Genomic DNA, 57,671 nt, shown 5'->3' on the forward strand with positions numbered 1-57,671 from the left:
CGCTCGCGACCTGGGTTGCCAGACCTTCCTGGCCACGGTCCAGCAGGCGAATGAAAGCTACTTCCACAAGTTGCACTGGGATACCCGCGGAACCCTGGAACTCCTGGGTCATCCCCATGTGCTGATGGAAGCCCGCCTGGACTGCTACCCCATCCTGCCGCGCCAGGTGGCGCTGATACCACGGCGGAGTCAACGCCATGAGTCTTGACCTGTCCGCGCTCCTCGACACCCTCAGGCACAGCGATGCCATGCGCGCCAAGCAGGCGATCCAGCGCCCGGCCCAGTCCCTGGCACCGGCCCCGGCGGACAAAGACGGCGAGGCTCGCTACGCGCTGCCCGGGGACGACACCGCGGCGTTGCGCTGCGGTGACCAGTATTTGCTGTTGGCCATCGAGGGCATGCTGCCGCAGTTCGTCGCCCAGGCCCCCTGGTTCGCCGGGTGGTCGGCGGTGATGGCCAACGTCAGCGACATCACCGCCATGGGCGGCCGCGCCGCCGCCGTAGTCAACGCCTACTGGCATCACGACACAGCCGCCGCCGATCAGCTCCTCGCCGGTATTCGCGCCGCCTGCCAGGCCTATGGCGTGCACCTGGTCGGCGGCCATACCAGCCAGGGGCCCGAGCATCCGACCGCCCTGGCGGTGGCCATCACCGGCTGGGCACGTTGCCTGTTATCGACGCTGCATGTGCGCCCCGGCCAATGCCTGGCCATGGTGGCTGACCTCGACGGCCGGTGGCATGGCGACGCCCCCTACTGGAAGGCGTTCGAAGACGTCGCACCGAGTCGCCTGAGGGCCAAGCTCGAGGTCATTCCCCAGTTGGCGGAGGCCGGGCTGCTGCAAGCCGCCAAGGACATCAGCAATGCCGGCTTGTTGGGCACGCTGTTGATGCTGCTCGAACCCACGGGGAGTGGCGCCCAGCTAGATCTGACCCAGGTTCCGCGTCCCGCCGAGGCCCCGTTGGAGCGATGGTTGCGCGCCTTCCCGAGCTACGGCTTCCTGCTGACCCTCGACGATCGGGATTTGGCCGCTGTCACGACCGCCTTCGCCCGCGAGGGCCTGCAGTGCGCAGCCATCGGCCGGATCGATGCCAGCGCGCGGCTCAGCGTCGAGCTGGACGGGCAGCGGGCCGAATTCTGGAATCTGCACGACCATTCGTTTACCGGCTTCAGCCAAGCCGAGGAGTTTTGATATGCCCGCCGTGATCATCCATCTGCGCTGGCCCGATGGCCAGGAAAGTACCGCCTATTCCCCCTCGACCAGCATTGGCCGGCACCTGGAAAGCGGGCGGCGTTATCCACTGACCGAATTTCTCCAGCGCGCCGAAAGCGGTCTGTACGCGGCTTCCGAACGGGTCAAGGAGGTCAAGGGGTTTTACTGCAGCTCGGCCATGGACAGCCTGAGTGAATTGCGCAGGCAGGCACGGGCCTATGACGGCGATCTGCAGGTCGAGGTACTGGAGCTCCGCCAACAGGGCCGGGCAACTGTTAATCCAGCCACCTTCGGCGAGATCTGAAACGAGGAGTTCCGCATGACCCATTACAGCGCAATCGTCGTCGGCGGTGGCCAAGCCGGGCTGTCGGCCAGCTACTACCTTCAGCAACACGATATCGACCATCTGGTGCTGGAAAAGCATTCCCTGACCCATACCTGGCGCAATCAGCGCTGGGATAACTTCTGCCTGGTGACCCCCAACTGGCAGTGCGCTTTGCCGGGTCATCCCTATAGCGGCCCCGATCCCCATGGTTTCATGAAAAAAAATGAAATCATCGCCTACCTGGATGCCTTCATCGCCAAGGTTCAGGCACCGGTACGCGAGGGCGTTGCGGTCCAGCGCCTGGCGAAACGACCCGAGGGTGGCTATCGGCTCGACACCAGTGCCGGAGAGTTCAGCGCCGATCAGGTGATCGTGGCCAGCGGCGGCTATCACACGCCGATCATCCCTCGGCTGGCCGAACGTCTGCCGGCGCACATCGTCCAGCTCCATTCCGAGCAGTACCGCAATGCCGAGAGCCTGCCACCGGGCGGCGTGCTGGTGGTCGGCTCCGGGCAGTCGGGCGCGCAGATTGCCGAGGACCTGCATCTCGCCGGACGCCAGGTATTTCTCGCCGTCGGCGATGCGCCGCGCTGCGCCCGCTTCTACCGCGGCAAGGATGTCGTCGATTGGTTGGCCGAAATGGGCTACTACGAGATCGGTGTCGACGATCATCCGCTACGCGAGGGCGTGCGCGACAACACCAATCACTACGTTACCGGACGCGATGGTGGTCGTGATATCGACCTGCGACGTTTCGCCCTGGAGGGTATGCAACTCTTCGGGCGCCTGACCGACCTTAAGGGTGAAGTCCTGACCTTCGCCGCCGATCTGGACGCCAAACTCGATGCGGCGGATGCCGTGTACAACCGGATCAACGCCAGTATCGACCAGTACATCGCCCAAAACGGGATCGAAGCGCCGGCAGGCAATGCCTATGAGCCGCTATGGCGGCCCGAGAACTCACCGACGACCCTGGATCTGAGCCGCGCCGGCATCACCAGCATCGTCTGGTGCATTGGCTTCCAGCCCGATTTCAGTTGGGTCGATGTCCCGGTCTTCAATGGTCGCAGCTATCCCGGCCATCGTCGCGGTGTTACCGAGCAACCCGGTCTGTACTTTCTGGGTTTGCCCTGGCTGCACACCTGGGGCTCCGGCCGCTTCAGCGGCGTGGCGCGCGATGCTGAGTATCTGGTAGCGGAACTGAGTCGACGGCGCGAACTGATGCAGGAATCCTGAAGTCGCTTATATAGTCTTGGATAACCCTATAACGCTTAGTGAATTTGCACCATATGAAAAATATGTAGCAGGGCTGCGGCTATATTTAGTAATGCCGCTTAGGCTTAGATGTAGCGTCAGAAGTGTAAGGTTGCTTTTTAAGTAAAAGTCTGAGTTGTGCTGATGTCAGAATAAAAAATAAATAATAGAGGCAGCAGAGGAGGAGCCGTTTGTAGGTTCCTTCTCTGCTGCTGATTTTTGAAGGTTCTGCTGCGAGGCTTTTAGGGGCGAATTTCCATTGTCTACATAGTCATTATGTCATTCGTAACCTATTTCTGCTGTGAGCGACAAGCCTGCGCTGATTGAAAAGCCTCTCGTAGAAAAGATTCTGGTGGTGTGGATAAACGATTAATCCCTCGCAGTTCTGCTGGGCTGTATTTGGCTTCAAGTTTCTCGAATGTGCAGATACATACGGCCTTGCTCGAGCCCCCATTCATGCAGCCGGCAATAAACTCACCGCGAATTTTGGAGTTCTCATCCGAGCACGCGGTGATCAGCAGCAGAGAGGCGAGGAGTGCCAGGTACTTTTTCATATCCAACCCCTCTTAGCGCAATACCAGTGCACAGCCCACCATCACGCCGGCCACCAGGCCAATCAGTTGCGGCCCTACTCGCCAGAAGATCTTGATCCACAGCAGGCTGAGCAGTCCGCCGTTGGTATAGACGGCATCGGGATGCGCGAACTTGCGGATTGCGTCGCCAACCACCGCGCCGATCCAGCCCAGTACGGTGCCCACCACGACCGCGAAGCATTTGGCCAGTAAGCCAGCGCCTAAGACCATGGCGGAGGTATTGAACGTCACGGACAGGATGCCGAGCGCCAGCGCCGCGACTCCCCATCCAATCAGTCCTGGATTGAAGGGTGGAAGGCTGTCTTCAGAAGGGGAGGGGTGAGGTTGGTTGGAGCCATTCATGAGGTATTCCTTTTAGGGCTAGTGATTCGGGATGAACGCCGTGCAGCTACCAAGTCACGCGGCATTGGTTGGTCTTGCTATCGAACGGCTTCAGCACCTGTTTTAGGTTCTTGGTCGGCAGCTTCACGGTTTTGCCTCCTGCACTGATCTGCAGGTTGTTGGCGTTACGCAGTGCTTTCCAGAAAGCCGGGAAGTTCTGGCTGCAGACGTTGCAGTCGATGAAGAACGGATTGCTGTAGCGCTCGCCATCGACGATCACATCGAAGCTCGGACCTTGTTCAGAGGCGTAGGCCTTGCCGTTGATGGTGGCGTAGGCCCTCACCGGGGTTTCACCGTCATCCGGGCAGGAGATGTTCAGTTCGTTGCCATTGCCGTCGTCGACCAGGTGTTCGGCAACGCCCTGGGCGTAACCGGCTGACCATTCATAGGTGCCTGCAAAGGCATGGCTGCAGGCCAGTCCGCACAGCAGGGGAAGCCAGAGGGTTTTCTTGCTCATCAGGAACATCCTTTTAGGGAGGGAAAGGGAAAGCAGAGAAGGGAGAAGAAGTTGTTAGGCAACCTATTAGGTTGTGTTTCAACTTGTGACGCACTTCATGTCAACGAGTGGATACCCAACCATCCGGGTGGACGGTTGGAGCCTTGGCATGAGCGGTATCGATCAGAAGAATTTGGCGGAGTCGGTTGGGCGGGCGATCGCGCGTCACCGGATCCGGGTGGGGCTGACGCAGGAGGAAGTTGCGGAGCGCCTAGGCATTGGTAACGAGGCCGTCTCCCGGATCGAGCGGGGCGTGGTCATTCCCAACATCGCCCGGCTCTACGACTTCGCGTCCATCTTTCACTGTGAGGCGGCAGAGCTACTCAGCGAGGCCAGCCCGCGCAGCGATGATCAGGCGCGCCAGATCAGCCGCCTACTGGACGCCCTGACCGAGGCGGACCGGCAACTGGTGCTAGGTCTGGTGCAGGGGTTGGGTGAGCGCCTGCGCCAGGGATGACGGTTGCCCACCGACGATCAGGTCGCTGTCTCTCGTCCGGTAGACGTCGGTGGCTCGTCATACTTGGCGCCACAGCGTAGACACAGGCACTGATACTCCATGAATTGATGGCGATGAACGTCCTTGATGAAGGCATGGGTATCAGGCCAGCTCGTGTGGACGGCTGATAGCCCCTGGAGCATGCGATTGAACGCCTGTTCCAGCGGACCGCGCTGTCCCTGTTGAGTGGGAGCCCCCGGCTCAGTCGGTGGCTGAATACCCCTTAGAAAGGCGTCCAAGCTGCCGATGAGGCTGGCTATCACCTGTGCGGCCTCCTTGGACAGCACGACCGATGAGTTACAGATCAAGCAAGGTGTGGGCATGGCTAAAGCTCCTGTCAGAAGAGAGGGGCAGAACGGCTATCAGGAATGAGAAAGGGCAGGCCAAGGGGCCTGCTTCTATGCCGTCGTGGATGGGGTGCTGAACGCGGTACCGGAACGGCGAAGCAGTTCTCCGAAGAGCGCCAAGGCCAGAGCGATGGCTAAGGCCAGCGGCCAGAAGCGCAGTATCAGTACCAAAAGGCCGACGGCGAGCAGGCTGCTGGCCAGTAGCCCAGCGAACACGAATAGCGAGGCGAGAAAACGCAGAAGCGGCATGGTGAAGTCTCCTTTCAGGTGGCGATTGGCCAAGCAACCAGGACGCGAGCGCTTGCCTTGGCGGTCGAGCCAATAGTCGTCATGAGGGAAGGGGAAGAGACGTGCTGATAAAGCGCGGGGAGCGCCAGGTGTCAGCGGGGTAGGCTGTGAGGCGGGCGGAGCAGATCGAAGGCTAGACCAGGCCCAGTTCCGCCATCGAAACGCAGCCCTCGTGTCCCACGATAATGTGGTCCAGGGTGCGGGTACCCACCAGGTTCAGCAGCTCCTTGAGCGTCTGGGTGAGACGACGATCCGCCTGGCTTGGCTCCGGATCTCCCGAAGGATGGTTATGTACCAGGATCACCGCCGCCGCGTTGTGGCGCAGCACGGTTTTCACCACTTCGCGCGGATAGACACTCGCCGCATCCAGGGTGCCTTGGAACAGTTCTTCGTAGCAGATCACACGGTGCTTACTGTCGAGCAGCAGAAGAGCGAAGACCTCCCGCTCCTGCTGGATGAGCAGCGTCTGCAGATGGGCAATGACCTGCTGGGGCTCCGTCAAACTGCTGCCCTTGCTCAATCGCTGGGCCACGAGCTGTCGGGCGATACCGAGAATGTCGGCTTCGGTTACCGGAGAGTCAATGAGATAGCTGCCAGCGATTTCGCCAGCCTTGAGTTTGCTCGCAATCATGAGAGGTCCCGCGACAAAGATTAGGTTTCAAAAAAGGGGGGCTGAGGCGGAGAGGGCGGGGCTGCCGACTTCAACTGATGAAGAACTGTCGTTCTCTTGGCAGGTGTTTGGCGTAGCGCTCGAGCAGCTCTGGCTGGTCCTGCAGTAGGCGCTCGACATCGAGCACCGTACGGTCCTGGCCCCGTTGCCATCGAATGGAGCCGTGCGGGAAATCCCCGTAGGTGGCGTCGCCCAAGGCCTGCTGGCGAAAGTCACACCGTGCGCCTGAGTCCTGCGGATACAGCCGCGTGAGTGCCTTACCTGCAGAGAAAGAGCCATCGGCTGGCGGCGGACGATCCGTGTCCAGGTAGTGCCAGAATTGCCGCTCTCCTTCGATCAGTTGCGCGATGCTGGCTTCATCGCGCTCGATACGGTGGATCTGCCACTGCTGACCACCCAGCAGTACGGCAACGTCGGCCACGTGTTTGCCTGTCACTGCCAGTAGGTGCATGACCTGCAGACGCATGGCTACCGGGACACCTTCCTACCAGCGGTGGACTTCGCCGGCGCCCACGGCCCTGCACACGAGCAAGTGGACGTCTTCGTCATCCAGCACTTCGCGTTCAACGCGGGCAACCATCCAGGGTAGATCGGACGAGACATGGGATACCTCCCGGCTGAAGCGCCGAACCTTGCGGCCGGTGCTCCTGCTGTAGCGCCAGGCGATGATGGGATCGAGCACGCTTTGCCAGAATGCGGACGTGCTGTCGTCCTGGGGATGCTTGGCTTACTACCACAGTGGTTTTTCTACCGCTATAGCTTATCTGACCGCCATTCGGGTCAATGCGACCTAGATCTGCGCCAGATATGGCTGAGTCACAGCTTGAGCGTCTCTCGAAAATGCTGCTCCAAGTGGCAATTTCTATCCTGTTCAGCTGCGCTTGAGCCCGTCTGTCCCATTTCTTTGCTCCACTTGTCGGGTTTTTTGAGCCGATTACGGAGGTGGGATTAAAGCTGTTCCGCAATTTATGTTACTTGCTTCATATGGTTTTAAAGGCGGCCGCTACCAAATTGGGGCCCGCTCTGCGTCAAGATTTTGTAGGGATAAGGATGCGTGTAGACGCACCACAAGTGCTAGGAGGGCACAATGAGCATAGTTGCTCAAGAAAGAGCAGGGATGAGCTCGTGTAAGCGCTTGCCGTTGTGTTTGCGCATTTCAGTACAACAAAAAATTTCAAAGACGGGCTATCCAAGGAGACTAGGCAGCGACACACATCGCTTGATCGTGATTTCGTGGCTCAACGCCTTTTTCGCCGCCTATTGCCTGGGAAATATCTCACCCGCATACGCCTTCAACTGCCTGATTGAGCCGAACCAGACGGTTGAACTGAGCACTCCTATCACCGGCCTTTTGGCCCAGGTTCTTGTCAGTCGCGCTGATAGGATCACTGAAGGACAGGTCCTGGCTCGTTTAGAGTCTGGCGCAGAAACAGCGGCGACGGAGTTGGCGCGTTTCAAATCTGAGCAGGTCGGTCCCACGCAGCTTGCCAAAAGCAAGATCGAATTTGCGCAACGCAAGTTCGGTCGCCTGAACGCCATGGCACAGGAAAACTTGACGCCTGCTCAGCAGCGTGATGATGCTGAGGCAGAGCTGCGTCTGGCCGAGGCGGAGCTGAAAGTCGCATCCGAGAACCGCCAGCTTGCCAAGCTGGAACATCAGCAACAGCGCAGTCTTCTTGCGCTAAGAACTATTCGCAGCCCTTTTAACGGCGTCGTCGTAGAGCAACTGGCCTTTGTCGGCGATGTTGTAGCGCCGGGGTCTGGAGCACGCGGAATTCTGCGTGTCGCTCAATTGGACCCGCTACGTGTACAGGTAGTTATGCCTAAGACCACCTTTGGGCAGATCTACACCGGTATGAAGGTCGAAGTCACTCCCGAGCTTTCTTCCAAGCAGCGCTATGTCGCTCAGGTGCGCTCGGTAGACCGTCTGCTGAATGCGGCCAGCGGCACCTTTGTCGTCTTTCTGGAACTGCCCAATCGGAATCTTGAAATACCGGCGGGTGTGATCTGTACGGCGCGTTTTCCCATTCCTCTAGGGGATGGTAGCGCGCTACCTCCATAACGGAAGCCTCTTTGATTCCAAGAGCAATAGTTCTTTCAGAGCCTGTTGCTTTCATTTTTTAGCGCCCTTTCACCCTGATGTTATCTCCGGGAGCCTTGATTATGAGCAAGTCTGCAGATCGTCAATCTATTGGTCAGCGTTTCTCCTTGCCGCCCTTGGCGTCGATTCTTGGGAATGTTCTTTCGAACTACCCTAGATTGCCTCAGAACGTCTTGATGGATCACTTGCGCGATGCCCACGAGGAACGCGCGCAGGGGGCCGGTGTTCGGTTCGAAAGCTTGGAGCCGCGGGTCTTGCTATCGGGAGACGTCAATCCGACGGCAATGATGATTGAGGGAGAGATCATCGTTCAGGGGGAAAAAACTCAGTACGAATTTACAGTTGAGGAATCACATCGAGTCGTCTTCGACAGTTTGACCAATCGCAACGATCTGAACTGGACACTGGAGGGCCCCACTGGCCAGGTCACGAGCCGAAGCTTCAGTGGAACGGATGCAGGAGTCTCTAGTTCGCCAGTGTTCGAGTTGGCTCCTGGTACCTACCGGATTACTGTCGATGGGCAGAGTGATGCGGTAGGTGCATATGCTTTGCGTGTCATCGATGCGGAGGACGCAGCAGAGCTGAAGCTGGGCACGGAAATAAAAGGAACTCTCGATAGCGGTAACAAGTCTGCCGTCTATCGTTTCACAGCGACTGCCGGAGACCAGCTTTATTTTCAGTCCAGCTCGGCCTCTGGGGGCGGTGCGCGTTGGCATCTAATTGATCCCTATGGTCGGACAGAAGGTTATCGTTATCCCGACTACCTTTCTTCGGACCGAGACACCTTCGACCTGAAGTACAGCGGCGAATACCTCTTCGTCCTTGAAGGGCTGGTAAGCAATACGGAGCCAGCCGACTACGGATTCATCCTGCACAAGGTGCCGAACAGCACAACGGGTCTGGTATTGGACTCCGTGATGACTGCGCATATAGACCAGATCGGACAAGTAGCGAAATTTAACTTCGAGTTGTCCGAAGATACCCCAGTCCTCTTTGACAGCCTTACGAGTGCGAGTTTCCGCTGGTCGCTGACCGGCCCGGAAGGCGACAGGGTCTCGAGCGTGAGTAGCTCGGCTACGGCTACCAGTTATGCAAACGGCCTGGGTTGGTTGCGGTTGCGAGCGGGCACCTATTCTTTGGCTCTAGATCCGTCCTCCTTGCGGGCGACGGGCGAGTTTCCTTTTCGGTTGCTGACCGGAGCATCGGCTCAATCGCTCACGCTAGGTAGCGAAGTCACCGGGACGCTAGATGTCGCCAAGGGGACAACGATTTACAAGCTGTCGCTGAATGCCGGCGAGCGTGTGTTCGTAGATGGGCGCTCCCTGACCGGCGGGTCATTGTCCTGGCGGCTCGTTAATCCGTTCGGGGTGCAGATTTCATCCAGTGCACTGATGACCGCGAGTATCCCTTTGACCGTTGACGCCACCGGCGACTATTGGCTGGTGATGGACGGGGCGGATGGTAACGCGGCCGATGCTGCGGTCAGTTATCGCTTTTCCGTCAACAGCGCCCCGGATGTCCTTTCCTCCTTGGCGCTTGGTGAAGCGGTTTCTGGCAGTGTCGAGACCGCTGGTCAATCCACGGTCTATGCGTTCAAATTGTCGGCAGACACTCAGCTAGCGTTCGATTCACGTACCAAGCGCTCTGATCTGGTGTGGTCCCTTATCGGGCCGCGGGGTGAGGAAGTCTCCCGGCGCCGCTTCGATCAGAGCGACGCATCCTCAGCCTTGAGTCTGCTGAATCTGCCAGCTGGCAGCTATCGGCTGGTAGTAGCCGGCGCCGGGAGCGCAACCGGGAATTACTCCTTCCGTTTGCTAGACCTGGCGGGCGAGCCCACCATCAGTCTGGACACCGAGATCGTTGGAACTATCTCCCCAGGTAATGGCGCACAGGGCTATCGCTTCGAGGCGCTGGCCGGAGATCGGCTGGCTTTCCAAGCCAATGGCGTCAGTGGTGGCAACGCCACCTGGAGATTGATCGACCGCTTCGGTCGTGATGTGGCCGGCTCCAGTAGCCTCGCCACGAATCGCGAAGCCGTTACGCTGAAAACAGCTGGCACCTACACGCTGTTAATCGAAGGGCTGGTGGGCAATGCATCACCCATAGACTACAAGATACAGCTCAATACTGCAGGCAATGAGCAGCAACCCGTCTTGCCGGAGGGGCAGGAGCTGATTCTGGGAGCTGTAGTAGCCGGTACCTTGCCGTCCTGGGATGCGACTCAGACCTATCGTTTCAGCTTGGCCGCTGACACCTTGCTGGTCCTGGACACCCAGAATCAATCCGGCAGCAGCGCCCTTTGGTCACTGGTGGGCCCACGGGGAAGCGAGGTGAACAAGCGGACGCTATACAGCAGCGATGCAGGTTATGGCTACCCGGTGTTCAGTCTGCCCGCTGGCGATTACGCCCTGACCATCCAGGGCGCCTTGTATTCGGGATGGTTGAGCAACAGTGGCTCCTATGCGTTTAGGCTGCTCAATACCGCAGCGCTACCCACCCTCGAACTCGGCCAGCAGATAACGGTGGCGCGCTCACCGAGCAACGCCACTATAGGCTACCGCTTTGACGCCAAGGCCGATACGACGCTCGTTCTTAATTGGAACGATGGCTATTCCAACTCCCTTTGGACCTTGGTCGATCCATATGGCCGCAGGGTCGGGTCGTTTACGAGCGACAGCGTTGGCACTTCTTTCGTGCTTCCGGCGAGCGGGCCCTACACGTTGCTAAACGAAGGGTATTACTACTGGTCAGGCACCAGCAACGTCACCTTCACGTTGGGTCAGCAGCAGCGAACGGTCGATTCGTTGGTCATGAATGACCAATTTAGCGGCGCGCTCGCTGATCGCTACAGTGTGGCTGAATATGCCTTTACCCTAAATTCGCCCGCAACCGTTGTGATGGACGCCCTCAACAGTGGGCAGGACAACGCTGGAAAGGTGCAGTGGATGCTCAGGGGCCCCCTGGGTAGCGTAGTAGGTTGGAGTTCTCTTACCGACTATGCCAATAGCTACGCCCTTGCCCCAGGCCAATACACCTTGCTACTGCGCAATACCCAAGATACTTCTGCCAGCTATCGCTTCCGCATGCTCGATCGCGGGGCTGCCGTCGATCTAAGCCTCGGCACTCCGATCAGCGACACGATACCTGCTGGCGAATCCCGACTGTATCGGTTCAATGCCAGTGCCGGAGAGCGCTATTACTTCGCTGGCCTGAACTATTATTACGCCACCAATGAAGCCGCCCAGTGGTCGCTGATCGATCCCTTCGGGCGTGTCCTGCGAAGCGGTTGGACCTATTACGACAATTCGGATGTCGTGCTGGATGCCAGTGGCGAATACCTGCTGGCAGTCTATCCGGTGACAACGTACAACTCCCCGGCGACACAGCCACGCACGGTCAAGTTCAAGCTACAGCCTTACACGACCTCCACGGCGGTGTTGGCACTGAATCAGGACATCAGTGGGGAAGTCGCCATACCTGGCGAAACGGTGAAATACAGCTTCACCTTGACCGCCCCGATGCGGGTCTTGGTTGAGGTCGGGGGGGGCGGGAATTTCAACTGGAGCCTGAGCGGCCCCCGCGGTAGCGAAGTGAGCAATCGCAGCTTCGACTGGGTACCACGCTTCCTGGATTTGCCCGCAGGAAACTATGACCTTGCTGTGTCTGCAAGCTATTTGCGAACGGGAAACTTCAGTCTGCGCGTGACGGATGCGGCCTCCTTGCCGGCCCTCGCTGTGAACACTGAAACCGAGTTGACGTTATCCGCGGCCCGCAATAGGCATGTCTATAGGGTTGATGTGGCGAGCCCCATGGAGTTGCTGTGGGACGATATCGGCGACGCTAACCCCTGGGCCGCGTGGACGCTTTACGATGCCTCCGGTAAGACGAAGGCGGGGAGCTATACGTATGGCGACTCCAGCCCCTTTTCACTGGCAGCTGGAACCTATTACCTGGCATTGAAAGGCAATGGTGCAGATACCCAGCGCTATCGCATGGCCCTGCGTGAGCCCTCAATCAAAACACAAGCCCTTAAACTGTCCAGCTTGGTAAGCGATGCGTTGGATCGACCTGCGCAGGAAAACCACTACACCTTCGACGTTGCTACGCCGACCACGGTCTTGTTCGAAGGGCTGAGTAAGGATAGTGACCTGGGTTGGGAACTGCTTGGGCCGAACGACTTCGTGCGTAACGGTGATTTCCGGATGGATCGTGCGGCCCTGCAGCTGGCGACGACGGGAGTCTATACGCTGCGTGTCTATTCACGCAGCCACGCAGCGAGCGAGTTGCAGTTTCGCCTGATCGATCTGGGTGCCCTGGCCACCGAGCGTCTCGATGGGCCCCAGTCCGTGGCCTTTGGTGAAGAACGGCGCACTCGGATTTATGCCTTCGAAGCAGCTTCTGGTGCCTATCTCGCGTACCAGCCTGGCACCCTGGATGATGGGATGGACTTGCAAGTGGCTCTGCTGGATGCCAATGGGAATACCCTGGGATGGCGGAATGGCCGCTCCGTTTATAACTGGACCGTTGGCACGGCAGGGCGTTACTACCTGATGATACAGGCGGACCTGCCTATACCTGCGGCCAACGACCTGAACTTCACGGCGCAGCTGGCGTATAACCAGGAGCACTCGCTGGTGCTCGGCGAGGACAACGAAGGGAGCTTGGCAGCGGCCCAGGTTACCGATACTTGGACATTCTCGTTGGCGAACAGGCAGAGCCTGGCGCTCAGCGGTCTGACCGATCGCTTCAACTGGTCGCTCCTTGATGCTCAGGGCAAGGCCCTCGGTTACTCGGGTAGCCAGGGGCTGCCAGCCATTCTCGACCTGGCGGCTGGCACCTACCGGCTGGTTATCAAGGGCAATACGGGTTTGAGTGAGATTCCTGGCCCCTATGCATTGCGTTTGATCGATGCAGCCGAGAGTAGCCATTTGGTCGATGCTACAACTACCACCGGTTCCCTGGCCAAGTCCAGCAGCCTAGGGTTGTATCGCCTTAAGGCCCAGGCCGGAGAACGATGGAATGTAAACGCGCAGAGCGAGGGCGTCCGGATCATGGTCCTCGCCCCGGATGGCCGGATCGTGGGTGCTTCGGACAACGCCATCTCTTTCAGCGCTGCTGCCGAGGCGAACGAGTATTGGGTGCTGGTCTATCGCGGCGGCTCCTCGCAGGAAAATGTCGACTACAAGCTAACGGCAACCTTGGCACGCGAGACCAGGAACGACGACGGTACGCTGAGCTACCAGTTCGATGCCTATCGTGATGGCCTGTTGTGGCTGGATATGTTGAATGCCCGCAGGGGGAACTGGTATGTCAAGGACCTGCAAGGCAACCAGCGCGCCAGCGGCACACTGTCCGACTCGAACGGCACTTTGGTTGCTGTTCGTGCAAATGAGTCCTATACCTTAGTCTTTGTGCCCGAGGAAGAGCTCGCACCGGACGACGTTGTAAACTTCCAATTGCTCGAACTGGCTGAGGCCGCCTCGCCGATCATCACGGGTCAAGCAGTTGAGGGTAGCCTGGAGCCCGGCTCCGGCTCCCACGTCTATCGGTTCAGCACCCTGACAAGTGAAAGTTTCAAGCTCATTTCTCACTCAGCCAGTGCCGAAAACCTAAGCTGGTCGCTTTACCGGCACGATGGATCATGGATGGCATCCGGCGACTTTGCCGCCGATGTGAGTCCCGTCACCCTATCTTGGCAAGGCACTTACTATCTGGTGATCGATGGGCCCGCAGATGCCGCGTCTACGATCTCCTACAGCTTCACCGCCAGCCTCAATGAGGTAGCCCTCAATAAGGTCTACAACGGCACTGCGACTACCTATCCGCCGACTAGCTACCACTTGCGCCTTGATCAGCCGGGCGTGCTTGCCTTCGATACGCTCAGGACCAGCGATAGCGCAGCCTACAACTCTGCCTACTGGACATTGACCGGTGCCAATGGCCAAGTCTTCTACCAGTCGCTCTATCAGGGTGGTCGCGACCCCATTACTCTGCTGCAGCCCGGCGACTATACCTTGCATGTTTCCACTAGTTGGTCCTTGCAGCCTTACAGGTTCCAGATTCTCACGGCGGACGCCGCCGAGACGCTGACGGTGGGAGTCAGCAATGGCACCCTGAATCCCGGAAGCGCTACCAAGCTGTATCGTTTCGATGGAACCGCGGGCGACACCTATTATCTCCGCAGCCAGCAAGGGATTTCAGGTTACTGGCGCCTGATCGATCCGCAAGGCAAGACGGTGATGGATCGGTATGGTTCGCTGGATCAGGTGGAGCTGAATCTCACCCAGACTGGCACCTATGTAATGGCCATCGAGGGTTCCAGCTACAACACGACGGCGCAAAGCTATGCCTTTTCGATGACCCGGGCTGTCGATCGGGGCGACATAGCGCTCAACACCAGCCAGGGCGATACCCTGGACGGGGGCGCTGTGGCTCGCTATGCACTCCACCTCGATCAGGCCGCAACTCTGGTATTCGATAACCTCACAACCAGCGGCGACGTGCGTTGGCGTCTGCAACGTGCTGACGGTGTGGTCTTCGACCAGGCGATGCTGAATTACTACGACCCCAGCCAGCGTCTGGCTGCGGGCGATTACGTGCTTACCCTGCGTAACCCCTCAGCCAGCGCCGGGTCCTACCAGTTCCGTGTCCTGGATGCGGATGCTGCGGTGAGCATCGTGCCTGGCGCTCCGGTCAGCACGGTCCTTACTCCGTCCAATGGAGCGCAGCTGTACAAGTTCGAGGCGAAGGCAGGTGAGCGCTATTACTTCGACGCGCTCACGACGCGCTCGGATCCTGTGGACACTACCATCTACTATCACGGTGTACCGCGGTGGACATTACTCGATCCACTGGGGCAGCAGGTTTTCTCGCGTAGCACCATGGGCTGGAGCAATTACGAGTCGTTCTGGGATTCGAGCGTTGGCAGGTGGCGCTATCGCGACCTGTTCAACGGTTACGACCAGGAGCCACAAGCCCTGCGTATGAGCGGCACCTATACGCTGCTGTTGGAGGGGGACAATACCGAAAGTCGGCCACAAGCCAATGTCTCGTTCAATGTGGTCAAGGTGCCTGAGAAGGCGCCGGTCGTTCTCGACAGCCTAGCGGTCCGGGCGGCTCCCGACCTGACCGTGACCAGCCTCAGCCTGGATCCCGCGGACAGCCTGGTGACCGGACAGCCGGTCCAAGTACGCTGGATCGTCGAAAATCAGGGTGTCCGGCCAACGACCTCCAATTGGAACGATCGGATACTGGTGCGCAACCTCGATACCGGTGTCCTGATCGCCAACATCACCGTGCCCTACGACGCTAGCCAGTCCGGCAGCATTGGCGTGGGTGAAAGCCGTACCCGCAGCGCGCTGGTACAGCTGCCCGCAGGCGTAATAGCTGCGGGGCGACTCGCCTTCTACGTGATCACCGATGCGGACAACGTTATCCAGGAAGGCACGGCCTCCGGATCAGGCGAGTCCAACAATGCCCTGACCAAGGAGGCGAAGGTGACGTTGGCTCCCTACGCCGATCTCGTAGTGGAAAACCTGGCGTTGACGCCAAATGGCAACTACCAACCGGGCCAAACCGTGGAGGTGACCTGGACTACCGCCAACCGGGGAACCAAGGCGGTTGAAGAGGAGTGGCGCGAGTGGGTCGAGGTTCGCAACCTGTCCACCAACGAACTCGTGGCCACGCTCAGCGTGCGCAATGATCCATCCGCCGGCGCGCTAGCCATCGATGCCCTGCGGGAGCGCCGTGTTCAGTTCACCTGGCCAGCCGGCCGCTCTGCGTCCGGCCAGTTCTCCATCCGTGTGCGGGTAGACAGCGCCTCCGAGGTAGTCGAAGCCAATGCCGCGGGCACTGGGGAGGCCAATAACGTCGCCGAGCTGCGCCGCAGCGCAGGCCCCGACCTGCAGGTACGCAACCTACGGATCGATGAAGGCACTATCCAGGCCGGCGGCCTGGTGACCATGCGTTGGGAGGACTGGAACCTCGGCAGCAGCGCCACCGGTAGTTCGTTCGATGATCGCATTGTGGTGCGTAACATCGCGGGCAACATCATCCTGCTGGATACCAGCCTGAACTACGATCCACTGCAGATCGTCGACGGCCAGATGCTCGGTGCGATCCAGCCCGGGGAATCACGCGAGCGCAGCTTCACCTTCCGTTTGCCCAGTGGTTTGAAGGGGGCAGGGGACATCAGCATCACGGTAACGGCTGACCAGAATTCGGCCGGCTTTGGCGTGCTGTTCGAAACCAACCTCAGCAACGATGCTGAAACCAACAATAGCGCCGATGCCGACATCGTCTCCGCTGTCGTGCCTTATGCCGATTTGCAAATCGACGAAGTCAGCGTCCCGGCGACAGGCGTAGGCGGCGAGCCAGTCAAGGTCAGCTGGACCGTCTCCAACCGTGGCCAGGCAGCTACCACGGTGGATTGGAGCGACCAGATCGTCCTGAGCAGCGACGCGATCATAGGCAACGCTGATGATGTGGTAATCGGTACCGTCCGCCACAGCGGTGGTCTCGCCCAGGAAAGCTCCTATTCCCAGACGGCGACCATCCGTGTCCCCATGCGTCCAGAAGGCCGCTATTACCTGGGTGTGCGTACCGATACCGGCAGCGAAGTACTCGAGCCCGATACCCGGTCGGATAACGTCAGCCAGGCCAGGGCCATCAATCTGGCCGCGGCATACGCCGACCTGCGGGTCGTTTCGCTGAGTGCGCCGGAATACGCCCAGAGTGGCGAAAGCTTTCTGGTGACCTGGGAGGTCAAGAACGAGGGGAATGCCACGACTGACCTGTCATTGTGGAACGACCGCATCGTCTTGTCGCTCGATCCGCTGCTAGGCGGCGAGGACGACGTCGTCCTCGCCGGGTCCGTTACTCATGCCGGCCTGCTGGCCGTCGGTCAATCCTACGTAGGGCGTGCCACGCTGACATTGCCGCGTGACTTGAGTGGGACCTACTACGTATTGGTCGACACCAACACCAATCGCACGGTGACCGAGCTCGGCCGAACCGGAAACAACACCCTGGCGAGCTCGGCCAAGCTCCAGGTGGGTCTGGCGCCCGTACCTGACTTGACCGTATCGGCCGTGACCGGCCCGCTCAGCCTGCGCCCGGGAGACCAGGCCACCGTCAGCTACACCCTTGCCAACCAGGGTGGCCAAGCGACTGGCGGCGCCTGGCGCGATCGCCTCTACATCGACCGTGGCGCCCAAGGTCTCTATGAGGTTGCCAGCGTGCTCCAAGGCACTCCTCTAGGTGCTGGTGCGAGCCGTACGCATAGTGTCAGCTTCATCCTGCCGTCCGGCCTCCCAGTGGGCGAGTTCCGCTGGGTTGTGCGCACCGACGCGGACAACACCCTCTATGAGCGGGATAGCGAAAACAATAACCAGGCTGTAGCGGAAGCGCCGGTGCAGATAGCCCGACTCGACCTCGCGGTCACTGAGCTACAGGGGCCGAGCCTGGTCGTATCCGGGACCAAGGTCCACGTGCAATGGACCGTGGAGAACCAGGGTAACCAGGCAACCGGCACCTGGGTGGATAGCGTCTATCTGGTCCGGCAAGGCGTTCAGCTCAAGGTGGCAGAGGTAGCACGCGTTAGTGGTCTGGCCGCTGGTGGCAGCTACCAGGCCAGCGCCGACTTCGATATCCCGCTGGACTTCCACGGGGAGTACGAACTTCTGGTGGTCAACGACACCAACCGTGTGCTTGACGACGCTGAGCGTGCGGACAACCGGCGAGCTATGCAGCTCATCGCAGAGTTAGCACCCTATGCCGACTTGACCGTTACCGCCGTGAACGCCCCAGAGCGGGTCATTGCCGATCCGGCAACTCTTACGGTCGATTGGACGGTAACCAACCAGGGGACCGGCGCGGGAAAGACCGATCACTGGGTGGACCGCCTCATCCTGTCCCAAGATGAGACCCTGGGTAACGCCGACGATAAGGTGCTCGGTGAATTCCTGCATGAGGGGGCGCTGGCCGTTGGCGAGTCCTACAGCCGCAGTGAAAGCATCCTGTTGGCGCCGGGTACGTCGGCCCGATACAAGCTCTTCGTCGTCTCCGATGCCAGGGCTGAGGTCTTCGAAAACTATTCCGAAGCCAACAACGTAGCGCGCCTCGGCCACGCCGTGGACATCATGCCGATCCCCTACGCCGACCTGCAGGTCGCCTCGGTTACGGCCGCTGGTGAGGCCGCCAGCGGCCGCTCGTTGCGCGTGAGCTGGGAAGTGGTGAACAACGGTATCGGTATCACCGATACCGCCGACTGGTCAGACAGCGTCTGGCTCAGTCGCAACCGCGATGGTAGTGGGGTGGTTGCTACCTTCGGATTGGCGCGTCATACCGGCCAACTGGCCGTTGGCGACCGTTACAGCCGCAGTATCGACGTCACCTTGCCGCAAGGCATCGAAGGCGACTACTACCTGAACGTACGCACGGGTGGTCCGTTCGAGTTCATCTACGGTGCCAACAATACGGGCAGCTCGGTCGCGGTGCCTGTCACCCTGTCCCAGTCCCCCGATCTGGTGGTAGAGAGCATCGGCTTGCCTACGTCCGCCTTGGAAGGAGCTCTGGTCGATGTCACCTGGACGGTGCAGAACCGGGGTGAGGCTGGCGCAAGCGGCCTATGGGTCGATACCGTCTTGCTGGTGCCGATCGACGGCAGCAACGCCGTCTCCCTGGGCAGTTTCACCTATGATCGAGGCCTGGAGCCGGGGCTTCGCTATACTCGTAGCGAACAGGTGCGCCTACCTGCCAAAATCGAGGGGCTGTACCGGATCAAGGTCGTCACCAATGCCAATCTGGGAGGCAGCGGTAGCCAGATCTACGAGCATGGCGTCGCTCGCGACAACAATGCCCTGGTGTCCGCCGAATCTACCTCCGTCAGCATGCTCGCCCGGCCCGACCTGCGCGTAAGCAGCGTCAGCGTGCCCGAGCACGTGACGGCCGGAACCGCCACGGGTATCCGCTATACCATCAGCAACATGGGGGCCGTGGCCACCAGCGGACGCTGGATGGACAAGGTCTACCTGTCGCTCGACGCCAAGCTGAGCGCTGATGATCGGCTGGTAGGTCAGTTCCAGAATGATGCCGCGCTGGCTCCGTCAGAGTCCTATGGCAACGAAACGGCCATGGTCGACATCCCCATCCGCTACCGTGGCGATGTTTACCTGATCGTCGTGGCGGACGGCAACAATGCCGTCGACGAGTATCCCAACGAGGCCAATAACGTCCAGGCCGCGCGGTTCTACGTTGATCCCATGCCGTTCGGGGATCTCGTGACCGGTAATGTCGTGGCGCCCGATCAGGCGGTGCATGGCGGCAACATCGAAGTTCGCTATACGGTCACCAACCGAGGTAGTGCCACTACCCGTGGCGAAGCGGCCAGTCTCAATACCTGGACCGACACCGTCTGGCTAGCCCGCGATGCGCGTCGCCCGGGTGCCAACAAGGGCGACATCCTGCTCGGCTCCTTCACCCATGTCGGCAACCTGGCGACAGGAGAGGACTACCTGGGTACGGCGCAGGTCAAGATTCCAGAGAACGTTCGTTCGGGCGAATACTTCATCACCGTATGGAGCGACACCTATGATGTCATCCTCGAGGATACTCTAGCCTCGAACATCAACCCGGACGATGCCACCCAGCTCGACAACAACAACTACAAGGCCCGGTCGATCAGCATTCTGGGCATCACGCCGCCGGATCTAACCGTCACCGAAGTCATCGCGCCCGAAACGTCCGATGCGGGAGGCAATTACACCTTCAGCTACACGGTGCAGAACCGTGGCGACGTATTCGATGGCAGTTGGACCGACTCCGTCTATCTCACCGATAACCCTGACTGGAGCGCCGCCCGCGAGGTCTGGCGCCTGGGCGACTATGTTCAGAACCGCAGCCTAGGCAACGGAGAGCGCTACAGCGTTACCCAGACCGTCCAGCTCGCTCCCTCGCTCCAGGGGCGTTATCTCATCGTTCGTACCGATGCGGCGGGTACGATTGCCGAGAACAATGAGAACAACAATGCCGGTAACGCCAACTCCCTCGTCGGGGTGAAGCCGGCGGACCTACGCGTCTCAGAAATCATCACCGAACCGAATGCCTTTTCCGGCGAGGAAACGATTGTCACCTGGAAGGTCACCAACGCAGGTGGTGCTGTCTGGGCCGGTACCCGAAATTGGATGGATGCCGTCTACCTGAGCAGCGACCCCGAATTTATTCCCGCGCGAGCCACCTTCCTGGGCTCGTTCGTTCATGCCAATGTGGATGGCTTGGCTGCAGGTGGCAGCTACAGCGTATCCGCCAAGGTGCGCCTGCCGGCAGGTACGGATGGAAACTACTACCTTTACGTCATCACTGACGACGCCGAAACGAAGGGTCGCTCAATGGGCGAGTTGTTGGGCGGTGGAGGGAACGATTCGGCGAGGCGCTACTATGCCGGGACGCAGGAGCGAACTGGCTCGGTATACGAAGGCCAGCGCAACGACAACAACATATCCCGCGGCGGGATCGATATCACCTACCGTGAGCCCGACCTCCAGATCGACAGCATTGTCTTGTCCGATCCGACTCCGCATTCGGGCCAGACGGTAACCGTCACCTGGACGGTCACCAACCGCGGTACACGTGAAACGCGCGCCGGCAACTGGTACGACGGCCTCTACCTGTCGCGCGACGGTTCGCTGGATTTCAGCGATTACCCGCTGGTGGATCGCGGCACCCAGGGCGAAATATTGCTCAAGGCAAAGGCGATCGGCCTGAGCGAGAAAACCCTCAAGCCTGGTGAGTCCTACACTGAATCAGCCACTTTCCAGCTACCGGAATCCATCAGTGGCGACTTCAAGCTGATCGTGCGCACCGATACGCCGGTGTTCAAGGATCCATGGAACTACGAGCCCAGCACCATCCGGGACGGACTGACCGGGCTCGCCCGTCTTGGCGATCCCTCCGGCAGCGTGGCGGAATTCCGCGACGAGGGTAACAACACGGCGGTTATCGACCTGCCCATCACACTGGCGACGCCTCCTGACCTGCAGGTAGCCGTGGTCGAGGCGCCGAGCAACGTATTGGCTGGCCAGAGCTTCAGGGTTGGCTACCAAGTGCTCAACAAAGGCGGCGATACGCCGAGCGATCAAGCGGGCTGGTACGACTTGATCTACCTGTCCAAGGATCGCTTCCTCGACGTCAACCAGGATCGTTACCTGGGCTACGTCGAGCACACCGGCGGCTTGGCCGCTGGGGCAGGGTACGGAGGCAGCCTGACCGTCACGGTGCCCACCAACCTGGAGGGGGCCTACTACGTCTTTGTCGTGACCGACCCGGCTCGCGCCTGGGGTGCGGGCGAGTTTGGCCGCGTGCGCGAATTCGGTCGGGACCAGAACAACGCTACCACCGCCGAGCAGCCCATCCTGATCGAAACGCCGCCACCGGCAGATCTGAAGGTCAGCAACGTGACGCTGCCTGCCAGCGCCAAGGTGGGCGACGAGATCCAGGTTGACTACGTCATTACCAACGACTCGATCAATGCCGCCTACGGACGCTGGACCGATGCGATCTACCTGTCCGCTGACAATGCCTGGGATGTAGGCGACATCCTGATCGGCAAGCACGATCACATCGGCGACCTGGCGGGCGGATCCAGCTACACCGGCTCGCTCTCGGCCAAACTACCGCCGCTCAAGGAAGGCCATTGGCGCATCATCGTCCGGCCGGATCTCTATAACGAAGTGTTCGAAGGCAAGATCGAATACACCGCGACGGGGCTCAGCCTACCGCCGGGCGAGGCCAACAACCGGATGGCGTCCGGCGCCACCCTGCAAGTAGCGGTGCCGGAGCTGGCCATTGCCAGCCCTGTGGAAACCACCCTGAACCCCGGCGAGGCGCGTCTCTATAAGGTCAGTGTCGCCGCGGGTGAAACCTTGCAGGTTAGCCTCGATGCGGCTGCCCTCAAGAGCAGCAACGAACTCTATATCCGTTATGGCGACGTTCCAACGGGCGCGCTCTTCGATGCCGCCTATGACAACCCCGTCGCCGCAGATCAACAGGCGATCATTGGTAGTACCCGAGGTGGCGATTACTACATCCTCGTGCGCGCCCGCGACGGTGCGGCGAACGCGCCCGTCACCCTTCGCGCGGATCTGCTGCCTCTGTCGATCAATCGGATAACGCCCGACCAGGGCGGAACCGGTGACGAGAACCACCGCTGGGTCACGCTCGATATCTATGGTGCCCACTTCAAGGCGGGGGCCTTGGTCAAGCTGGCCCGGCCCGGTATCTATGAGGTCGAGCCACAGCGTTGGCAGGTGATCGATGCGACCCACATCCGGGCCATCTTCGACCTGCGCGATGCCCCGCATGGGCTCTACGACGTGAGCGTTATCAATCCCGACGGCCAGCGCGTCACCGAAGCACAGCGTTACCTCGTCGAACGCGGTATCGAAGCCGACGTCACCATCGGCATCGGTGGTTCTCGTAGCCTGGAGCCGGGGGAGGGCAGAACCTACAGCGTCTCGCTGCAAAGCCTTACCAACGTCGACACGCCCTATGTACGCTTCGATGTCGGCGTCCCCGAGATGGGTTACAGCGCTGATGTGCTGGGCGGCCTCAACCTGCCCTATGTGGTGTTCGGCAGCAATGTGGCCGGGCAGCCGACAGGACGCACGCTCGATGCCGCTGGCAATACCCAGCAGTATGGCACCACGCCCACCGATGGAAGCTCTCGTTCGGACATCGCCTGGGCGCAGTTGGATGGCACGCAGAACACCGCCGGTTTCAACCTGGCGCCTGGCTATGCGTTCGACGTTCCGGCTGGCGGTTTCGTCGGCATGAGCTTCAATGTCCTGACCTATCCCGGGCTAGCCGAGTGGCTTGCCTATGACTTTGAAGGGCTGCGCGACAAGCTCTATGCCGTTCGGCCGGATTGGAAAGCGCAAGGATTGCTTGATGGCGGTGTCCAGGATCTGAACAAGATCGCCGAAGGATTGGCTGCCAAGTTCCTCTCTCGGGAACCGGAAGAGCACATCACCAAGCTCGAAGCCCTGGCCATGCCGTTCCGCTTCAATGTAGTCGGCGCCGCCACCCCTATCACCCGGGACGAATTCATCACCGACCAGCGCGCTCATGCTCGCAAGCTGCGCGACGCCATTCTAGGTGACGATACGGCACCCACGGCGCTCGCCGCACTGGCGGCTGATGAGGCGCAGTGGATCAATGGCTGGCTCGGTGCATTGGAAGCTGCAGGGCTGCTGCGTCCCTTGGACGAGGCTCCACCGATCCGCGACAACCCCCTGGTACTCAGCCTCAATGCCACCCTGGCTACCGGCATCCTGCTCAGTCGCGGTGGTGACAGCTACCGCACCCAGGCGGATATCCTCGGCTTCTTCGCCAAGGTTCAGCAGTGGTATGGCGACACCGCCGCCTACGCGGGCGACAGGGCAGCAACCAAGGCACCGGTCGAATACGTGGAGGTGCGTGAGGATCAGGAAGGCAGCATGGTCGAAATCCCCGTGCCTAGCCTGGCCGATGCCTCCGCGTTCGACCAAGGCGCCAGTCATGACACCCATTTCATCAACTTCAACGTCTTCGCGGGCAACCGTAGTGAATTGGAGTACCTGCGTCACATCGGCGTGCTCGATGAGAAATTCAATCCGGTGGCGGGGCAGGCGCTGAACCTCTCGCAGTATCTGCAGCAGGTGGCTGGGCAGAGTGGCTCCACGGCTGCCACGGTGAGCGTGCGCGGCCCACAACCCGTGGTCGGCGATGACGGCAACCGCTACCTGCCGGGCGATACGGCGCTGCCATATACCGTCTCCTTCAACAACCCCACCGAAACCGCAGCCGGCCAATTGCGGATTGTCAGTCAGCTCGATCCCAACCTTGACCCTCGCTCTTTGCGTCTGGGTGACCTCAAGATCGGCGACATCAATGTGCACCTGCCCAGCGACCGAGCCAACTTCCAGGGCGACTTCGACTTCACGGCCACCAAGGGCTTCATCCTGCGCGTGAGCGCGGGCGTGGATGCTTCCACCGGCATCGCCACCTGGCTGCTGCAAGCCATCGATCCGGATACGGGCGAAGTCATGCAGGACGCCACCCGCGGCTTGCTCGTCGCCAGCGCGGGTGCCAGCCAGATCCAAGCCGAGCAGCAAACCCGTGGGTTCATCAGCTACACCATCCGTTCAGCTGATACGGCCACTTCTGGCGCGGAGATTTCCGCCTCGGCGCGCATCCTGATCGATGCCGCTCCGCCGATCGACAGCGAGGTCGTATCGGCACGGCTCGACGTTCACGCGCCTCAGACAGTGCTCACGGTCACCGCCCTGGGTAACGATACCCAGGGCGCACCGACGTTCGACGTGCGCTGGGCGGCGATCGACAAAGCCAGTGGCATCCAGTCCGTGACCCTCTACGTTGCGGAGAACGGTGGTGACTTCAAGATCTGGCTGCGCCAGGTCGGCCCGGATACCAAGCAGGCCGTGTTCACTGGCGTGACCGGCAAGCACTATGAATTCCTCGCCGTGGCTACCGACAGGGCGGGCAACCGCGAGGCTGCTTCGGTGGCCAATGCGGTACTGCCGGACGATGGTGCTCGCCAGGCGGTGCTAGGCAGTCTCGGCGTGCTCGAAACCCTCGACCAGACCCGAGAAACGCCGCTCGCCCCGCAGGATCGCGACTATCCACGCAATGCCCTGTTCGAGCAGGCTACCGGACAGTTGCCAGGGCAGGTTGCTACGCAACAGACCAGTGAACTGCGCACCGTACTGGCGCCGTTCAGCCTGCGTGGCTTTGCCGATGGCTATGCGGCCAGTGAGGCCGATATCGGTGCCCAAGCGTTGGTCGAGCTGCCGGATCACACCTTCCTGGCTAGCGCCGGCGCGCTACGCAACGAGGTCTATCATTACGACGCCAAGGGCGGACGCAGCACCTCGCCGCTGTTTACGCTCGACAGTCCCATTCTCGACATGGCGGTGGATGCCCAGGGCCAGCTCTGGATCATGACCGGGGCCGAACTGCTGCAAGTGGATGCCGGCAGCGGCGCTGTTCTCCAACGACTCAAGGGACCGGGCGGTGATCCGCTCACCCAGGCCCTGGCCATTCAGGCGCAGACGGGTGAAATCTACGTCTCATCGGGCAATGGCATCGAGATCTTCAATCCTGCCGAGGCCGATACTGCCAAGGCTTGGAAACACTTCAGCAACCAGCGTGTCGGCGACCTGGCTTTCGGACCCGATGGCCGCTTGTGGGGCGTGACTTGGAGCGGTGGCGAGGTGGGTAATACGGCGTTGGGTGCGACTACCGACATCGTCAGCTTCCCGATGAGTGGCCGCACGGTGGGGCGTGCGGAGCTGGAGTACCGCCTGACCGGTTTGATCGACAGCCTCGCGTTCGGTGCGGCCGGCACCGAGCTGGAGGGCGTGCTCATTGCCTCCAGCAACGGCAAGCAACGCCCGGTAGCCGAGGGTGACCAGGTTCCGCACCAATCCGCCGTCTGGATGATCGAACTCGACAGCCGACGCGTCCTGCAACTGGCCACCGGAGGCACTCGCGGCGAAGCCGTGGTCGCCACGGCGGATGGCCGTATCCTGGTTGCCCAGACTGGCCGCATCGACGAAATCGCGCCTCGCCGCGCACCCGTGGTACAGGCGGTTACCGTGCCCGATGGCGCCCTGGTCGCACTACCCATGAACCGTATCGGCGTGGTCTTCGACCAAGCCATGTGGACCGGGGCGGCCGGCGACGCTGGCAGCGTGCTCAACCCGGCCAACTACAACCTGACCGTGCTCGGTGCCAACGGTGGAGCCGTGTTGCGCCCGCAATCCGTCACCTGGGATGCCACCACCCGGACGGCCTGGCTAGACATGGCGATGCTCGAGGCGGGCGCCTACCAGCTCGAGATCGGCCGCAATCTCGCCAGCGACACCGAAGTGCCGCTCGGGCAGGTCTATGTCAGCCACTTCACCGCGCTCAACGACATGAGCAGCCAACTGCGGCTGGAGTTCAGCCATACCCGTGCCGATCGCGGTACGGGCACGGTGAGCTACGACATTTCCATCACCAACATCGGTAGCGATGACCTCCAGGGGCCGCTGATGCTGCTGCTCGATCCGGGCCGCTATTTCGAGGGCGTCATCGCCGAGGGTGCGGTTGCCAGCGCTGACCAATCCGGGTTGTGGTTGCTCGACCTCAGCGCCACCCTGCAAGCGCAGGGCGGCAAGCTCGCCGTTGGCGCAACCCTGGCTGACCAGACCGTCAGCATCGTGCCGGCCAGTGTATTCGCACCGCGCGCTGGCCTGGCCGACCTCGTCAAGGCCAATCTCGGCCACGGTGTCTACGCTGTCCCTCAAGGCAACCTGCCACCGCACCTAGTCGTGGTTGGTGTCGACGATCCGGACATCGACGCAGCCACCCTGTTGCCAGGCGCCACGCTCGGCACACCCTGGACGGCCGAAATCGAAGCCGCCGATGCCGATGGCACCCGTTTCCATTGGCAACTGGTACAGGCACCAGCCGGCGTCACCCTGACACCGGCGACCGATGTGGTCGCTGCGGCGCAAGGCTACCGCCAGCGTGCCACGCTGGCCTGGACACCCACCGCCAATGCCGCCGCCAGTACGGAGATCGTCGTGCGCGTGCAGGACAGCCGGGGTGGTGTCGCCTTCAAGCGCTTCCAGCTCGCGGTGGCGGGGGGCAACCACCTGCCCACCCTGGCCAACCTGGGTGAAATGATCCTGCGCGAAGGCGAAACCCTGCGCCTGCCCGTCACGGCGGCCGACGCCGATGGCGATGCCCTTACCCTGACCGTGCGCAATCTTCCCGCGGGCGCCGTCTTCGACGCCGGCAGCGGCATGCTCACCTGGACGCCGGGCTACGACCAGGCCGGCGTCTACGAGAACATCACCCTCATCGCCAGCGACGGCAAGGTGCAGGTCAGTCGTAGCTTCACCGTCACGGTGGAACAGGGCCATCCAAGGCCTGTGCTGCTCGCCGTCGCCCCGCAGACACTGCGCGAGGGCGAGCGCTACAGCCTGCAGTTGGCCGGCAGCGTGCCGGGTGGCCTCAGCCAAGCCGACGGCAGCACCGTGACACTGAAGTACGTGGCCCCCTGGCTGCCCGGCGGTGCCTCCCTCAACCCCGACACCGGCTGGCTCGAATGGATACCGGGCTATGCCCAGCACGGCAGTTTCACCGTGCCCGTCCATCTCATCGCCACCTGGACGACGCTGGACGGCGAGGTGACCACCACCTCGACCACCCGTGAGGTCGTTTTCAATATCGCCAACGCCAACGGCGCGCCGGTGTTCGCGCCGGCTGAGACCTGGCGTGTCCTCGAAGGCCAACCTCTGCGCATCAGCGCCTTCGCCTTCGACCCCGACAATCCGGGCTTCGAGCCCAAGGTCCGCCTACGCGATGGCGCTCCGGCCATCGGGCCGGAAACCAGCGCGCCGACCGTCACCTACCAAGTCGCCGGCCTGCCGGAGGGGGCGAGCTTCGATGCCGAAACGCTGGAAATCGTCTGGACACCCGGCTATCTGCAGGCCGGTAGTTACAGCATCACCGTGACCGCCACCGACGATGGCGATGGCACCGGCGTGCCCGCGATCAGCCAATGGGTGTTGCCTATCGAGGTCAGCAACGCCAACCGCGCGCCGCAGATCGGTGACATTGCCAATGCCTTCGTGGACAAAGGCGGCGTCATCGAAATTCCGCTCAGCGTCGACGACATCGACGGCAACCCGGTCGAACTCCATTTCACTGGACTGCCGCACTTCGCCAGCTTCACCCGCAACCCATCCGACAGCGTCGGCAAGGTTACCGGCGTGCTACGTTTCGCACCGGGCGAGGGCGACCGTGGCGACTACACCATCACGGTTTCCGCCAGTGACAACGGCGATGGCGATGCTAACCAGATCCTGACCCAGACCAGGAATTTCGTCCTCACGGTCCGCAGCATCAGCGAGGCTCCGGTCATCGCCGCGCCCAGGCAGGTCGTCGCCATCGTTGGCCAGCCACTCTCGGTCGCCTTGCTGGCCGCCGATCTTGACCAGGATGCCTTGACCTGGGCCGCCCAAGGCCTGCCGCTCGGGGCCGCGCTCACCCCAGCCGAGCAGTATGGTCATGCCACGCTGAGTTGGACGCCAACCGTGGATGACATCGGCAGTCGTGACATCGTCCTGACGGTTACCGACCTGGGCCTGCCACCCCAGGATGCCGGCTATACCAATCCGGCCAATCCGGTGCCCAATGTCAGCCGCCACACGCTACGCATCGTTGTGCGCGAAGCCAACCAGGCGCCAGCGTTGCTCGGCTTGGAGGTCAATGGCCAGCAAATGGCCGACAGCGGTGCCACCGATGCCGCCACTCCAGTGCGCATCGAAGCGACCGAAGGCGTACCCCTTGGCGTCACGCTCTATGGTCATGATGCCGATGGCGACCGCCTCGATTGGCGCGCCCTCGACCTTCCGCGTGGCTTGGTCCTCACGCCTGCGGCCAACGGCAACAAGGCCACGCTCGCCTGGACGCCGGACTTCTTTGCCGCGCAAGACGGCAACACTGGCACTCCGGGCTTGTGGCGCTTCACCGTGGGCGCCAGCGATGGCACGGCGCATTTTACCCGGGTGCTGGAAATCCGGGTCGCCAACGTCAACCAGACCCCGCGCATCCTACCGCTGCCGCTACAGCTCGCCCGTGAGGGAGAAACCATCGGCTTTACGGTGCGTGCAGTCGACGCTGACCTCGATGCCCTGCAACTTTCCCTGCTCCACGACGAAAACACGCCGGCCGGTATCTCCTTCAATGCGGCCACCGGCTACTTCGAGTGGACGCCGGACCAGAACACCGTCGACAACTCGAAGGCCAGCGACAAGGCGTTCACCTTCACCTTCCGCGCCACCGACGGCAGCGCCAGCCATGAGCAGACGGTGCAACTGCGGGTCTTCGACGTGAACCGTGCGCCGACGCTCGTGGTGACCAACCACGCGGTAGCGATCGGCGATACCCTCAGCATTCCGGTGACCACCAGCGGAACCGGCAATGGCATTGCCGTCACCGACCCCGATGGCGTGGCGCAAACGCAAGCCCTCGTCGTCGGCTTCGCTGGCTTGCCCGAAGGGGCGGCCTACGATGCCCAGAGTCGGCGCCTGACCTGGACGCCCGGCCCTGGCCAGATCGGCGATCACACGGTCACTGCCACGGTGTCCGATGGCCGCAGCCAGCGCAGTGAAACCTTTGTCCTGCGCGTAGTGGCCGATAATGCAACCAACGCGCCGACCATCACCGTCACCACCACGCCAACTGCGCCCGCCGTGCCAGGCCAGAGCATCGTCGCCACGGTGCGCGCCGAGGCCTGGAGCGGCATCGCCAACCTGGTCGCCGAGCGGCTGAATGCCGAGAGCGGCGCCTGGGAAGCGGTGGCACTGGACGCCGCGGGCCGCTTGCGGCTGACGGCCACTCAGCCCGGCCTCATTGACCTGCGGGTCATCGCCACCGACCGGGACGGCTTTGCCAGCACCCAGACGCACAGCATTCGCGTCAAGGACCCGGCCGACACCACAGCACCGCAACTGGGCTGGGGCGGGGTACTCACGGGTGCCGGTGCGAACGGCCAGCCACGCGTACTCACCAACCTGACGGCACTTACCGCCACCCTCGCCGAGACCCAACTCATGGGCTGGCGCCTGCAGCTCGCACCAGCCGGCAGCGATACCTGGCAAACCCTGGCCGAGGCGAGCAGCCGCGCCACCGCAGTGAACCAGGCCCTGTCCCTGACCACGCTGGACCCACGTCTATTGCAGAACGGTGTCTACCAACTGCGCCTCAGCGCCTGGGACCTGGCCGGCCGGACCAGCGAAATCAGCGCCGCTATCATCGTGGATAGCGCGGCCAAGACCTTCGCCAGCCAGCTGGTCGCCGACGCGACCGTCACCCTGGGCGGGCACACCCTGGCGCTCGCTCGTGAGTGGAGCGGGGCGCTGCAAACCGCCACCCGCGACGGCGACTTCGGCAACTGGCGCCTGCCGTTGCTGGATACCCAGCTCACCAGTGACCAGCCGGCCACGCTGCCATCCGGTGCCACCGCGCCATGGCGCGAGGGCGCCCGTCTCTGGCTCAGCGTGCCGGCTAGCCTGGCCGACGTCCAGGCTGGCATAGCGCACCTGGCCTTTACGCTGGGCACCACACAAGAACGCCTGGGCAAAACACCGGACGCCCCCCAGGTCTGGCATCCGACCTTCAGCAATGATCAAGGCTGGCAATTGCAGGCCCATGGGCAGGCGGGAGCCATACGTCCCGATAGCCTCGTCCGCCTTGGCGACAACCTATACGACCAGGCCACCGGCCTGCCGTGGGTACCCGCCAGCTTTACCCTGATCGCGCCGGACGGCACCCGCTACACCCTGGATGCTCAGGGCCGTGTGGAGCGCCTGACCTTCACCGACGGCCAGGCGTGGCTCGTATCGGATGCCGGCATCGCGGCCGAGGGTGGTGATTCGGGCCAACGTCTCGACATCCAGCGCGACTCGGCTGGGCGCATCGCCCGCATCCTCCTGCCGGATGGCGGCGAGGGTCGTACCGCTGTCGCCTACCGGTACGACGGTGAAGGGCGGCTCAACCTGGTCCGCCATCTCAGCGACGCCGGTCTGGGCACGCCCATCGCCTACGGCAGCACGGGTGAGCCTGTTAGTGGACCTTTGACCGCCAACCTAGGCGCCATCGTGAACTGGGGTACGGCCAACACCAACCAGTGGAGTGGCACCCTGGGCGAAGGCTTGGGCGCCACCCTGGCCTTCACCGTGCGCGAAAGCGAAATCGCCTCCACCGTCCACCTACCGGGCGGGCAGGGCGAGGTCATCCTGGCGCTGGAAAGCGCGCTTCCTGACAATGCGGCAATCGAAGTCAGCGGCGCCCAGATCATCGGCACCGCCACCGTGAACGGCAAAGTCACCCGCTTGCTGCGCGTGACCGAGGCCGGTGTCAAACTCATCCGCGTCAGCGGCACAGGCGAGGCTCAGCTGCGCCTGAGCCTGGCTGGCGACCTCAACCGCGACGGCCGGGTCGATGGCGCCGACAGCGTCCTCTGGGACCAACTGCGCCAAGACGACAATGCCGCGGGTGACCTGACCGGCGATGGCCTGGTCAATACCGCTGACCGCCAGGTGCTCTATGCCAACAGCGGCTTCGCCGCCAACCATGCACCGGTCGCGCAGGCGCAACCCGCCGCGCTCAAGACCCACACCGACCTCGCTTTGCGAGCGGCCCTCGCCAGCATCGCCGAGGACCTGGAAGGCGACACCGTCTTCTGGCGCGTACTGGGCAGTACCCATGGCACAGCCAGCCTCGATGCAGACGGCATGACGCTGCGCTTCACCCCCGAAGCCGGCTACAGCGGCGCAGCCGTCATCCGCTTGCAGGCCGACGATGGCTTCGCAGCGGGCGCGCCAATCGAGCTTAAAGTGAACGTCAGTGGCGCCAAGCTGCTGCAGATCAACATCGAGCGGCTGGCTTCTCTATATCAGGGCACCGCGCGACAACTAGAGGTCACCGGTGACTTCGAAGATGAGCGAGGTGTTACGCTCACGACGGGCTATCTCGATTATGTGTCCACGGATGGCAACGTGGTCGAGGTGCTCGCGGACGGCATTCTGCGTGGCAAGTCCGAAGGCACGGCGACCGTTAAGGTCAGCGCCCACGGCCTGGAAGCCGTGAACGCCATCACCGTCAACAGGGAGGGCGTGAACCATATGGTTGACGCCTATGACAACGAGCTGGATCTGTTCCCGCCGTTCTTCAATCTCGCCGCCGAGGTGGGCCGGCGCCAGATCGACGTGCATGCCTTTGCTCGCAACGGGATGGGGGTGGACCTCCATACGGCGGCCGGCACCCAGTATTACGTCAGCGACCCCGCCGTCGTGGAAGTGACCGCCGATGGCCTGGTCATCGCCAAAGCGCCGGGGCAGGCCGTCATCACGGTCGTCCATGAAGGCAAGCAAGGGCTCATGCGGGTCAACGTGACGCCCTTGCGTACCGGTGCCGTGGAAGTCCTCGCCAGCGAAGGCATCTCCCTGTCGGATCAGGTCGGCAACATCCTGAGCATCGCGCCCGGCAGCCTATCCGCCGACACCACCGCTTCCATCCAGAGCATCGCGCTGGACAGCCTGGCGACGCCGTTGCCGATGCCGGGCGTGCTACAGACGCTGGCCGCGGTCGAGATCGATCTACGTGGCGCCATGGCCAGCGTGCCCATGCAGTTGGCACTGGAGATCGATAACCCAATCGATGCGACCACAGGGCTTCCCACCCGCTACGAGGTGGGTACCGAGGTCTACTTCCTGCGCGAAGGCACCATCACGCTGGCCGATGGCTCCATCAAACCCACCTGGTGGATCGTGGACAATGGCGTGATCGGCAGCGATGGCAAGGCCTACACCGCCAGTCCGCCCTATGAAGGCATGACCGTCGGCGGCAAGATGATCGTCGCCGTGGGGTCTAAAGGTATTGATTTCAATGAAAAAACCGGTGCCCTACGCCTGCAGGCAAGAGGCGTAGACTTCAACGCCTTCTTCTCCGAAATTGGTCATATCGCCATGATGACCATGCCCCTGGGGGCACCTCTTGGTGCTCTGGGTATTCTGGCGTCGGCACCGCAGTTCCTGACCTCCATCTCCTACAGCCTGGCCGGCACCTATCAGGCGAATATCCCAACGGATGCCTTGAACGATGCAAACCAGACGGTGGAATTCCCGACGCCTCCGAGTTTCAGCGCGAACGACGTTACCCCACGCATCAGTTCGGCCATCTACGATCCGCAAACTCGGGAACTCGTCCTTACCGGCGCTAACCTTTACCCCGCCCAAGGCGGTGGCGGCTTCGACTTCCGTCTCTGGCTGCAACCGCTCGGTAATCAGCTCACCGAGCCGACGCGGTCGGTGGATCGTGGCCTGACCTGGCAATCGTTCCATGTCACCCCGTCGGGCAACCAGATCCGTTTCACGGTTCCGGAGCACCTCGCACTGTCTCAGCATCTGATCCATATCGAACGCACGACGCGCGTACCCAATGCGCAAGGCATCGAGGGGACCGGACCGAAGGTCGAAAGCCTACCGGTCCGCGTCTGGAGCGACCCGAGCCGCGATACCTTCATTACCGGTGCCAATAGCATCAGCGTATTCCGTGGCACCGGTGCTGCCACCCAGACCAATAGTGCGCCGATCGCCCTGCAGTACCAGATTACCCGTGATGAGCGCGGCCAGCCGCTAGATATCGCCCGTTCGGCGTCCGACAACGTCGCCTTCAGTACTGACGGCGCCTTGGTTTTCGTCGCTGGGGGAGACATCACCAACGGCAGCACTGTGAAAATCTACGTGGTAGATACCTTTACCCGCGATATCGCCTTCACGCTCGAGCTGAACAATAACGTGCGTGGACGAATCAGCCAGATGGTAAGCAACGACGGTTGGCTCTACGTAGCCCTGGCGTCGAACCGCTATGGTTCAGGTGGTCTGGTCCGGATCAACATCGACCCGACCAGCGCCAGTTTCCTCAAGCAGCAACAGAGCATCAATCCGACCGGGCTGTCAGCGGCGGGCTATCGCGGCATTGCGATAAACGCCTCTTCCTACCTGGGTGCTACCACCGAGTCCGGTGGGGTCCGCATCTTCGACCTCAACCAGATTCCAGCGAGCGACACCTCCTTCGCTAGGGCCGATTTTGGCGCCGTGGTCGACATCAACCTCAATGATGTCCGTACTACTGGCAACAATGTGCGCAGGGGAGGCATTGTAACGTTCATCGCCGCGGGCGATTCCCCGGGCGAGTTCCTGGCGTCCGATCCGCGCTCTTACTCCAAGGGCTTGGTGAAGATCATCGTCAAGACCGATGTGTTCGGTCGCATTGGTGATACGGCGGAAAACGTCGAAGTGATCTCGATGACGGGGGCGACTGAATTTACTGCTGCCTACAAGAAGTTCCGCCAGAACATCCTGACCAGTGCCGACATCGTGGTGGTCAACTACCAAGGGGAGGAGTATGCGCTGGTAGGCGACGACAACTGGTATTTCACCGACTCGGTAATGACCGAGCCCGGCGAGCTGCCGCGCTATCAGATCGGGGGCAAGATCGGTGTGATCAAGAATCCCTTCGGCGAAGGCGGCCAGCCGGCGGAATACCTGGGGGCCACCTCACCGATACCAGGCAGTGCTATCCAACGCCTTGGCCTGGCCGCAGATGGAACCCTGTATGCCTCTGTGTGGAACCATACGCCGAACTACGACATCTTCGCGCCCAGCAGCCACTCGCTGTTCACCTGGAACGCCGCAGCCTTGGTGCAGGCAGCCATCCAAGCCAACACGCCGGCCCATAAGGCCCAGGTCCAGGCAGCTGGGCGCCTGGTCGGTAGCTTGCCCATCGATCGTAATATCCCCGTGCGTGGCGCCGGAGGCGACGGCTTTGGATCTCAGATTCCCGAAGTCACGGCCTCGCGTTACGACCAGATCGCTACGGGCCAGAACTTCAACTGGATGTGGGGGCTGTCGTCGTTCGTGCCGCGTGGCGCCTCTATCGAGCTCACCGATACCAGGGTGCCGGTGCCGCAGCTGGAAATGGTGGTGGCCGAACCACCTTTGATTCAGCTCAAAAGCACCTGGAGCAATCCAGAAGACGGCATGGTGGTGACGCTGCTCAAGAAGGGGTTCGATACCCTGTTCACCGGCGGCTACCTCGAGCGCTACGAGGCGCGCCTGCAGAAGTACAACAGCGGTGAGATCAGCTACAACGAGTTCACCCGCAGCAATTTCACCGATGTCATGGCGACCGCCTACGCCAGCAAGATCCAATTCAGCTCAGGCGGTGTCGCGGTGCAGGCCTCCAGTGCGGCCAAGGGATGGTTGACCAAGTTCCTGGGTGGGGCCGTTGGCGCCGCTTCGGCGGGCATGGCGGCAGAAACCTTGATCCAATCCGGCCTGAACAACATCTACGCGATCACCAATGGCAAGGATGGACAAAAGGATATCGATATGGAGAAGGTGCTGTTGACCGGCGTCGTCGCCGGCGGCATCGGCGGAACACTGTCCGTGGCGCCTGAAGTCGCCTCCAGCTTCTTCAGCAAACTCGGCGAATTCATCGGCCTGGGGCTGAAGAAGAACAAGGCGATCGAAGGTGCAGCGACGCTCGATAACGCGCTATCGATCCAGTTACTGACGCCGCAAGGCAAAACCACCTCGGCGGCCATCACCGACCCCGGCGTCATCCGCATCGGCAGCAAGACGGAGGTCCGCATCGGTAATGACGTGGTCTTCACCACCCCGGCCGAAAAATCCATGAGCCTTTCCCAGGCGGCCGAGTGGTACCGCGAGCAGGCGGCGGCCATCGCCAAGGTCCTCGCCCGCTCCGATCTGCCGGCGGACCTGAAGATGCTGCAAGCCTACAAGCTACGGGAAGCTCAGCAGCAGGGGGCCATGAATGCCTTGATCGATCCGAGTATCGCAGCGGAGTTCGCCAATCGCTTCCGGCTCGAACCGTTGCAGAAAATGGTCCAGGACGCGATCAACGACTTGAAGCTATCGGGCAAAGCACTGTTCGAGGCCATTGCCGCCAAGCTATCCAAGGTCGATGAGGATATTCGCTACCCGTCGCAGGCGGGCGGATGTTTCATCAAGGGGACACGCGTCCATACAAAAGAGGGGCTCAAGCCGATCGAGGAGATCAAGGTCGGCGACTGGGTGCTCTCCAGTCCTGAGGATGGTAGTGGCAGCCCTGAGTACAAGCGGGTAGTCAGGACTTTCGAGCATGATCCTCAACCTGTTTTCAATATCAGCATTCATCCTGAGGGATGGAAACCTTCGGATCGCTTCTATTTCATCGCGGCAACCGGAAACCATCCGTTCTGGGTAGAGGGTGTTGGCTGGACACGAGCCGATGCGCTCCAGCGTCAACAGTGGCTGCGCCTAAGCGACGGCGGTCGGGCTTTCGTCGGTGGGGTACAGCCGGTATACCGAACGGATAAGGAGGGTATTGGCTGGATTACGGAGACAGCTAGCATTAGGGGCCGTGGCGAAGCTTTCGATTACGCCAATTACTCAATTATCGAAGAGTCTGAACAGAAGAAGTACGCCTATCTGCCTGAGGAAATATTTACAGCCAATGATCCCTGTCTGCGAGTAAATGTATATAACATTGAGGTTGAGGATTTTCACACCTATTACGTCGGTGCCAAAGGGTTTTGGGTTCACAACGAGAATTGCGAGGGGGTGCGACTTGCTAATAGTGAAGGCGTCGCCCCAATCTTCGAAACTCCTCGCTACGAGAGCGGTGCCACGCTGGATGGCATCATTAAGAGCATTCTTGAAAAGGGCGAGATTCCTAATGGATTCGTTGTCGTGCGATCACCGAGCAGCGGTATGCGTCCCCAGTACCAGGAGGTGGTGGATAACATCACAATCGATATTCCGAAGAAATATTTACAGCCGTGGCTACAGTTTGAAGATGAGGTAATTGGGCGGATCGTCGATGCTGAGGGGTTTAGGCAGGAGTACGCTGTTCTCTTCCAGAAAACCTCTGACATGACGGCGGGGCAGAAAAACTACCTACGCGTGGAAGGCCGTGAGGTAGTAGGCGATACCAATATTTTCGTCGACCGCAAACTGACAATGGGTAAGTTCTTCGAAACTGATAATAAAGGTGTTCAAGCCGGAATATACATTGATAGAGATGCTCATAGTGAGGCTCAGTCGGCATTGGAGCTGCTTTGGCGTGTGACATTGGCGCTTGAGCACAACCCGAACACAAAATGGCGCTTCGAAATGCCTGCGCTCAAATCCAGTCTGGGCGGGGAGGATGACGCATTGCCGCGTGCAGCTGGCCGCCAAGTTGAGGCGCTCTTTGAGGCCATTCGGCTAGGTAAAGTGGATTTCACTACCTTTCAGAGAGTCATTGACCCAAATACTGGCGATGTGGTTGTCGAGATTTCTAAAAGGGCAGAACTTGCGGGGCGAATCGAGCGGATCAAGGCAATGTTGACCGGGGATGATCCACGGATCGAGTTGCGTTTCGTCGAACAACTTAGACCAGAGAACCAGAACGTCAACTACGAAGGCAGCGGTATCGGCGTCAGTCCGCTTCAATTGGCGGATATCGAGCGGGTATACGCTCAGGCCCGGCAGTACTGGCTCGATGCGGGGGCAGCGCCATCGCTTCTGGAAGGGGTGGAGCTCGCCATTACCGATCTGGCCGATGGCTTGGCGGGCTTTACCCAGGGTAAGAAAATCGCCCTGGACGTCACGGGCGCCGGCTGGGGCTGGTTCGTGGACACCAGCGCGGGTGATAACGGCGAGTATGTGGCCACTACCCAGGATCAGGTATTCAGGGCGCCCGAAGGTAGCCCTGCGGCTGGCAAGATCGATCTGCTCACCGTGCTGATCCACGAGCTGGGCCACGTCGTTGGCTTGCCTTCCGTGGTGAGCGATGCCGGCGTGATGGGGCAATACCTTTCCCCGGGCATGCGCAGGCTGCCCAGCGCCTTTGACGTTGCCGCCCTGCGGGACACCCAATCCTTCGTCCAGCAAGGCATGAGCTACGTTACCATAGGCGCCGCCGATGATACGGGCGCCGTACCTGCGCGTGCCTATAACCAGGCGGCGCAGCAGACCGACCTGGACGGCCTCTCGGCCTTCGATGCCTCGGCCTGGACCCTAGCCGGCGCTGCCAGCTCAGAGGGGAATGTCATCCAGCTGCGCGAAACCACTCAAGCGCAATCCAGTGCGCGGCAACGTTTCGTCGTCGGTGCCAACGACCGCTTCCTGTCCTTCACGGTCGCTTCTGCACTGTTACAGGATGGGGGACCGCAGGACGCCTTCGAAGTCGCACTCATCGACGCCACTACCGGCCTATCGTTGCTGAAAGGCTCCGGCCTTACCCGCTCCGACGCCTTCCTCAACCTCCAGGCCGACGGCAGCGAGTACAGGGCCTCGGGTATCACCACCATCCGTAATGCCGACGGCAGCCGGAGGGTGTTGGTGGACCTGTCCGGCATCGCCGCAGGCACCGTGGTGAACCTCTCCTACGACCTGATCGGCTTCGGGCGCGGTGCGGCCGCTACCAGCAGCCAGGTCACGGTGCGGGATCTGCGCCTGGGTATGCCCCAAGAGGCCCGCGACGATGTTGTGGCCACCGCTGAAGACACCCCGTTGGACATCGACGTGATCGCTAACGACCTCGGTGCCGACCAGGTGGGCGTGCAGCCAGTGGTCGTTACCGGCCCCGCCCATGGCACCCTAGAGCTAACGATCGAAGGTCGCCTGCGCTATGTGCCGGCCGCCAACTGGTCAGGCGAGGACAGCTTCACCTACCGGCTCAGCGATGGCCGGCTGGAATCCAACTTGGCCACCGTGACGCTCACCGTTACCCCGGTGAACGACGCGCCGGTAGCGACCGATGCCCGCTTCACCCTGGAGGAGGACAGCACCTTTGCCCTCGACCTGCTGGCCCTGGCCAGCGATATCGAAGGCGATGCCCTCAGTGTCGAAATCCTATCCGGGCCGCAGCACGGCCAGTTGTCGCTGAACGCCGATGGCAGCTTCACCTACACGCCAGACGCTAACTGGAACGGCACTGATGGCTTCACCTACCGGGTAACCGATGGCCCGCTGGCCTCCGCGCCAGCGAGCATCACCCTGAGCGTGACGCCGGTGAACGACGCGCCGGTAACCGGTGATGCCCGCTTCACCCTGGAGGAGGACGGCGCTCTTGCCCTCGACCTGCTGGCCTTGGCCAGCGATATCGAAGGCGATGCCCTCAGCGTCGAAATCCTGTCCGGCCCGCAGCATGGCCAGTTGGCGCTGAACGCCGATGGCAGCTTCATCTACACGCCAGATGCCAACTGGAACGGCACCGATGGCTTCACGTATCGGGTAACCGATGGCTCGCTGGCTTCCGCGCCGGCTAGCGTCGCCCTGAACGTGACGCCGGTAAACGATGCGCCTGTGACCGGTGATGCCCGTTTTACCCTGGAGGAGGACGGCGTCCTTGCCCTCGACCTGCTGGCCCTGGCGAGCGATATCGAAGGTGATGCCCTCACCGTCGAAATCCTGTCTGGTCCTCAGCATGGGCAGTTGTCGCTGAACGCCGATGGCGGTTTCACCTACACCCCGGACGCCAACTGGAACGGAACCGATGGCTTCACGTATCGGGTAACCGATGGTTCGCTGGCTTCTACCCCGGCCAGCGTCACCCTGAACGTGACGCCGGTGAACGACGCTCCGGTAACCACTGATGCCCGCTTCACCTTGGAGGAGGACGGCACCCTTGCCCTCGACTTGCTGGCCCTGGCCAGCGATCTCGAAGGCGATGCCCTTACCGTCGAAATCCTGTCCGGGCCGCAGCATGGCCAGTTGGCGTTGAACGCCAATGGCCGCTTCACCTACACCCCGAACGCTAACTGGAACGGCACCGATGGCTTCACGTATCGGGTAACCGATGGTTCGCTGGCTTCCGCGCCGGCCAGCGTCACCCTGAACGTGACGCCGGTAAACGATGCGCCTGTGACCGGTGACGCTCGCTTCACCCTGGAGGAGGACAGCACCCTTGCCCTCGACCTGCTGGCCCTGGCCAGCGACATCGAAGGCGATGCCCTCACCGTCGAAATCCTGTCCGGCCCGCAGCATGGGCAGTTGTCGCTGAACGCCGACGGCGGTTTCACCTACACCCCGGACGCCAACTGGAACGGTACCGATGGCTTCACGTATCGGGTAACCGATGGCTCGCTGGCTTCCGCACCGGCCAGCGTCACCCTGAACGTGATGCCGGTGAACGACGCGCCTCAGGTGACGGACTTCGAGGTGACCCTGGATGAGGACGCCACCGTAACCCTGGACCTGTTGCAGGGCGCCCGGGACGTGGAGGGCGACGTACTCGGCATCCGGGTGCTCAGCGGGCCGCGACACGGCCGCTTGGAGCTGGGCGCGGATGGCAGCTTCCTCTACATCCCCGAGGCGAATTTCCATGGCGAAGACCGCTTCACCTACCGCGCCAACGATGGCCAGGCAGACTCCGCAACGGCCGAGGTACGTATAGTAGTAGTACCGGTGAACGACGCCCCGGTGGTCAGCCCCTTGGCCGCGACCTTGCTGGAGGATGGCCGGCTCGTGCTCGACCTGCTGGCGCAGGCCCGGGATGTGGATGGCGACTCGCTCACGGTCAGCGCTCTACAACCGAGCCATGGCCAACTGACCCGCAATGCGGACGGCACCTGGACGTACACGCCGGCGGCCGACTACCACGGCGAAGATGCCTTCACCTTCCAGGTTAGCGACGGTCAAGCCAGTGTGGCGGGCGTGGTACGCCTGACGATCACCGCGGTCAACGATGCGCCGGTGGCGCTCGACGACTACGCCACCCTGAACGAAGACGCCAGCATCACCCTCTGGCCCATGAGCAACGACCGCGACGTAGAGGGCGACCGCCTGCAGCTGCAACTGCTGGAGGGGCCAGCCCATGGCCGATTGGTGCGCAATGCTGACGGCAGCCTGACCTACACCCCGGTGGCTGACTGGAGTGGCGAGGATCGCTTCACCTACCGGCTGAGCGATGGCCAGGCCGAGTCCGGCGTGGCCACGGTGCGGCTGGTGGTGACCCCGTTAGCCGATGCACCGAGCCTGGTGCTGAGCGATCCGCAACGGCAGACCCGCGAGGTGTTCCGTACTGGCTGGGAATCGGTGGCCAATCGCAGCGTCACCTCCACCCTGGTCAAGGCCCGTGAACTGGAAGGCTGGACGTTGATCACCCACCCGGATTCAAGCTGGGGTGGCAACAACGGCTTCGAGATCTGGAGCAACGGTGACTGGATGATGGATGCCCGGTACAGGCTGCGCCCGGTCAATGCGATGGCGGGTAATGGTCAAAATTGGCTGGAGTTGAACGATTCCGCCGCGGTGATGCACCAGACCCTTGGTATCGAGCGCAGTGTGCAGACGGTTGCGGGCGCCCGCTATACCCTGAGCCTGGATCTGGCCGGCCGTATGGGTTACGGCGCTGACTACACCCGTATCGGTATCTATGTCGACGGCGTACGCGTCGGTGGAGATGCCAGCACCAGTGGTTGGCAAGGGCTGGACTGGCAAGCGCGCAGCGTCCAGTTCACCGGCACGGGTGGCATGCAGACCATCCGCATCGTCTCTGAGGCCGAACGCTCCAGCGTCAATGGCCGCGGCATGATGGTCGATGACATCGTGCTCACCGAAACCCTGCCAGCCAACGTCGGGCAAGAAAATTCGCTTATCCGACTGTCCGTCATCGGCGCCTCGCTCCAGGACACTGACGGCTCCGAGTCCCTGGCGCTGAGGATCGAGGCTGTGCCGGTGGGTGCTGTGCTCACCGATGGCATACGCAGCTTTACCTCGAAAGCGGGTGCCAGCACGGTCGATATTACCGGCTGGCAACTGGACCAGCTTGGCATCCGGCCGCCCCAGGACTTCACCGGCAGCTTCATGCTCAAGGTGGTGGCCGCGACGACCGAGCGGAGCAACCAGGCCCAGGCCGTCACCATGGCTGACATCGAGGTGAAGGTCATCTCTTTCAACACCGCCCCGATAGCGCAGGATGCAAGCTTCACGCTGCTGCGCAACGGCTGGGTACGGATCGATTTCACGGCACTGGTGCGCGACGCAGAGGGCGATGCGCTGCAATTGACGCTGGGCAAGCCTGCACATGGCACCCTGTTCCGCGATAACGATGGCAGCTATCTCTACCGTCCGCACGCCGGCTACAGCGGAACCGACAGCTTTACCTATGCCGTCTCGGATGGTCGGAAAACCACTCGCGCGAGCATTGGCCTTACTGTCATGCCCAGTAGCTGCATGCTGTCGGGAGCAACCCTCCGCTTGCAGTCGTCGCTGTCCTGCCAGCCTGCCGCATCGCAGTCCGACCGTTACCTCATCCTGAGGCAGTCGAGCGGCGAACGGCCACGGATCGACTGGGACACCACGCCATCTGGGCTGCAAGCCTGCGACCTGTCAACCACCTGGCTGCCGCCGCTGAGTCGGCAGGATGACGAGTGCAACCTGGGCGATATCACCGGCTTGGTATTTCCCATCGGGCGGCAGGGGCGCTGAGGCATGGCACAACGACTGATCGTCCCGGTAAAGGCGCCATACGGCGCCCTTGCCGCCAAGCTGTCCCAGGTCGATGAGGACATCAGCCACCCAGTGCAGGCGGGTGGCTGCTTCATCAAAGGGACGCGCGTTCATACCAAGGACGGGCTCAAGCCGATCGAGGAGATCAAGGTCGGCGACTGGGTGCTCTCCAGTCCTGAGGATGGCAGCGGCAGCCCTGAGTACAAGCGGGTGGTCAGAACCTTTAAGCATGAGCGACAGACTATTGTCCGCGTCACTATCCACCCTGAGGGGTGGGAGCCATCGGACAGCTTTTATGCCATCGTGGCGACCGGAAACCACCCATTTTGGGTGGAAGGCGTCGGTTGGACACGGGCTGATGCGCTCAAACCCCAGCAATGGTTGCGCCAAGAGGATGGCGGTCTGGCTTATGTGGGCGGCGTGAGCCAAGTATACCGTGTAGGGAAGGAGGGTATTGGCTGGATCCAGGATACAAATAGCTTGAAAGGTCGAGGCAGAGTCTTCGATTACGCTAATTACGCAGTCATTGGTGAGTCCGAACAGAAGAAATACACCTATCTGCCTGATGAAATACTGGCGAGCGATGATCCCTACCTGCGTGTGGCTGTATACAATTTGGAAGTTGGGGATTTCCATACCTATTACGTCGGTGCCAAGGGATTCTGGGTGCACAACACGAATTGTGAGAGAGTGCGGCTTGCCAATAGCAAAAGTTTTGGGCATCCAGTCGGTGCCGCTTTGCGGCAAAGAAGCAAGGAAGAAGCGCAGCATGATACCGAGAAGAAAAGAGCCTGCTTCGTCGCCGGTACCTTGGTTCATACCAAGGAGGGACTCAGGCCTATCGAACAGATCGAGGTAGGTGATTATGTCTTGTCCAAGCCGGAGAGTGGCGAGGGAGAGGTCGCCTACAAACGTGTCGTGCGTACAGTGAAACGGGAGAATTGCGAAACGTGGTTTGTTTCTTGGTTTGACGAGAACTTGCACGAAGAGGCCGCGGCCAAGCGTATTACGCAGCAACAGTATCTGGACGCTCACGGCAACAGCTTTGTGATTACTACCCCTGACCACCCATTCTGGGTAGTGGAGTCCGATGAGGACAAGTTGTTTCATGCCAGCAACCGCATACTTGATGCTTACGAGGATCGGCCTTGGCCTCGCAGAGAGTGGGTTCGAGCAGACTTGCTGGCGCCAGGTATGAAGCTGATGTTGCATGACGGTCGTATTGTAGAGGTATGGGCGTCTATTCCTGCTTATCAAGCAGGTAAAGCAAACCAAGTATGGACTCCCTATGGAGAACTAGAAGGTGGGACTGCCGGGATACTTATTAATCTTGATGGTCGTGTTCTGCCAGAGGTTCCGCTGGCGGGACGTAGAGTTATGGGGGATGAGTTTTGGAAATACGTTAATCTGAATCCTAATGAAGCCTGCTATGAAGGCGACCCGCCAGGAACAGTTAAAAGCTCTTGGTTTCACACTACGGTCCATAATATGGAGGTCGAGGACTACCATACCTATTTTGTGGATGCCTTAGGAGTGTGGGTGCACAATACCAATTGTTATGATGTGAGCCTCTAAAGAGCAGTAGGGTTTTACAGCGTGAGGGGTAGGGGCGCCTCAAGAGCCGTAATGCGAACTACAAGCATGAGGCATCAAGGAGGGGCATTTAGCCCGGGCAAAAAGAGCACGGCGACTTTTTCTGCAGGGAGGGGCTATGCAAATAGGTTTCGTCGCGGGAACTTTAGTCCACACCAAGGATAGGCTCAGACCCGTTGAGCAGATCGCAGTAGGCGACTATGTCTTGTCCAAGTCGGAGAGTGGCGAGGGAGAGGTCGCCTACAAACGTGTTGTCCGTACAGTGAAGCGGGAGAATTGCGAGACTTGGCTTGTTTCTTGGTACGACATGAGCCTGCACGAAGAGGCCGCGGCCAAGCGAACCACCCAGCAACAGTATCTGGACGCCCACGATAACAGCTTTGTGATTACCACACCTGACCACCCATTCTGGGTGGTGGAGTCCGATCAGGATGAATTGTTTCATGCCGACAGCCGTATCCTTGATGCTTACGAGAATCGGCCTTGGCCTTGCAGGGAGTGGGTCCGAGCAGATTTGCTGGCGCCAGGTATGAAACTGATGTTGCATGATGGCTGTATTGTAAAGGTATCTCAGTCTATTCCGGCTTATCAAACAGACAAAACGAATCAAATATGGAATCCCTATGGGACCTTGGAGCCTGGGACTACCGGAGTTTTTATTAGCCTTGAGAACAATCGCGTTCTGCCCGAGGTTCCGATAGAGGGGGATCGTGCTATGGAGGATGAGTTTTGGACGCACGTGAACCTGAATCCTAATAATGCCTGTTATGAGGGCGATCCGCCAGGAACACTGAGAAGCTCTTGGTACCATGCTACGGTTTATAATGTGGAAGTCGAGGACTACCATACCTATTTTGTGGATACCCTGGGTGTGTGGGTGCGCCATGTTGATTTTATAGCGAGCCCTGAAGGTTAACAGGTATTTGTGGTGCGGCTGGTGAACATAATTGCTATGTAAGTTTGCTGTCGCCTGCGCAGCACAAGTGGAGATCTTGTCAGGGACGTGGTTTTTTGCGGCGCAAGCCCTCTCTCTTCGGCCCAACACCAACGTCAGAATCCACCCTTCTGCAAATAGCTGAGTAATCAGAGGAGCGCGCTTGTACCAAGGCGGAATCTCGGAACTGTTGACTAGATTAGAGTCCGCATAGGGCGCTTTTACCTGTGTGAATTTTACCGCCCGTGGAGAGTTGGTATGGCCTTTGGGCGGTGCAAGAGACCGCACAGCCCCGATTTCAGCCCCTACAGCGCCTAGCGGCTGAAATCCTCGGCATCCCGCAGTAGCTTCGAACCGTTGCGTCACGTGATCAGCAGGGCAAAGCCTACGCCTTGGCGCTGCATCTATACCGAATGGAGATCGGTGTGTATTCATCACTGAAAAAGCTAGTGGTCGATCGAGCATGGGAAGGCTGGAGACCGCATCATCTGCTTTTGGGTCGGGGCCCTGCCATTTGCCTTGGGTTCGCTAGCCGGTCCTGGCTCGAACCGCTGCAGAAAAGGGTCCAGGACGCGATCAACGACTTGAGGCTATCAAGCAAGGCCTTGCTCGAAGCCATTGCCGACAAGCTGCCCAAGGTCGACGGGGATATTCGTTACCCGTCGCCGGTCAGCGGGTGCTTCATCAAAGGCACGCGCGTTTATACGAAGGACGGTAAGAAGCCGATTGAGGAAATCCAGGTAGGGGACTGGGTACTTTCCAGTCCCGAGGACGGTTCCGGGCAGCCGGAATACAAGCGCGTGGTCAGAACCTTTGCGCATGATCCTCAGCCTATTTTCAATATAGGCATTCATCCAGAAGGCTGGGTTTTCCCCGATCCCTCCTATTTCGTTGTGGCGACAGGAAACCACCCCTTCTGGGTGGAGGGTATTGGCTGGACACGAGCTGATGAACTCAAACCTATGCAGTGGTTACGCCAGGGTGATGGCTGTCGTGCCTTTGTAGGGGCCATAAGTCGGATATACCGCACGGGGCAAGAGGGCATTGGCTGGGTTTCGAGTACGCTGGGCCCGGATGGGCATGGCTCGGTATTCGATTACGCCAATTACGCTGCTGTCGATGAGTCAGTGGAGGAGAAATTCCTCTATCTTCCCACCGAGGTGCTAGCAAGTGACGATCCCTACCTACGAGTGCCTGTTTTCAACCTAGAGGTTGAAGACTTCCATACCTATTACGTAGGCGGGAAGCACGGCTTCTGGGTTCGCAGTGCGACTGACCGAGGCCAAGAGACAACGGAAGGTAGCCTGCCTGAGGGCGAGCAACGGGTAATCACTTCCCCGCTAGCGGATTCGCCCGTTAGCCAGTCGCGGATAGGCACGTCCAGTGGGAGGGGTGGCTGGCAGCGAAAGATGCGGTGGTCGTGGCTCATCGTGCTGCTGGGCGCCGTGAGTGTCCAGGCGCAGCCCCTTTCCTTGAGGGATTTGCTGGAGCGTGCCCGTACCAGCGAGCCGACGTTCCTGGGGACCAAGGCTGCGGTTTTGGCCGCGCAGGCCCGTGAGAAGCAGGCCTTCGGCGCTCTGTTGCCCCAGCTCAGTATGAGTGCCGGCACCCATGCCAATTCACGTAACTACCAGACTCGCGACGATACTACGCCCAGGGCCAGTGACGAATACAACAACCACTCGACGCAACTGAGCCTGACACAGCCGCTCTGGCGTCCTGCCGACCTGGTGGGGGTGGAGCAGGCGAAGATCATGGTGGCTCAGGCCGAGTATCAACTGACCGCCGCGGAACAGGAATTGGCGGCTCGGCTGGTGGAGGCCTGGTTCGATCTGCTGGCCGCCCGGGATGCGAAAGCCTTCGCCGACCAGCAGGTAGCCGCGCTCGAGCAGCAATGGCGGGTGTCGGTTCGCGCTGAAGAGTTGGGCGGCGGCAGCCATCCCCAGACCGAGGAGGCCTTGGCCAAGCTCGAGCAGGCGCGGGCGGACGGTGTCGTCGCCGAGGCGGAGATCGAGCTCAAGCGCGCCGCCCTGGAGCAGTGGGTCGGGCCGCTACAGGACCTCGACTTGCCGCACCTGATCGGCTCCGTGGAGCTGCTCGACCCGGCGACGCAGACATTGGATGCCTGGTTGCGCGAGGTGCAAGCGGGTAATCCAACCGTATTGGCCGCGCAGCGGGCCTATGAAGCTGCCGGAGCCGAGGTGCTCAAGCAGCGTGCCGGGCATTCCCCTACCCTGGACCTGGTGGCCAGCTATGGCAAGAACAGCCAGGCGGTGGGTGGCTTTCCCGGGCAGGCCGGCTATGACATCACTCAAGGCAGTATCGGGGTGCAACTGAACGTACCGCTTTTTTCGGGCGGCGCTCAATCGGCCAAGGTGGCCGAGGCCTTGGCCCAGGAAGAGCGAGCCAGCCAGGAGCTCGAAGCAGCCCGACGCTCCGCCATACTGGCGGCCAAGCGCGCCTGGTTCACCTGGCGCGGTGCGGTGGCCCGCGCGGCGGCGGGTGCCCAGAGCATTCGCGCGGCCCGTGTGGAATTAGCCCGCGCCGGCCGGGGCAATGAGCGGGGCTTGCAGACCCGTCTGGAGATCCTGCAGGCCGAGCAGCAACTGCGTGCCGGCCAGCGCGATTTCTCCAAGGGACGCTACGATCAGATCGTCTCGGTCATCCGTCTCAAGGCGGCGGCGGGTACCTTGCTGCTGACCGATGTCACCAGGATCGACAGGCTGTTGGTGCCGTTGCGCGAGGCGGCCGACCCCAGGCTCCCCGTTCGCCTGGCCGGCGTGGAGGATCGACGATGAGCACGGTCATCGATTCCGCCGCCGTCGCGCCGGGCACGTCGGCCCGGGATGCCGCTGCCGAGTGGGAGGCCTTTGCCTCCTCGCGGACGGGCGAGGCCAGATGTCGTGCCTGGCTGGCGCTGCTCTGCGGTCGTTTGCCCGCTATCCGAGCGGGTGCCATCTTGCTCGAGAATCCGGCGGACCACAGCTATGGCCCCGTGGCCGTGTGGCCGAAGGCGGGGCCCGAGTTGGGCCGCCTGGGCGCGGTGGTCGAATCGACGTTGCAGCTGCACCAAAGTGTGGTGAAGGCGGGGCCGGATGGCACCGTGCATCTCGGTTATCCGCTGCGGATCGATGATCGCGTCGTCGGGGTGGTGACGTTGGAGTCAACGATCTCCGAGCGCGAGGCGCCCGAGGTACTGCGGGAGGTTCACTGGGGCGCCGCCTGGTTGGTGGACATGCTGGCAGGACGGGAGCGAGTCGAAGCCACCCAGGCTCGCGATCGCTTGGGTTCCGTGCTGGAAGTGGTGGCGGCATCCCTGCGTCATGGCCAGAAACTCCAGCAGGCGATGTTCGAACTCGCCAACGCCTTGCGGCTGCACCTGGACTGCACCCGCGCGGCCATCGGCCTGACGGACCAGGCGACGGTCCGCCTCATTGCCCTGTCGGATGCCGCCTCTTTCGACAAGCACACGTCCCTGGTCAAGAGCTACCAGAAGGCCATGGACGAAGCCTACGACGCCCACCGCATCCTGCAGTCGCCAGTGCCCGAGGAGGGAGCTGAGGGCCAGACACCACTGCATGATGCGCTACGCGCACTGTCGGGTGCCGAAGCGGTCTTGTCCTATCCATTGGTGGTGGGTGCTCGCTGCCTCGGCGTCATTACCCTGGAGCGGGAGAGCAAGGCCTTCACCACGCAGGACCAGGTCTGGCTGGATGCCTTCGGCGCGCTGGCGGCGCCTATCATCGAGCAGAAGCGCTCGGCCGAGCGAGGTGTGCTACGCCGCCTGAACGATGATGTGCGCGGTGTTTTCGAGAAGCTGTTCGGGCCGCGCCACCTGACCTGGAAGGTGGCTACGGCGGCTGTGCTGTGTGCGGTGGCGCTGCTGGTACTGGTACCCATCGACTATCGGGTGTCGGCCAAGACCGTGGTGGAAGGCGAAGTGCAGCGGGTAGTGGCGGCGCCGTTCGATGGCTTCATCAACAGTGCCTATGTGCGTGCGGGCGATACCGTGAAGCGCGATCAACTCCTCGCATTGCTGGACGAGCGTGACCTGCGCATCGAAGAGGCACGTTGGGCGAGCGAGCGCGATCAGTACGAGAACCGCCTGCGTGAAGCCACTGCCAAGCATGACCTGACGGCCATGGAGGTGGTGGGGGCGCAACTGCGCCAGGCGTCGGCCCAACTCAGGCTGATCACGGAGAAGATCGCCCGCGCGCGCCTGACCGCGGCCTTCGACGGCATCGTGGTATCCGGCGATCTGAGCCAGCAGATCGGTGCGCCGGTGGAGGCGGGCAAGACGTTGTTCGAGATCGCCCCGCTGCACAGTTACCGGGTCATCCTCCAGGTGGACGAACGTGAAATCCGCCATGTGCAGGTAGGGCAGTCCGGTCGACTGGTGATGACCGGCATCGCCGGCGAACCCATGCCATTCCAAGTGGCGAAGGTAACGCCAGTGGCAACCGCGCAGGACGGGCGAAATTTCTTCCGGGTCGAGGCGAATCTGGCCGAGGCGTCGCTGCGACTAAGGCCCGGCATGGAGGGCGTTGGGAAGATCGAGGTTGGCAGTCGCTCGCTGTGGTGGGCGCTGACCCATGGCTTCAGCGATTGGCTCACCCTGTGGTTGTGGACCTGGATGCCATAGGTGAATCATGACGCGTAGTCTGTTCAGTTCCTCTTGGCACAGCGTTGCCGATCTGCGACCACGCCTGGCGGCTCAGGCGCGGATCGAGCGTCATCTGTATCGCAACCAGGTCTGGTATGTGGTGCAGGACCAGAGTGGTGGTCGCTATCACCGGTTGTCACCTGCGGCCTACGCCCTGGTTCGAGGCATGGACGGTTCGCGCACGGTCCAGGCGTTGTGGGAACAAGCCAATGCCGCCGGTACAGGTGATGACTGCACGCAGAACGAGATCGTGGACCTGCTGGTGCAACTGCATGGCGCCGACCTGCTACAGGGCGATACCAGCCCGGACTCCTGGGCGCTGCTCGAGCGCTACAAGCAGAAGCGCCGGATGACCTGGAAGCAGTACCTGCTCAACCCGATGAGCTTGAAGCTGCCCCTGGTGGATCCGCACGAGTTCCTGGACAGCTGGGCGCCACGTCTGGCTTGGTGCTTCGGGCGCCTGGGGCTTGCACTGTGGCTGGCGGTGGTACTACCTGCCTTGGTGCTGGCCGGGCAGCACTGGAGCGAGCTGACCCATAATCTGTCGGAGCAGGTGCTGTCGTCGAGCAACCTGCTGGTGATGGTGCTGGTCTTCCCGATCGTGAAGCTGCTGCACGAGCTTGGCCATGCGTTCGCGGTGCGGGTATGGGGTGGCACGGTGCGCGAAGCGGGCGTGATGCTGCTGGTCTTCGCACCGGTACCCTATGTCAACGCCTCGGCGTCGGCGGCATTTCCCTCCAAATGGCGGCGAGCCGTGGTAGCGGCCGCCGGCATGCTGGTGGAGGTGTTCATCGCTGCCTTGGCGCTGTATGCCTGGTTGCTGGTCGAGCCAGGCGTGGCGCGCGCCGTAGCCTACAACGTGATGGTGGTGGCGGGTGTCTCGACCCTGGTGGTCAACGGCAATCCACTGCTGCGCTATGACGCCTATTACATACTCTGCGATCTCATCGAGATCCCCAATCTAGCTCAGCGTGGTCAGAAGTACCTGACGTACCTGTGGGATCGCTACGTGTTCGGCGCCCATGACGTGCAGGCGCCGCAAGAGACGGCCAGTGAGAAGCGCTGGCTGTTCTGCTATACACCGCTGGCCTGGTGCTACCGGGTGTTCGTCACGCTGTCGATCATCCTTTTCGTATCTGGAGAGTTCTTCATCTTTGGCACCTTGATCGCCCTGTGGGGGCTGGTGACCTTGATCGGAGTACCACTTTGGAAGGCCTGGCGGCATGTGACCCGTAGCCCGGGGTTGCAACGTCGCAGGGCTCAGGCCGTGCGTTTGAGCCTGGCTTTGATAGCCGGGGTCGCGGCGCTGGCCTTTATCGTGCCGATGCCGCTATACACCCGTGCAGAGGGCGTGGTGTGGTTGCCTGATCAGTCCATCGTGCGGGCCGGCGGTGATGGGTTCTTCGTGAGTTGGTATGTTCAGCCGGGCTCTCGAGTGAGCAAGGGCGACCTCTTGTTCGAGCAGGAGGACCGCTCGCTCGCGACCGAAATCGAGGTGGCGCGTGCCAAGGTGGACGAGGCCCAGGCGCGTTTCCTAGGGGAGGCGTTCACCGATCCGGTCAAGGCGCGCGTGAGCGAGCGCCAGTTGCAGCAGGAGCAGGCGATACTGGCCAAGCTCGAGGAGCGGGCAGGGCGCCTGCTGGGCCGAGCACAGACCGACGGGGTTCTGGCTGCCGCGCAAGCGCAAGACTTACCGGCACGTTATCTGAAGAAGGGCGAGGTGATTGGTCATGTTCTCGCCAAGGACGCCTTGGTCGCCCGTACGGTGGTATCGCAGGACGACATCCATCTGGTTCGCGCCTATTTTCAGGGCGCCGAACTGCGCCTGGCCGACAGCATCCGGCATGCCGCGTCGGTGGCGCTGATCCGCCCACCTGCGGGTGGGGTCGATGAATTGCCGACGCCCGCGCTGGGCTTGTCGGGGGGCGGAAGGATTCCAACGCTGCCCAGTGATCCAAACGGCGTTAAGACAGTAGAGCGTGTTTTCATGGTGGATCTTGCTCTGCCCGCGGATCTTCCTCCGGCAGCGTTCGGCGAGCGCGTCTATGCCCGCTTCGACCATGGCTGGGAGCCATTGGCCTGGCAGGGGCTACGTCGCCTCCGGCAACTGTTCCTGGGGCGATTCGGTGTCTGACGCCCGTGCCTTGCTGATCGGCCGTGGCATCGAGGTCGCCGACGGTGCGTACCTTGAGCGTGCCGAGCGGCCGGTGCACGCGGTGGAGGAGTGGCTGCGTGCCCGCATGACGTTGTTCGGCGGTTCGGTTCGTCAGGCGCGCCGCTTCGTGCGGAAGGTAAATGCCCTGGAGGCGCAGGTACAGACGCAGGACGACGATGGCCTGCGCGCCAAGATGCGAGAGGTTGCCGCTCGCCTGCAGATACAAGGGCTGCAAGAGGAGTGGGTGGCGCAGTCTTTCGCCCTGGTGCGCGAGGCGTCACGCCGCATCCTGGGCATGCGTCATCACGATGTGCAATTGATGGGCTCCTGGGTGTTGCTGCAGGGGCGGATTGCCGAAATGGCGACCGGTGAGGGCAAGACGCTGGCCGCCACCCTAGCGGTTTGCACCGCTGCGGCTGCCGGCGCCGCCGTGCATGTGGTGACGGTCAACGACTACCTCGCTGAGCGGGATGCCGAAGACAATGCACCGCTTTATGCCTTCTTCGGTCTGAGCCTGGGCGTGGTGAAGCAGGATATGCCCGTCGACGAGCGTCGCCAGCAGTACGCCTGCGATGTGGTCTATGTGTCGAACAAGGAGCTGACCTTCGACTATCTCAAGGATCGCATCGCCCTGGGCGATATTTCCGCTGCCCAGCTCAAGCTGCGCCGTTTGCGCGGGGGCGTGACCGCTTCGGATTCACTGCTCAGAGGGTTGCACTTGGCGATAGTGGATGAAGCGGATAGCGTCCTGATCGACGAGGCGCGTACGCCCCTGATCATTTCCGAGACCTTGCCGGACGATCTGGATGAGGCTGTCTACCACGAAGCGCTCGAACTCGCCGGACGTCTGGATAAGGACCTCCACTATATTCACGGACGCGATCGTGATATCTGGCTCACGCCCGCCGGGGAAGCTGAAACGGCACGACTGGTGGCAGGGAAGGAGGGTGTCTGGCGGTCGTCCCTTTGGCAGAAGGAGCTGTTAGGAAAGGCGTTGTCCGCCCTGCATCTGTTCCATCGCGACCAGCACTACATCCTTGCCGAGGACAAGGTGCAAATCGTCGACGAATCCACGGGCCGGGTGATGCCCGACCGCACCTGGGAGCGCGGACTCCACCAGATGATCGAGGCCAAGGAAGGCTGCGAGATATCTGGGCAGCGACGCACCTTGTCGCAGATCACCTACCAGCGTTTCTTCAGCCGTTATCTGCTGCTAGGGGGAATGACCGGTACGGCCAGGGAGGTGGAGCCGGAGTTGAAGCGGGTTTACGACCTCTCGGTCACCCGAATTCCAACGCATAAGGCACCTCGGCGGAGGCGTTTGCAGGACCGCGTATTCCATACTTCGGAAGAACGCTGGGCGGCCGTAGCGGACAGGGCGCGGGAAGTGGCGGAGCAGGGGCGAGCAGTACTTATCGGCACGCGCTCGGTGGAAGCCTCGGAACATCTGGGCAAGCTATTCGATGAGCAGGGCACGGCGCATAGGGTGCTCAATGCGCGCCAGGACGACAACGAAGCAGAGGCGGTGGCGCAAGCAGGTCAGCCAGGGCGGATTACGGTGGCTACCAACATGGCCGGCCGTGGCACCGACATCAAATTGGCAGCGGCGGTTGAGCACGCTGGTGGCCTGCATGTGATTCTCACCGAGTTCCACGAAAGCGCCCGGGTAGACCGGCAGTTGTTTGGGCGTTCTGCGCGACAGGGCAACCCCGGCTCCGTGGAAGCCATCGTGAGCCTGGAGGACGAGTTGTTCCAGCGCTTCGTCCCGAGTTGGTTACGTGCCCTCCTGGGCGTCCGGCTGAACGCCGGCGTCCAGCCGAACAGTGGCTTTTTCCGCTCTGTAGTGACATTCGCGCAATCCAGCGCGGAGGCTCGTGATCGGCGTATCCGCTCGGACACTCTCCGACGCGACCGACAATGGCTACGGGCATTGGGCTTTGTTGGTAAGCATAAGAAATAATCAGAGGTGTCATTGCCCCCGCGTCAGGCGACCTCGTACTTGGCTGGGCTTTATGCCTTTTGTACGACACCTATACCTATCAAGGCTTTGGACGGATATTTCCTGGATGAACGTCACTGGCTTCGAGTCGCCCAGCTCAGAGAGTTCCGGTCGTAACGCTGGCTTATCAAGATGTTCAAGTCGGCGTGTTCCTCTGGCTCAATGGAGCGATGTGGCGTTCTGGCCCTGGGGTACCAATCCCTTCCGACGATTGACAGCCTGCTACTCACTGACCACCATCCCTAGCCAGCGGCAAGTTAGTGATGGGCAACCATCCCAAGCGCCATACGCCCTTCCTCGACCGCAACAGTGAGTGCCGGTCAGCCTTGAATCAGGACGATGAACGACTACGCGTTGAAGCTCGCCAGCTACTGGCGCAACTCCCTGGCTGATGCCGAGAATGGCAATGGCGCCCTGGATACCAAGCAAGCCGACAAGCTCTTCAAGCTCCCGAATGAACAAGTATCGAGTGGGTGCCTTCCGGTCGAGCTCAGCGAAGCCCTGTTCACTGGCGAGGCGGTCGAGGTCTCCACGGTAGCGGTTACCTTGCGTCCGCTGGTGTACCACGCCAGGTTGGAGCACGGTAAGCCGCGCAAGGGAATGCCGGCCGTGGTCACACCTCTGGTCTGCGGCATGCTGCTTGCCCGGGATGGGCGCCTATACCCAACCTCGCAGGTGCTGGTACCCCGCGACATTCTCGAGCCGCTGGATCAGGACAATTTCACCATCGGCAGCCAGGCTGATCTGGACGCCTTCCTGTCCATAGAGACGGTCCCCTGTTTTGCTCCACCTGATGAAAGCGAGACGGTGAGCGAAGAGGAGTATCACAGGCAATGGCGTGCCTACCTGCAATTCTGCTGGAAGATGCTGTGCACGGTCAGCAAGGGCTGGGAACCTGAGCAAGACAGCCTGATGCGTGCCAGTCATGGTTTGTTGTTCAAGGAAGACAAACCGGATGGCTTCAGCCAGAACATCGTGCGTCTCTACGATTACCTGCGTCATGAAAAACCCGAGGCACCGCTGTTCGAGCGGTTCGCCCAGCCTGAACCCAGCCCAGACGAACCTTGTCTGCCGCCTCACAGCGGCTTTGCCCTGCGCCTCGCTCATGCGGGCGATCGATACGCCCTCGCACCGGCCCAGCGTGATGCCCTGGCTCATCTGCTGATAGGCGAGACGGGTGAGGTACTTGCGGTAAATGGTCCGCCGGGCACGGGCAAGACCACCTTGGTGTTGTCCGTAGTGGCCTCGCTCTGGGCTCAGGCGGCGCTGGCAGGAGGCGACCCACCGGTGATCGTCGCCAGCTCCACCAACAACCAGGCGGTCACCAACATCATTGCCGCGTTCGGCAAGGACTTCGCGCAGGGGAGTGGCCCCTTGGCTGGACGCTGGTTGCCAGACCTGTACAGCTTCGGTGCCTACTTCCCCAAGGCCTCGGCCGAAAAGGAGCTATCGAGCAGCTATCAGACCCAGAGCTTTCTCACTGGATTGGAGTCGCAAGACTATCTGGACCGTGCCCAGGCTGCTTATCTGGCCAAAGCCGTCGAGGCCTTTCCCGAGGAGCCATCCCCCAGCGTGCTCGGCACCGTCGAGCGACTACGACAGCAGATCCAGCATCGACAACGACAACTGGCTGACATCGAACAGGCATGGTCCGTTTTGGTCGCTGCCCGTGAGAGCGTCGCGCTGCAGCTAGGGGCAGATCCCCTGGCGGCCCTAGCGGAGCGTCAACGCGTTTGCGAGGAGCAGGGACGCCTGCTGGCCAGCGCACAGCAGCAGCTGAAGGCTTTCCGCCATTACCTGGCCCATGAGTCGCTGTTCTACAGCCTGTTCGGTTGGATCGGGGCAGTGGCGGCCAAGCGCCTACGCTTGGCCAAGCTGCACCTTGGCGACGCCGGCCCGGTGTTGCAAAGCGCTTCGAGCGTTAGCGAGATAGAAAAACACCTGGAGGCTGCCGAAGCTAGCGCTCGTGAAGCCTTCGAGGCGCGAGAAGTGCAGGTGCGACTTGGCGTGCAGTTGCTGGAGGCCGAGCAGAGGGCGTTGGTGGGCTGGCAGGGAGTGATCGCGGTACTGGCCACGCCGGGCGACAAACCCGCTGCACAGGTTACCCTTGCCGAGTGTGATGCTCAGGCCGATACCACCCTGCGCTTCGAGATATTCCTGCTGGCTACCCACTATTGGGAGGGCCGCTGGCTGATGGAGGTTGCCGAAACGCTGCCTACCCTTCTCAAGAACCGCAGCAAGAACGGCGCCAAGACCATAGCTGGCAATTGGCGGCGCTGGATGAAGTTGACGCCCTGCGTGGTCGCTACCTTCTTCCGGTTGCCCAAGGAGCTGCTTTGCAGCCGCTACGAGGAAGGTAGCTTCGTCGAGGACTACCTAACCGACTTCATCGACCTGCTGATCGTCGACGAGGCTGGCCAGGTGCTGCCGGAAGTGGCCGCGCCGTCGTTCGCTCTTGCCAGGCAGGCGCTAGTGATCGGCGACACTCAGCAGATTGAGCCCATCTGGTCGATCCCCGCCAAGGTCGATATTGGCAATCTGGCTAACGTGGGGCTGGTTGCACGTGACCGGGTAAAACAGGACTACGCCGCCTTCAGCAAGGGTGGGCGCAGTTCAGCGAGCGGCAGCGTAATGGCCATTGCCCAGTCCGCAAGTCGCTACCATTATGACCCGGACTTGGCCCGCGGCATGTATCTGTACGAGCACCGGCGCTGCTATGACTCGATCATCGCCTTCTGCAACGCCCTTTGCTACAAGGGCAAACTGCAACCCTGTCGTGGGCAGAAGCCGGAAGGTGGATTGCCTGGGCTAGGCTATCTGCACGTCGATGGGCGGTGCCGGCAGAGCGGTAACGGCAGCCGGGAGAACCTGCTCGAAGCCCAAACCATCGCGGCTTGGATCCAGGCCCACGAAGCTGAATTGAGGGCGCGCTACGACGACCGACCGCTATCCGAGATCCTGGGGGTGATCACGCCCTTCGGCGCTCAGTCCGCGGCCATCGTACAGGCCTGTGCGGCGTTGGGTATCCGCGCCGGCAAGGGCGCCGGTGAGATCACCGTGGGGACGGTGCATTCGTTCCAGGGTGCGGAGCGTCCAGTAGTGATCTTCTCTGCGGTGTACTCCAAGCACGATGATGGCGCCTTTATCGATCGTCGGGACAGCATGCTCAACGTGGCGGTTTCCCGGGCCAAGGATAGTTTTCTGTTGTTCGGCGACATGGATCTGATTGGCCAGGTACCGGCCAGCAAACCGCGTGGCTTGCTGGCGCGCTTCCTGCTGGAAGATCCGGCGAGCGAGCTGCAGTTCACCTATCAAGCCAGGCAGGACTTGGCTGCCGGGCTCAGCCATCTGCACGAATGGGCGGACCACGATGCCTTTCTCAAGCAAACGCTGCGGACGGCGCGCCAGCAAGTCCAAATAGTCACGCCCTGGGTGCGTCTGCATTGCCTGCGGAGCACCGGCGCCTTGGCGCAAATGGGCGAAACGGTGCAGCGGGGCGTGCAGGTCGAGGTCTATACGGACCTGCTCCTGAATACTGAACCGTCCTTTTCGATGCCTGAAGGAAAGCCGGAAAAGGTGGCGCAGTTCAAGGCGGCCCTAGCCGAGATGGCGGCACAGGACATCCAGGTATGGGTCGTGAGGAAGGTGCACAGCAAGCTGTTGATGGCCGACCAAGAGTTGTTGTGCGTCGGCTCGTTCAACTGGCTAAGCGCTCAGCGCGAGGGTGATTTCGTGCGCCACGAAACTTCCATGGTCTACCGAGGCGCTGCTGTGCAGGATGAGATCGAGGTGAACCGTAGCAGCCTCGCGGCGCGGGTAACGACCTTTACCCCTTAGGAGACCTTGGCTTGCTGTGAGAGCAGGTGCGTGCTAACAGGTACAAGATGTCGTGGCGACGTTGTCACTATCGCCACGACATCTAGAGCGGGTTCATGCCTGATAGCCAAGCACCCTTGCTAAGGGGGCTTGGCTGTGTGGATAGGGTGTGTCTGCTCTGGCTATCCTGTATGGAGCAGGGCCTAGGTTATCCCAGCTGTCGCGTCAGCATAC

At 61.4% G+C, this 57,671-nt stretch carries 21 protein-coding genes and 1 pseudogene (2 of these 22 cut by a window edge); 15 read left to right on the forward strand and 7 right to left on the reverse strand.

Annotated features, from left to right (window positions below; genetic code table 11):
- The 4 genes in view from CCZ28_RS00275 to CCZ28_RS00290 are tightly spaced (at most 15 nt apart) and all read left to right on the forward strand, a layout consistent with a single transcriptional unit that may run on beyond the window.
- Positions 1-208: the end of an MSMEG_0567/Sll0786 family nitrogen starvation N-acetyltransferase gene (locus tag CCZ28_RS00275; protein WP_140214994.1), read on the forward strand. The gene continues 356 nt to the left of window position 1, outside the view; the window shows 208 of its 564 coding nt (coding positions 357-564); the start codon falls outside the window, past its left edge; the stop codon is at positions 206-208.
- Positions 198-1,190, forward strand: a complete 993-nt coding sequence (locus CCZ28_RS00280; protein ID WP_140214995.1) for a sll0787 family AIR synthase-like protein — start codon at positions 198-200, stop codon at positions 1,188-1,190. Before CCZ28_RS00275 ends, CCZ28_RS00280 begins: the two co-directional genes overlap by 11 nt.
- A 1-nt stretch (position 1,191) precedes the next feature.
- Positions 1,192-1,515, forward strand: a complete 324-nt coding sequence (locus CCZ28_RS00285) for an MSMEG_0570 family nitrogen starvation response protein (protein ID WP_140214996.1) — start codon at positions 1,192-1,194, stop codon at positions 1,513-1,515.
- Positions 1,516-1,530: 15 nt separating this feature from the next.
- Positions 1,531-2,772, forward strand: coding sequence for an MSMEG_0569 family flavin-dependent oxidoreductase (locus CCZ28_RS00290; RefSeq protein WP_140214997.1), 1,242 nt, complete (start codon positions 1,531-1,533; stop codon positions 2,770-2,772).
- Positions 2,773-3,080: 308 nt separating this feature from the next.
- Here the strand turns inward: CCZ28_RS00290 and CCZ28_RS00295 are convergent, their stop codons facing one another.
- The 3 genes from CCZ28_RS00295 to CCZ28_RS00305 are packed head-to-tail and all read right to left on the reverse strand — an operon-like array spanning position 3,081 to position 4,221.
- A complete protein-coding gene (locus CCZ28_RS00295) occupies positions 3,081-3,344 on the reverse strand; it encodes a hypothetical protein (RefSeq protein WP_140214998.1) in 264 nt (87 codons plus the stop codon).
- Positions 3,345-3,356: 12 nt separating this feature from the next.
- Positions 3,357-3,725 (reverse strand): hypothetical protein, encoded by a 369-nt coding sequence (locus CCZ28_RS00300; protein WP_140214999.1) that lies wholly within the window; start codon positions 3,723-3,725, stop codon positions 3,357-3,359.
- A 46-nt stretch (positions 3,726-3,771) separates the two neighbouring features.
- Positions 3,772-4,221, reverse strand: a complete 450-nt coding sequence (locus tag CCZ28_RS00305) for a hypothetical protein (RefSeq protein WP_140215000.1) — start codon at positions 4,219-4,221, stop codon at positions 3,772-3,774.
- Positions 4,222-4,369: 148 nt separating this feature from the next.
- Here CCZ28_RS00305 and CCZ28_RS00310 point away from each other — a divergent pair, with 148 nt between their 5' ends.
- Entirely contained in the window at positions 4,370-4,717 is a 348-nt protein-coding gene (locus tag CCZ28_RS00310; protein ID WP_140215001.1) for a helix-turn-helix domain-containing protein, read from the forward strand.
- A 437-nt stretch (positions 4,718-5,154) separates the two neighbouring features.
- Here the strand turns inward: CCZ28_RS00310 and CCZ28_RS00320 are convergent, their stop codons facing one another.
- The 3 genes from CCZ28_RS00320 to CCZ28_RS00330 form a co-directional block, all read right to left on the reverse strand.
- Positions 5,155-5,352 (reverse strand): hypothetical protein, encoded by a 198-nt coding sequence (locus CCZ28_RS00320; RefSeq protein WP_140215003.1) that lies wholly within the window; start codon positions 5,350-5,352, stop codon positions 5,155-5,157.
- A gap of 172 nt (positions 5,353-5,524) precedes the next feature.
- Positions 5,525-6,022, reverse strand: coding sequence for a RadC family protein (radC, locus tag CCZ28_RS00325; RefSeq protein WP_140215004.1), 498 nt, complete (start codon positions 6,020-6,022; stop codon positions 5,525-5,527).
- Between the two features lie 70 nt (positions 6,023-6,092).
- A complete protein-coding gene (locus CCZ28_RS00330; RefSeq protein ID WP_140215005.1) occupies positions 6,093-6,527 on the reverse strand; it encodes a hypothetical protein in 435 nt (144 codons plus the stop codon).
- A gap of 621 nt (positions 6,528-7,148) precedes the next feature.
- On the opposite strand from CCZ28_RS00330, the gene CCZ28_RS00335 reads away from it, so the two are divergent.
- From CCZ28_RS00335 to CCZ28_RS00375, 10 genes and pseudogenes are all read left to right on the forward strand, one after another.
- Positions 7,149-8,123 carry an efflux RND transporter periplasmic adaptor subunit gene (locus tag CCZ28_RS00335; RefSeq protein ID WP_140215006.1) on the forward strand — a complete coding sequence of 325 codons (975 nt, stop codon included), beginning with the start codon at positions 7,149-7,151 and terminating at the stop codon, positions 8,121-8,123.
- Positions 8,124-8,224: 101 nt separating this feature from the next.
- The gene (locus tag CCZ28_RS00340; RefSeq protein WP_167509186.1) at positions 8,225-42,256 is read left to right on the forward strand and encodes a tandem-95 repeat protein; all 34,032 of its coding nucleotides are present in this window, start codon (positions 8,225-8,227) and stop codon (positions 42,254-42,256) included.
- 3 nt (positions 42,257-42,259) lie between these two features.
- Complete coding sequence (locus CCZ28_RS00345) at positions 42,260-43,852, forward strand: Hint domain-containing protein (protein ID WP_140215008.1); 1,593 nt, start codon at positions 42,260-42,262, stop codon at positions 43,850-43,852.
- Between the two features lie 136 nt (positions 43,853-43,988).
- Complete coding sequence (locus tag CCZ28_RS00350; protein ID WP_140215009.1) at positions 43,989-44,786, forward strand: hypothetical protein; 798 nt, start codon at positions 43,989-43,991, stop codon at positions 44,784-44,786.
- Positions 44,787-45,217: 431 nt separating this feature from the next.
- Positions 45,218-45,781 (forward strand): annotated as a pseudogene (locus CCZ28_RS24900) (Hint domain-containing protein); the annotation flags it as partial.
- A 432-nt stretch (positions 45,782-46,213) separates the two neighbouring features.
- Complete coding sequence (locus CCZ28_RS24610) at positions 46,214-47,602, forward strand: TolC family outer membrane protein (RefSeq protein ID WP_240795209.1); 1,389 nt, start codon at positions 46,214-46,216, stop codon at positions 47,600-47,602.
- Positions 47,599-49,446 (forward strand): efflux RND transporter periplasmic adaptor subunit, encoded by a 1,848-nt coding sequence (locus CCZ28_RS00360; protein ID WP_140215011.1) that lies wholly within the window; start codon positions 47,599-47,601, stop codon positions 49,444-49,446. Before CCZ28_RS24610 ends, CCZ28_RS00360 begins: the two co-directional genes overlap by 4 nt.
- A gap of 7 nt (positions 49,447-49,453) precedes the next feature.
- Positions 49,454-51,601: a peptidase M50 gene (locus tag CCZ28_RS00365; RefSeq protein ID WP_140215012.1), complete on the forward strand. Its 2,148-nt coding sequence runs from the start codon at positions 49,454-49,456 to the stop codon at positions 51,599-51,601.
- A complete protein-coding gene (locus CCZ28_RS00370) occupies positions 51,594-53,582 on the forward strand; it encodes a hypothetical protein (protein ID WP_205894623.1) in 1,989 nt (662 codons plus the stop codon). The genes CCZ28_RS00365 and CCZ28_RS00370 overlap by 8 nt, the downstream gene beginning before the upstream one ends.
- A gap of 378 nt (positions 53,583-53,960) precedes the next feature.
- Entirely contained in the window at positions 53,961-57,458 is a 3,498-nt protein-coding gene (locus CCZ28_RS00375; protein WP_140215013.1) for an AAA domain-containing protein, read from the forward strand.
- A 204-nt stretch (positions 57,459-57,662) separates the two neighbouring features.
- Here the strand turns inward: CCZ28_RS00375 and CCZ28_RS00380 are convergent, their stop codons facing one another.
- Positions 57,663-57,671: the final stretch of a DeoR/GlpR family DNA-binding transcription regulator gene (locus tag CCZ28_RS00380; protein ID WP_140215014.1), read on the reverse strand. Its footprint extends 753 nt past the window's final position; only the last 9 of its 762 coding nucleotides appear in the window; its start codon lies beyond the right edge, outside the window; the stop codon is at positions 57,663-57,665.

The organism is Pseudomonas oryzihabitans (assembly GCF_006384975.1).
GTDB lineage: Bacteria > Pseudomonadota > Gammaproteobacteria > Pseudomonadales > Pseudomonadaceae > Chryseomonas > Chryseomonas psychrotolerans_B.

Excerpts from the sequence above, each read along its gene's own strand:
- CCZ28_RS00280 (WP_140214995.1), top strand. The coding sequence starts at position 198 with ATGAGTCTTGACCTGTCCGCGCTCCTCGACACCCTCAGGCACAGCGAT.
- CCZ28_RS00285 (WP_140214996.1), top strand. The coding sequence starts at position 1,192 with ATGCCCGCCGTGATCATCCATCTGCGCTGGCCCGATGGCCAGGAAAGT.
- CCZ28_RS00290 (WP_140214997.1), top strand. The coding sequence starts at position 1,531 with ATGACCCATTACAGCGCAATCGTCGTCGGCGGTGGCCAAGCCGGGCTG.
- CCZ28_RS00295 (WP_140214998.1), bottom strand. The coding sequence starts at position 3,344 with ATGAAAAAGTACCTGGCACTCCTCGCCTCTCTGCTGCTGATCACCGCG.
- CCZ28_RS00300 (WP_140214999.1), bottom strand. The coding sequence starts at position 3,725 with ATGAATGGCTCCAACCAACCTCACCCCTCCCCTTCTGAAGACAGCCTT.
- CCZ28_RS00305 (WP_140215000.1), bottom strand. The coding sequence starts at position 4,221 with ATGAGCAAGAAAACCCTCTGGCTTCCCCTGCTGTGCGGACTGGCCTGC.
- CCZ28_RS00310 (WP_140215001.1), top strand. The coding sequence starts at position 4,370 with ATGAGCGGTATCGATCAGAAGAATTTGGCGGAGTCGGTTGGGCGGGCG.
- CCZ28_RS00320 (WP_140215003.1), bottom strand. The coding sequence starts at position 5,352 with ATGCCGCTTCTGCGTTTTCTCGCCTCGCTATTCGTGTTCGCTGGGCTA.
- radC (WP_140215004.1), bottom strand. The coding sequence starts at position 6,022 with ATGATTGCGAGCAAACTCAAGGCTGGCGAAATCGCTGGCAGCTATCTC.
- CCZ28_RS00330 (WP_140215005.1), bottom strand. The coding sequence starts at position 6,527 with ATGCGTCTGCAGGTCATGCACCTACTGGCAGTGACAGGCAAACACGTG.
- CCZ28_RS00335 (WP_140215006.1), top strand. The coding sequence starts at position 7,149 with ATGAGCATAGTTGCTCAAGAAAGAGCAGGGATGAGCTCGTGTAAGCGC.
- CCZ28_RS00340 (WP_167509186.1), top strand. The coding sequence starts at position 8,225 with ATGAGCAAGTCTGCAGATCGTCAATCTATTGGTCAGCGTTTCTCCTTG.
- CCZ28_RS00345 (WP_140215008.1), top strand. The coding sequence starts at position 42,260 with ATGGCACAACGACTGATCGTCCCGGTAAAGGCGCCATACGGCGCCCTT.
- CCZ28_RS00350 (WP_140215009.1), top strand. The coding sequence starts at position 43,989 with ATGCAAATAGGTTTCGTCGCGGGAACTTTAGTCCACACCAAGGATAGG.
- CCZ28_RS24610 (WP_240795209.1), top strand. The coding sequence starts at position 46,214 with ATGCGGTGGTCGTGGCTCATCGTGCTGCTGGGCGCCGTGAGTGTCCAG.
- CCZ28_RS00360 (WP_140215011.1), top strand. The coding sequence starts at position 47,599 with ATGAGCACGGTCATCGATTCCGCCGCCGTCGCGCCGGGCACGTCGGCC.
- CCZ28_RS00365 (WP_140215012.1), top strand. The coding sequence starts at position 49,454 with ATGACGCGTAGTCTGTTCAGTTCCTCTTGGCACAGCGTTGCCGATCTG.
- CCZ28_RS00375 (WP_140215013.1), top strand. The coding sequence starts at position 53,961 with ATGAACGACTACGCGTTGAAGCTCGCCAGCTACTGGCGCAACTCCCTG.